The organism is Longitalea arenae (genome assembly GCF_016924755.1).
GTDB classification, from domain to species: domain Bacteria; phylum Bacteroidota; class Bacteroidia; order Chitinophagales; family Chitinophagaceae; genus Niastella; species Niastella arenae.
In genome coordinates, this window is record NZ_JAFFJX010000001.1 from 980,418 (window position 1) to 1,038,088 (window position 57,671).

General features: G+C 47.2%; 48 protein-coding genes (2 of these 48 cut by a window edge). 27 read left to right on the forward strand and 21 right to left on the reverse strand.

The annotated features are described in order from the left end of the window. Together JT717_RS04180 and JT717_RS04185 are read left to right on the forward strand one after the other, a co-directional pair. Nucleotides 1-110, forward strand: partial view of a T9SS type A sorting domain-containing protein gene (locus tag JT717_RS04180; protein ID WP_205508915.1) — the final stretch only. The gene continues 1,585 nt to the left of window position 1, outside the view; the window shows 110 of its 1,695 coding nt (coding positions 1,586-1,695); the start codon falls outside the window, past its left edge; it ends in the stop codon at nt 108-110. A 237-nt stretch (nt 111-347) separates the two neighbouring features. Beyond that, entirely contained in the window at nt 348-2,261 is a 1,914-nt protein-coding gene (locus JT717_RS04185; RefSeq protein WP_205508916.1) for a T9SS type A sorting domain-containing protein, read from the forward strand. Nucleotides 2,262-2,515: 254 nt separating this feature from the next. On the opposite strand, the gene JT717_RS04190 is transcribed toward JT717_RS04185, so the two are convergent. The 5 genes from JT717_RS04190 to JT717_RS04210 form a co-directional block, all read right to left on the reverse strand. Then, the gene (locus JT717_RS04190; RefSeq protein WP_240347802.1) at nt 2,516-4,144 is read right to left on the reverse strand and encodes a glycoside hydrolase family 28 protein; all 1,629 of its coding nucleotides are present in this window, start codon (nt 4,142-4,144) and stop codon (nt 2,516-2,518) included. 27 nt (nt 4,145-4,171) lie between these two features. Next, nucleotides 4,172-5,812, reverse strand: a complete 1,641-nt coding sequence (locus JT717_RS04195) for a fibronectin type III domain-containing protein (protein ID WP_205508917.1) — start codon at nt 5,810-5,812, stop codon at nt 4,172-4,174. A gap of 10 nt (nt 5,813-5,822) precedes the next feature. After that, complete coding sequence (locus JT717_RS04200) at nt 5,823-7,655, reverse strand: RagB/SusD family nutrient uptake outer membrane protein (RefSeq protein WP_205508918.1); 1,833 nt, start codon at nt 7,653-7,655, stop codon at nt 5,823-5,825. Between the two features lie 19 nt (nt 7,656-7,674). Beyond that, nucleotides 7,675-10,923 carry a SusC/RagA family TonB-linked outer membrane protein gene (locus tag JT717_RS04205; protein ID WP_205508919.1) on the reverse strand — a complete coding sequence of 1,083 codons (3,249 nt, stop codon included), beginning with the start codon at nt 10,921-10,923 and terminating at the stop codon, nt 7,675-7,677. 309 nt (nt 10,924-11,232) lie between these two features. Then, complete coding sequence (locus tag JT717_RS04210; RefSeq protein WP_205508920.1) at nt 11,233-15,627, reverse strand: hybrid sensor histidine kinase/response regulator transcription factor; 4,395 nt, start codon at nt 15,625-15,627, stop codon at nt 11,233-11,235. Nucleotides 15,628-15,811: 184 nt separating this feature from the next. Between JT717_RS04210 and JT717_RS04215 the strand changes: the two genes are divergently transcribed. The 4 genes from JT717_RS04215 to JT717_RS04230 all read left to right on the forward strand — a co-directional run bounded on the left by JT717_RS04215 (nt 15,812) and on the right by JT717_RS04230 (nt 22,199). Further along, nucleotides 15,812-17,248 carry a 3' terminal RNA ribose 2'-O-methyltransferase Hen1 gene (locus tag JT717_RS04215; RefSeq protein WP_205508921.1) on the forward strand — a complete coding sequence of 479 codons (1,437 nt, stop codon included), beginning with the start codon at nt 15,812-15,814 and terminating at the stop codon, nt 17,246-17,248. Then, nucleotides 17,238-19,790, forward strand: coding sequence for a polynucleotide kinase-phosphatase (locus tag JT717_RS04220; protein WP_205508922.1), 2,553 nt, complete (start codon nt 17,238-17,240; stop codon nt 19,788-19,790). The genes JT717_RS04215 and JT717_RS04220 overlap by 11 nt, the downstream gene beginning before the upstream one ends. A 50-nt stretch (nt 19,791-19,840) precedes the next feature. Then, nucleotides 19,841-20,824 (forward strand): MBL fold metallo-hydrolase, encoded by a 984-nt coding sequence (locus tag JT717_RS04225; protein ID WP_205508923.1) that lies wholly within the window; start codon nt 19,841-19,843, stop codon nt 20,822-20,824. Between the two features lie 106 nt (nt 20,825-20,930). Further along, nucleotides 20,931-22,199, forward strand: coding sequence for a serine hydrolase domain-containing protein (locus tag JT717_RS04230; protein ID WP_205508924.1), 1,269 nt, complete (start codon nt 20,931-20,933; stop codon nt 22,197-22,199). Between the two features lie 112 nt (nt 22,200-22,311). Here the strand turns inward: JT717_RS04230 and JT717_RS04235 are convergent, their stop codons facing one another. Both JT717_RS04235 and JT717_RS04240 read right to left on the reverse strand, forming a co-directional pair. Then, nucleotides 22,312-23,793 (reverse strand): serine hydrolase domain-containing protein, encoded by a 1,482-nt coding sequence (locus tag JT717_RS04235; RefSeq protein WP_205508925.1) that lies wholly within the window; start codon nt 23,791-23,793, stop codon nt 22,312-22,314. 210 nt (nt 23,794-24,003) lie between these two features. After that, on the reverse strand, nt 24,004-24,615 hold the full coding sequence (locus tag JT717_RS04240) for a peptidylprolyl isomerase (RefSeq protein WP_205508926.1): 612 nt from the start codon (nt 24,613-24,615) through the stop codon (nt 24,004-24,006). 225 nt (nt 24,616-24,840) lie between these two features. Here JT717_RS04240 and JT717_RS04245 point away from each other — a divergent pair, with 225 nt between their 5' ends. Then, nucleotides 24,841-25,695, forward strand: coding sequence for a methylated-DNA--[protein]-cysteine S-methyltransferase (locus JT717_RS04245; protein ID WP_205508927.1), 855 nt, complete (start codon nt 24,841-24,843; stop codon nt 25,693-25,695). Nucleotides 25,696-25,706: 11 nt separating this feature from the next. Further along, nucleotides 25,707-26,327: an alpha-ketoglutarate-dependent dioxygenase AlkB family protein gene (locus JT717_RS04250; protein ID WP_205508928.1), complete on the forward strand. Its 621-nt coding sequence runs from the start codon at nt 25,707-25,709 to the stop codon at nt 26,325-26,327. A 130-nt stretch (nt 26,328-26,457) separates the two neighbouring features. Here the strand turns inward: JT717_RS04250 and JT717_RS04255 are convergent, their stop codons facing one another. Together JT717_RS04255 and JT717_RS04260 are read right to left on the reverse strand one after the other, a co-directional pair. Continuing rightward, nucleotides 26,458-27,546 carry a winged helix DNA-binding domain-containing protein gene (locus JT717_RS04255; RefSeq protein WP_205508929.1) on the reverse strand — a complete coding sequence of 363 codons (1,089 nt, stop codon included), beginning with the start codon at nt 27,544-27,546 and terminating at the stop codon, nt 26,458-26,460. A gap of 18 nt (nt 27,547-27,564) precedes the next feature. Continuing rightward, on the reverse strand, nt 27,565-28,545 hold the full coding sequence (locus tag JT717_RS04260) for a GlxA family transcriptional regulator (RefSeq protein WP_205508930.1): 981 nt from the start codon (nt 28,543-28,545) through the stop codon (nt 27,565-27,567). Between the two features lie 170 nt (nt 28,546-28,715). Between JT717_RS04260 and JT717_RS04265 the strand changes: the two genes are divergently transcribed. Together JT717_RS04265 and JT717_RS04270 are read left to right on the forward strand one after the other, a co-directional pair. Then, nucleotides 28,716-29,621 carry an alpha/beta fold hydrolase gene (locus JT717_RS04265; protein ID WP_205508931.1) on the forward strand — a complete coding sequence of 302 codons (906 nt, stop codon included), beginning with the start codon at nt 28,716-28,718 and terminating at the stop codon, nt 29,619-29,621. A 21-nt stretch (nt 29,622-29,642) separates the two neighbouring features. Next, nucleotides 29,643-30,215: a dihydrofolate reductase family protein gene (locus JT717_RS04270; protein WP_205508932.1), complete on the forward strand. Its 573-nt coding sequence runs from the start codon at nt 29,643-29,645 to the stop codon at nt 30,213-30,215. Nucleotides 30,216-30,271: 56 nt separating this feature from the next. On the opposite strand, the gene JT717_RS04275 is transcribed toward JT717_RS04270, so the two are convergent. From JT717_RS04275 to JT717_RS04295, 5 genes are read right to left on the reverse strand one after another with little or no spacing between them, the layout of a single operon-like run. Beyond that, nucleotides 30,272-30,631 carry a SnoaL-like domain-containing protein gene (locus tag JT717_RS04275; RefSeq protein WP_205508933.1) on the reverse strand — a complete coding sequence of 120 codons (360 nt, stop codon included), beginning with the start codon at nt 30,629-30,631 and terminating at the stop codon, nt 30,272-30,274. A 32-nt stretch (nt 30,632-30,663) separates the two neighbouring features. Beyond that, entirely contained in the window at nt 30,664-31,515 is an 852-nt protein-coding gene (locus JT717_RS04280; protein WP_205508934.1) for a sigma-70 family RNA polymerase sigma factor, read from the reverse strand. Nucleotides 31,516-31,529: 14 nt separating this feature from the next. Next, on the reverse strand, nt 31,530-31,988 hold the full coding sequence (locus JT717_RS04285; protein ID WP_205508935.1) for a RidA family protein: 459 nt from the start codon (nt 31,986-31,988) through the stop codon (nt 31,530-31,532). A gap of 16 nt (nt 31,989-32,004) precedes the next feature. Continuing rightward, the gene (locus JT717_RS04290) at nt 32,005-32,223 is read right to left on the reverse strand and encodes a putative antibiotic biosynthesis monooxygenase (RefSeq protein ID WP_205508936.1); all 219 of its coding nucleotides are present in this window, start codon (nt 32,221-32,223) and stop codon (nt 32,005-32,007) included. A 17-nt stretch (nt 32,224-32,240) separates the two neighbouring features. Then, on the reverse strand, nt 32,241-32,702 hold the full coding sequence (locus JT717_RS04295; RefSeq protein ID WP_205508937.1) for a carboxymuconolactone decarboxylase family protein: 462 nt from the start codon (nt 32,700-32,702) through the stop codon (nt 32,241-32,243). Between the two features lie 395 nt (nt 32,703-33,097). Here JT717_RS04295 and JT717_RS04300 point away from each other — a divergent pair, with 395 nt between their 5' ends. The 13 genes from JT717_RS04300 (at nt 33,098) to JT717_RS04360 (ending at nt 46,000) form a co-directional block, all read left to right on the forward strand. After that, nucleotides 33,098-33,448: an NADH-quinone oxidoreductase subunit A gene (locus tag JT717_RS04300; protein ID WP_205508938.1), complete on the forward strand. Its 351-nt coding sequence runs from the start codon at nt 33,098-33,100 to the stop codon at nt 33,446-33,448. Between the two features lie 49 nt (nt 33,449-33,497). Then, entirely contained in the window at nt 33,498-34,064 is a 567-nt protein-coding gene (locus JT717_RS04305; protein WP_205508939.1) for an NADH-quinone oxidoreductase subunit B, read from the forward strand. Beyond that, a complete protein-coding gene (locus JT717_RS04310) occupies nt 34,061-34,561 on the forward strand; it encodes an NADH-quinone oxidoreductase subunit C (protein ID WP_205508940.1) in 501 nt (166 codons plus the stop codon). The genes JT717_RS04305 and JT717_RS04310 overlap by 4 nt, the downstream gene beginning before the upstream one ends. 18 nt (nt 34,562-34,579) lie before the next feature. Next, the gene (locus tag JT717_RS04315; RefSeq protein ID WP_205508941.1) at nt 34,580-35,731 is read left to right on the forward strand and encodes an NADH-quinone oxidoreductase subunit D; all 1,152 of its coding nucleotides are present in this window, start codon (nt 34,580-34,582) and stop codon (nt 35,729-35,731) included. A 44-nt stretch (nt 35,732-35,775) separates the two neighbouring features. After that, entirely contained in the window at nt 35,776-36,852 is a 1,077-nt protein-coding gene (nuoH, locus tag JT717_RS04320; RefSeq protein WP_240347803.1) for an NADH-quinone oxidoreductase subunit NuoH, read from the forward strand. 44 nt (nt 36,853-36,896) lie between these two features. Next, on the forward strand, nt 36,897-37,373 hold the full coding sequence (locus JT717_RS04325; RefSeq protein WP_205508942.1) for a 4Fe-4S binding protein: 477 nt from the start codon (nt 36,897-36,899) through the stop codon (nt 37,371-37,373). A gap of 94 nt (nt 37,374-37,467) precedes the next feature. Then, a complete protein-coding gene (locus JT717_RS04330) occupies nt 37,468-38,100 on the forward strand; it encodes an NADH-quinone oxidoreductase subunit J family protein (RefSeq protein ID WP_205508943.1) in 633 nt (210 codons plus the stop codon). Continuing rightward, on the forward strand, nt 38,097-38,411 hold the full coding sequence (nuoK, locus tag JT717_RS04335; protein ID WP_205508944.1) for an NADH-quinone oxidoreductase subunit NuoK: 315 nt from the start codon (nt 38,097-38,099) through the stop codon (nt 38,409-38,411). The genes JT717_RS04330 and nuoK overlap by 4 nt, the downstream gene beginning before the upstream one ends. Nucleotides 38,412-38,453: 42 nt before the next feature. After that, nucleotides 38,454-40,406 carry an NADH-quinone oxidoreductase subunit L gene (nuoL, locus tag JT717_RS04340; protein WP_240347804.1) on the forward strand — a complete coding sequence of 651 codons (1,953 nt, stop codon included), beginning with the start codon at nt 38,454-38,456 and terminating at the stop codon, nt 40,404-40,406. An 84-nt stretch (nt 40,407-40,490) separates the two neighbouring features. Beyond that, nucleotides 40,491-41,948: a complex I subunit 4 family protein gene (locus JT717_RS04345; protein WP_205508945.1), complete on the forward strand. Its 1,458-nt coding sequence runs from the start codon at nt 40,491-40,493 to the stop codon at nt 41,946-41,948. A 77-nt stretch (nt 41,949-42,025) separates the two neighbouring features. Beyond that, nucleotides 42,026-43,435 carry an NADH-quinone oxidoreductase subunit N gene (locus tag JT717_RS04350; RefSeq protein WP_240347806.1) on the forward strand — a complete coding sequence of 470 codons (1,410 nt, stop codon included), beginning with the start codon at nt 42,026-42,028 and terminating at the stop codon, nt 43,433-43,435. Nucleotides 43,436-43,452: 17 nt separating this feature from the next. Further along, nucleotides 43,453-43,836 carry a hypothetical protein gene (locus tag JT717_RS04355; RefSeq protein ID WP_205508946.1) on the forward strand — a complete coding sequence of 128 codons (384 nt, stop codon included), beginning with the start codon at nt 43,453-43,455 and terminating at the stop codon, nt 43,834-43,836. 298 nt (nt 43,837-44,134) lie between these two features. Further along, a complete protein-coding gene (locus JT717_RS04360) occupies nt 44,135-46,000 on the forward strand; it encodes a serine hydrolase (RefSeq protein ID WP_205508947.1) in 1,866 nt (621 codons plus the stop codon). Between the two features lie 72 nt (nt 46,001-46,072). Here the strand turns inward: JT717_RS04360 and JT717_RS04365 are convergent, their stop codons facing one another. Both JT717_RS04365 and JT717_RS04370 read right to left on the reverse strand, forming a co-directional pair. Next, a complete protein-coding gene (locus tag JT717_RS04365; RefSeq protein ID WP_205508948.1) occupies nt 46,073-46,531 on the reverse strand; it encodes a hypothetical protein in 459 nt (152 codons plus the stop codon). Between the two features lie 216 nt (nt 46,532-46,747). Then, nucleotides 46,748-48,190, reverse strand: coding sequence for an aminotransferase-like domain-containing protein (locus JT717_RS04370; protein WP_205508949.1), 1,443 nt, complete (start codon nt 48,188-48,190; stop codon nt 46,748-46,750). Between the two features lie 542 nt (nt 48,191-48,732). Here JT717_RS04370 and JT717_RS04375 point away from each other — a divergent pair. The 3 genes from JT717_RS04375 to JT717_RS04385 all read left to right on the forward strand — a co-directional run bounded on the left by JT717_RS04375 (nt 48,733) and on the right by JT717_RS04385 (nt 51,234). Beyond that, the gene (locus tag JT717_RS04375) at nt 48,733-49,791 is read left to right on the forward strand and encodes a sensor histidine kinase (protein ID WP_205508950.1); all 1,059 of its coding nucleotides are present in this window, start codon (nt 48,733-48,735) and stop codon (nt 49,789-49,791) included. Then, nucleotides 49,778-50,482, forward strand: coding sequence for a LytR/AlgR family response regulator transcription factor (locus JT717_RS04380; protein ID WP_205508951.1), 705 nt, complete (start codon nt 49,778-49,780; stop codon nt 50,480-50,482). The genes JT717_RS04375 and JT717_RS04380 overlap by 14 nt, the downstream gene beginning before the upstream one ends. Before the next feature lie 233 nt (nt 50,483-50,715). After that, nucleotides 50,716-51,234: a hypothetical protein gene (locus JT717_RS04385; RefSeq protein WP_205508952.1), complete on the forward strand. Its 519-nt coding sequence runs from the start codon at nt 50,716-50,718 to the stop codon at nt 51,232-51,234. Here the strand turns inward: JT717_RS04385 and JT717_RS04390 are convergent. From JT717_RS04390 to JT717_RS04405, 4 genes are all read right to left on the reverse strand, one after another. Continuing rightward, entirely contained in the window at nt 51,231-52,049 is an 819-nt protein-coding gene (locus JT717_RS04390; protein WP_205508953.1) for a universal stress protein, read from the reverse strand. The genes JT717_RS04385 and JT717_RS04390 overlap by 4 nt on opposite strands. A gap of 8 nt (nt 52,050-52,057) precedes the next feature. Next, a complete protein-coding gene (locus JT717_RS04395; RefSeq protein WP_205508954.1) occupies nt 52,058-52,288 on the reverse strand; it encodes a hypothetical protein in 231 nt (76 codons plus the stop codon). A gap of 70 nt (nt 52,289-52,358) precedes the next feature. Further along, entirely contained in the window at nt 52,359-53,738 is a 1,380-nt protein-coding gene (locus JT717_RS04400; RefSeq protein ID WP_205508955.1) for a HAMP domain-containing sensor histidine kinase, read from the reverse strand. Then, complete coding sequence (locus JT717_RS04405) at nt 53,738-54,433, reverse strand: response regulator transcription factor (RefSeq protein WP_205508956.1); 696 nt, start codon at nt 54,431-54,433, stop codon at nt 53,738-53,740. Before JT717_RS04405 ends, JT717_RS04400 begins: the two co-directional genes overlap by 1 nt. Before the next feature lie 241 nt (nt 54,434-54,674). On the opposite strand from JT717_RS04405, the gene JT717_RS04410 reads away from it, so the two are divergent. Continuing rightward, nucleotides 54,675-56,312, forward strand: a complete 1,638-nt coding sequence (locus JT717_RS04410; protein WP_205508957.1) for a tetratricopeptide repeat protein — start codon at nt 54,675-54,677, stop codon at nt 56,310-56,312. 833 nt (nt 56,313-57,145) lie between these two features. Here JT717_RS04410 and JT717_RS04415 read toward each other — a convergent pair. Then, nucleotides 57,146-57,671, reverse strand: partial view of a LamG-like jellyroll fold domain-containing protein gene (locus tag JT717_RS04415; RefSeq protein ID WP_205508958.1) — the final stretch only. The gene runs 4,151 nt beyond the window's last position; 526 of the gene's 4,677 nt are visible here — the last part of the coding sequence; its start codon lies off the right edge, out of view; it ends in the stop codon at nt 57,146-57,148.

Consider the following 57,671-nt stretch of genomic DNA (forward strand, 5'->3'; position numbering starts at 1 on the left):
CGGGCGGCCAGGTAAAGCTGAACGTTAGCATGTTGCCCCGCGGTACTTTTGCGGTCAAGCTGATCGACACCAAAACCGGTCAGTCGCAAAGCACTTCATTTATAAAATAGATGAGCGGCATACTGCCTTTCATTAATAAACAAGACCGCCTTTGGCGGTTTTGTCGTTTTTATGCTATGCCAGATCATTATCCACAATCTATTTGAACTCCTAAGCATTCCCCCTCCAAGCCCGCTAAGTAGTTTCGTGTATTGAAGACATTTAACGTTATCGATCATTCCCAATGGCATAATTTTTTCGACCCTCTCACTACGCAATTAAGCGCCTGATTTAATCATACATACTCTATGAAAAACGTGAGAGTCCAATTGCTCATGCTGCTCCTCATTGCAGCTTCTTTTTCCGTGTCCGGCAAAGCCTATTTCGTAGATCCCTCCTCCTGGGGATCCAACCAGGGAACCTGGTTTGACCCCTGGAAGTCTATCTGGGATATCCCCCAAAACGTTGGTTATTTTCAGCCGGGTGATTCTATCTTCTTCAAAAGCGGTCACGAGTACATGGGTACCTTATCTATCAATAGCAGTGGCCGCGAAGGCGCACCCATCGTTTTAATGCCTTACGGCGAAGGAAAAACACCGGTCTTTAAATACAATGCCGGGCACTTTACCGATCCCATGATCTACAACCGCGTCATGATCCGCCTCAACCAATGTAATTACATTGTTATCGATGGTTTCGAACTAACCGACTATACCATCCGTGACTACGATCGTTACTCCTCTGCTAATGTGGGTTACGGGGTGTATATCTACAAAGGCTCGCATAATATTGTGAAGAATTGTAAGGTATCGCGCCTGGGCTCGGGTGTTTGTATCGACGGTGGCAGCTATAACACCGTTACTCATTGCGACATCCGCAACCTGCGCATGATCATCAATACACCTAATGATCCCTGGGACGACTTCGGCGCCATGGGCATCATGGTCGGCGGCTCCCATAATAACATTACCTATAACCAGATCCACGATTGCTGGGCCAACAGTTACGACTATAAGATCGATGGCGGCGCTGTTGAAATGTATGGTCCCGTTTGTAACAACCGGATCCTGTACAATACCTGCAGCGAAAACCTCGGTTTCATGGAGTTTGGCAGCGGCTCGGGTGGGCAGGCACTCAATAATGTCGTGGGCTACAATCTGCTCGTGAATAACGGCCATATATTCTGGATCAATTCCAGCAGTATCTATAGCCTCGATGTGCGGAACCTGCAGTTCCTCAACAACAATATCGTTGAAACGCATGCGCCGCGCATCCCGGAGGTGAGGAACCTCATCGGCATCATGAATACGCCCACCGTTGCAAATGTGCTTACCATGAAGAACAATATCTTCTGGCTTACCACGGGTCAAAATATCACGGATCCGCATTGGCAGCCTTTTAATGGCCCGCAGTTGATCCACCAGAACAATCTGTTCCACCTCAGCGGCGGCAGCCTCGGCTATCCTATGGATTGGTCTGAACAAATGCTTTCTGCCGGTGCATCACCTTTCACTGATATCAGTTCTTATGATCCCCTTTCCTGGAATTATGACCTGCGGCCCTGGTCCGTCGCCGTGAATTTTGGTCAATACATCGGTATCGATAAAGACTTCTTCGGTAAATCCGTTCCCTTAAGCGGCGCTCCGGATGTTGGCATTGCTGAGAACATACTTGGTGCGCAACACCTGGAAATTGTATCCACCCGGGCCTATGAAGCTGCTGACGGAAATGTCGTTGAGTGGGAAACCAATAACGAATCGGCGAATCATTTTGAGCTCCAGAAAAGCACCGACGGCAAGGCCTTTACTACCGTTGCCACCATTCCCAACAAAACGGATGCAGTTGCTGCGCTTAAATTCCATTTTACCGATAATGCGAAAAAGGGCAACGTCTTCTATTACCGGGTGAAAGCGGTGGAAAGGGACAAAAAAGAATTGTATTCTAAAGTAGTTACTATCAAAAACAACCAGCCGGCCGGCAGCCTCAGCGTTTTCCCCAATCCCGCACAGGATCATGTGTACCTGAAATTGCCAGGATTCGATTTTCTAAATAAAGAGATCCAGATCGTTAATATGGCCGGTGTTGTATTGAAAAAGCAGGTGCTGAATGAGGCCGGCAGCCAGGTCAAACTCGACATCAGCAGCCTGCCCAAAGGCGCATTTGCTATAAAAATGATCGATAGTAAAACCGGTCAAAGCCAAAGCTCACTGTTTACAAAATAGGAGAGATTGCTTTGCTTCTCCTTCTACAGTTCTAAAGAAAAGAGGCTGTCTCCTATGTTTGTGAAACATGGGGGCGGCCTCTTTCATTTTCAGTTCCTAAGGCGGGTTTATCTAAACAGCTGTATAACTAAAAGGGTTGCCTTTTTAGGAATAAGAACTGGTCAGGTTGTTTTTAGGTGTATGGCGACAGGTGAAAGATTATCGGTTGTATGTAAAAGCAATCCTCTTACTTTTATCCTATTATGTAACGCATCTTACTTGCCCGGACGAACAGCGCCTTTCTCCGCCCCATAATTAAAGATCACGCTTTGCTCCGCTTCAGCATCCACCTGGATGCCTTTTGACCGGTCTCCATTGATACTGTAAAATTGTTTGGGTGTTCTTAATGCGGTCACCTTCCTGAACGAAAGATCCCGGCTGTTCTCCACATTGATCAGGGCATTCGCAGTATCGCATAACAAGGCCACATTGACCAGGCTCACATCCTGCGCTTCGATCAGCTCTGGGCCCCGTCGGCTTTTGATCACCACATCTCTGAGATGAATATCCCTGATGCTCATCTCGGGCAGGCCGCGAATGAGCATGGCTCTGTCTGCCCCTTCACACACTATATTATCAATATAGAACTTACGGAACTGGGGCGTGCCTTGATTCACCGGTGGGATCTCCACCTTGCCATTGGTCTGCGCCAAACCCGGCGCCTTGGTAAAATAATACATATCGAAGGAAATGGCATCGTGCTGGATGTCGCGCATGTTGATGTTACGGATATGGATATTCTCCACAACACCGCCGCGACCCCGCTGGGTCTTAAATCGCAGGCCAATATCGGTGCCAATAAAGGTGCAGTCGCTGACAAAGATATCATGCGCCCCGCCGCTCATCTCACTGCCGATCACAAAGCCGCCATGTCCGCGGTAAACCACATTATTGCGGATGATCATATACTGCGAAGCCTTGCCTACCTTACGGCCCTCTTCATCCTTACCGCTTTTAACGCAAATACCGTCATCCCCGCAATCGAAAGTGCTGTTCTTTACTTCTACATAGGAACAGGATTCAAGATCGAGCCCATCGCCATTTTGCGCATAGGATGGATTGCGCACCTTGATGCCGTCCACCGTCAGGTTCTCACAATAAATAGGATGCAAACACCAGCAGGGTGAATTCTGGAAGGTGGTTCCCTGCAACAATACTTTCCGGCAATTCATCAACACCACCATATTGGGCCGCAGCACATCTTTGATGGGTTCGTAGTCGGCCACCGTTTTGCCAATGAAGCCGCGGTTCTGTTCCCCCTGGCGATAGCCTTCCGAAGGGTACCAGCTCCTGCCATCGGCGCTTAACACACCGCCCGAGGCTACCAGTTTTTTCCAGTCGTTTTCCGTCAACTTATCTTTCTTTACCATGCGCCAGCCATCGCCATTTCCGTCAATAACGCCTTCGCCTGTGATAGCTATATTTTCCAGGTCACGGCCAGCAATGGGCGGCTGGTTGCGAACGGTCTTTTTTCCTTCAAAATTCGTCTCTACTAATTTGTACTGGCTCTTATCGCCCGTGAATTGCAACAAGGCTGATCTGCTCACATGCAGGTTCACGTTGCTTTGCAATTCGATGGGGCCGGTGAGCCAAATGCCCTGCGGGATGTACACTACGCCGCCGCCTTTTTTGCTGCAGCTGCTGATGGCTTTGTTGATGGCTTCCGTATTCAGCGTAATGCCATCGGGCTTCGCCCCAAAGCGTATGATGTTAAAGGTATCCTTCTTAAACACAGGCACCTGGATCCTGGGCAAATTCGCCCAGGAATAGGGGGCTGATTGTGCATGGGTGATCATACTCGCACTGGTCAGTAAAGCCAGTAATAATGTCTGGTTCAGTTTCATTGGTAATGTCTGCGTTTAGTCTGCTGTTTAATATGTCCATCTGGGATCGCCAATCGCTCCGCCGGAACTGCTTACCGTGCGTAAGACCGAATTGGCGGGTAAGGTGAAATCGGTGGTGGTGCTCGTCCAACCAAGATCAATGGCATTGTTGCCCACCATCGTAATATTCGTTGCGGGGAATGTCAGGGGCGCCGGTGTTGCGGCCCCATTCATAAGGTTAAACGTGTTGTTATTGCTGAAGGTAATAGCCGTTCCTGCACCGCTTGCATTCATGGCTTCCGTTCTTACGGCGCCGCCCGGCCGCGGTATATTGGCCACAATACTGTTGGTGATATTGCATTTGACCGGATTGCTGCCGGCGTTCAGCAGCACATTCAAATTACCTGCGCCAAAATTATTCAGGGTGCAATTGTCAAAGCTAATGTTGGGTGCTGTTGTAAGCACGGTGGAAGCGGTGAGTAATTGCCGTCCTATATTGTAAAAAGTCGATTTGCTTACCTGCATGGTATTAAATGCCAGCTTGTCGAGGTGGAAACAGGTATAGTTAAGCGCTGCGCCAATATCATAGACCAGGGTGTTCTTTATAATGATCTGGTTCATGCTATAATCGCCTGCAGCTGCCCCGCGATTGGCCCGCATAAAACTGGTGGTGGCGGCATGCACCACACAATTGCTGATATTTACCTGCGTATAAGCACATTTTTCTGCGTCGGCCAGCACGCCCGTCAGATTTATAAAGTAACCTGCATTGGCTGCCGTTCCATCCAGTTCGATGCCCTCGAGGTTAAGGCCTGCGCCATTGCCGCGCAGGGTAAATTCCCTGAAATTTATTTTGGTGTCAGCCGGATTATTAGAGATCGATTTAATCGTGATCGTTTTTTGCACCAGGTTGAAATTAATTCCGTTGGCATTGTAGGTGCCGGGGTTCAAACCAATAATGGCTTTATCCGCAGCCGCCGTGATTGCTGTTGCCAGGTCATCACCGGGATTCAATACAGTGGTGTACACGGTTGGCACCGGGGTTCTGAAGACCAGGAAGCCCTTGCTCTTGCTGCCCTGCCAGATCTCGGCGACATAGGTGGTATCGGCGAGCAACCCGCTTATTTGTTTAACGCCGCTGCTGAGCTCGGCCGGAGTAAGTGTATACTTCACCGGTGTTCCTTTGTTCAATCCTATCGAGAGGGTCGTGAATCCGGCATTCGGTCGCCAGCGTAAGGTAACTGCATTTTCATTCAGCTCTACATCGCGAATGGGGTGGAACCATTGTTCACCGGTGATGGAAAAAGCGCTGCTTCTTTCCCATTTCGATTCAGGTTGGTTCTCATAAGCATCGGCTTTTACCCGCACGAAATATTTTGTGCGCAATTGCAGTTTTTCAGCGGTAACGACAATATTGGTGGTATCCGTGGTCACTGCAAATTCTGAAGTGGCAAATGTTGAATCCTGCGAGAACTCTGCGGTATAGGAAAGGGGTAATCCCCTGGCCAGGATGGGCGCGGTCCAGCTAACCGTGGCCGTGGTATCGCCTGTTTTTACCGAAATGCCCTGGGGTTTGAATAAGCGCGGTGTTTCAAGCCCATCGTTGTAATCATTCTTCTTACAAGAGATGGAATAAACAGCCACTGTCAACAGCAGCCATGTTAATATATTGATAGTAATACGGTTCATGTTGTTGCGTTTAATAACCAAAGTTTTGTACGGTATTGGTGTTCTGTAACAGAATGGTCTGATGAAAAGGGAACACTTCACTCTTGTTCGGCTCGAAATAAGTGGCAAAACCGCTGCTCTTGCCGGTAATATATTCTTCGTTGATGGAAGCACGCCAGTTCTTGGTGGTCCAGCCGCCGGCAGGAGGCGTTGAAGTGCCTAAACCAGGTTGGAACAAAACGGCATTTGGCGAACCGCCATAGGTGTCGAGGGTGGCAAACTCCTGCTGCGATTCAATCACATTGTAAACGGCCGGCTTTACATACACATATTTCGGCACATTGGCATAGGGGCCTTCACCATTCATCAACTGGCGCAGCTTTACGCGGGTCTCTTTAAACTTGGCATCCATCAGATTCCAGCGAATGAGGTCATATTTGCGAATGGCTTCGCCGCCAAATTCCAGCAAACGTTCTTTTACAATCGCATCAAAGAAGGCAGTATAGTCGGTTGGTATCGCCGGAATGCGGCCTTCATTGCCTTTGAAGGCGCGTTTCCTTACTTCCAGCAATGCTTGCTGTGCTTCTGCGGACGGGCCTCCATTCAATTCATTATCGGCTTCGGCAAACATCAACAGGATATCTGCAAAGCGCAGCACCGGCCAGTTCACCGCCAGGGTTTGCGTGGTGCCCACCATGTTCGTCCACGACCTTCTGAACTTGGCATCGGTCATATTATTAAGTGTGTTTAACACCTTTTTACTGCTGTCATTGATCTCATAAGAACCAATGGTCACGTCGCGGCGTACATCGCCCAGTTGATCAAACTCATAGAAGTAAGTAGCAATACACATTTCGCCGCCACCGCCACCGCCAAAGCGGGAAGAGCTGTTGATGCGGATGCCATTGTAATACCCTAGCTTGGTATCGGTACGCGCACCGGCGCCATAAGCGCCCACTTCGAACATCAGTTCATTGGCAGGGTCATTGCGGGTGGCGCTGTGCAATGATTTGAAAATATTTTCATAACTGGGGTTCAGGTCATGCTGGTCGCGGCGGGCCATAATTTCCTTACATTCATCATAGGCGATCTTCAGGTAGTCTTTATAATTATCGCTGCGCAGCATGGTATGTGATTCTTTGTCCATCATATACCCGCCCCGGAACATCGCAACACGGGCACGCAATCCTTTAATAGCGCCTTTGCTCAGCCGCGTATTGGGAAAAGCCGATTCCTTGATCCAGGGAACCAATGTGGCTGCTTCTTTCAGATCATCGAGTAAATGCTCCAAGATTGCTGTGCCCGGGGTCACCGGCACATCGAGCATCGTTTGCCGGGAAGATGGTTCCCATTGGGCCACCACACTGCCCCAGTTCTTAACCAATGTAAAGTAGAACCAGGCGCGCAAAGCCAGGGCTTCGCCCAGATATTGATCCATTTGTTGCTTGCCGGCCGATCCTTCCACCGACAGCGGTGAATTGCGAATACCATGGATACAAATATTTGCTCTTTCAATACCGGCATAGAGCTGGGTGAAGCCGTTCAACAATTCGCCATTTTCTTTATTGGCGCCGTACATGCTTACGCCTCTCCGGTCCTGCGCACTATAACTGCCCGAGGTCTTAAAATCATCGGCCGATAAGGCCCAGATGGTGCCTTCCTTCGTGGCCCCATTGTCGCCGCACATTTGATTGTACACACCGATGATGGCGGAATTGGTATAGGATGTGCTTTTGAAAGCGGCTTCCTGGGAAACGGTAGACGGGTTCTCGATCTCCAGGTATTTTTTACAGGAGCTTGCACTAAGCAGGGCCAGGGTTATGGCAAAGAATCCGGCCAGGGGCTTATTATTATGGACTGTCATGATAATCTCTTTTTAATCGTTAAAAACTTACATCGATACCTGCGAGCATATAGCGGCTGCGGGGATAAGCTGCATAATCAACACCCGGGGTAAGCGGGTTGCTGCGGCGGGTATTGGCTTCGGGGTCATAACCGGTGTAGCGGGTAAAAGTGTGCAGGTTGTTCACCGTTGCGTATACCCTGACACGGGAGAAGACCTTTGTGCGTTTCAATATTTGCTGTGGAATGGAATAGCCCAGGGTGATATTGCTTACGCGCAGGAAGGATCCATCCTCAATAGCATAAGAAGTGAGAATGTATTGTCCGCCGGGCGGCGTCCAGAAATGGGTATTTGCGTTCATAGCTTCCAGTTTCGCCGGGTCAGTCACTTTCACGCCATTCTCATCGAACCATTTCCAGCGGTCTTTTACCACTTCCAGACTGTTGTTGTCTTTATACAGGTATTGACCGGTAAACTCCGTCTTATTCGCATTATAGGTTTCATTGCCCAGCGAGAAATTTACAAATATGCTGGCATCAAAATTCTTCCAGGCAAACTGGTTATTCAAACCGCCGGCCACCACCGGGAAGGCATTGCCCAGGATGGTTCTATCTGATTCGGTTATATTATCACCACCTACATCAGATAACTTTTTCAATTTCATATCACCGGGTTGCGGCGCCCTGTTGCCGAGCGCAATGTCTTTTGCATTGGCAATACCCGGTTTCAAGGTATAGGTGTAGGTGTTGTTCGATGTATTATGCACTATATCGAAATCACTGAGCTCATAGCGGCCGTCACTTACATAGCCGTAGAACTGACCAACAGAACCACCCACTTCAGCCAGGAAATCATTGCCATTGATGCCGCCTGATGCTACGGTGTAAGAACTCTTCGGCACGCCATATTGATCAAGCCCGAGGCTTTCGATCTTGTTCTTGTTATGCGAGATATTGAAGTTGATGCCATAGCTGAAATCTTTGGTGCTGATGATCCTGGCGGCCAATTGCAATTCAATGCCTTTGTTGCTTGTTTTGCCAATGTTTTGCAACTGCGAGCCATAGCCCGATGTTGTGGGGATCTGCGCCGTTAACAAGAGGTCTTTGGTATTGTTGCTGTAATAATCCAGGGTGACATTCAGCCGGTTGTTGAAGAGGTCGATATCCAAACCCAGGTTGCGGCTGATGGTGGTTTCCCATTTAATATTCGGATTGGCCAGCGTACTGGATGCAAACCCGGGGGTAACCGCTTCAGTAACGGCATAGCCGAAATTACTGCTGGCGCCGAATAAGGTTTTATACAGGTCGATGCCAATACGGTTATTGCCGCCGGCGCCATAACTGGCCCTGAACTTTAAACTGTTCATCCAGGGTAGATCCAGCGCGGTAAAGAAGGGTTCGTCGCTGATACGCCAGGCCACTTGCGCCGATGGGAAGACGGCATAGCGGTTATGTGGTGCGAATAAACTGGAACCATCGCGCCGCACAATGAACGAGGCCATGTATTTGTCCTGGTAATTATAGGAAGCTCTTCCAAACAAGGAGAACAAACGTGTAGCAACTTCGGAAGTCGTGGGCGGGTCCTGCACGGCGCCGGTGGGTGGTTGTGCTTTCTGGATACCGGCAAATGCTTCATCGGCGGTAATATCAACGGGCAACCATTTTACGGTTGAACCGAAATTTCGGCCATTGCTTTGGTTGATCTCTTGTCCGGCCAGCAGGGTAAAGTGGTGATCCTTCTTTATTTTAAAGTCATAGGAAATGGTATTGGTATTGGTGATGGTAAGTGTAGCACTGTTCGACAGCTCAACCACCGGCATATTGGCGTTTTGTCGCGCTACGCCGGTAATGGCGCTGCTGAACTGGTCGGTACGTCTTTCTGTATTGGTGATACCAAAAACAGTTCTTACGACCAGTCCGGGAATGACAGCGTATTGCGCATTACCGCTGGTAATGATCTGGTTGTTATAATCATTTTTGGTCACCGCATGTGCATCGAGCACGGGGCCGGTGAGATTGGTGAGATTGGCATAGTCAGGATCGAATTCATCGATGGTCTCCTGCAGGCCGGGTCCTTCGAAAGGCCGGTAGCGAACGGCATTGCGTAAGCGGTTATTGCTTTGGGAACCGGTGCTGGAGGTACCGGCGCCCCATACTTTCATGCGGCTGTAGCGCGCATTGAAGCCGAAGCGAAATTTCTCAGAACCGGTATGGTCATAGCGGAAGGCGGCAAAGACGCGTTTGGCGCCAGAGTTCAACATGATGCCGTCTTCCTTATAATTATTGAGGGTGAAATTGAAGTTTGAATTTTTGGTGCCGCCGTTCAGGTTCAGGTTTTCCGTATGTGATAAGGCGTTCCGACCAAAGACCCGCTCCTGCCAGTCGGCAAAAGGAACATTCTTATAAATCTCCAGGTCTTCAAAAGTGCCATAGGCCTTGGTAAAGGCGTCTTTGGTTTGCTGGTCGGTATTGTTATTGTACAGCTGGTACTGGTACATCACATAATCATAGGGTTTCATTACTTCCAGCTTGTTCACGATATTACGGATACCGGCAAAACTGCTGAGGGAGGCAGTGGTGCGGCCGGTCTTCCCGCTTTTTGTGGTAATAAGCACCACGCCATTAGCGCCGCGGGCGCCATAAACGGCTGTAGACGCCACGTCTTTCAATACATCGATGCTTTGAATTTCCTGGGGTGAAATGACGGACAGCGCATTTTCTACCTGGATACCATCTACGATGTAGAGGGGCGAGTTGTCCTGCGTAATGGAGCCGCCGCCGCGTACCCTAATCGTGATGTCGGCGCCGGGTTTTCCTTCCGATGTAACGACTGATACACCTGCGAGTTTACCAGCCAGCGCTTCTGCAGCGGTCGCTACGGGAAAATCTTTCAGGTCTTTGCTGCCTACGGAGGAAACGGCGCCGGTCACCGCATTTTTGGAAACGGTGCCATAACCGATGTTCACGACAACTACTTCATCCAGCGACTTATTGTCTTCCTGGGTGAGGGTGATCGCAATCTCTTTTTGGTCAGTGACCACATACTCCAGCTTCTTATAACCTACATAGCTGGCGACCAATATTGTTTTTCCGTCGCCGGGAATACTGATCTTAAACTGGCCTTTGCCGTCGGTGAGGGAATAAATTTTAGTGCCTTTAATAAGGATGGTGGCGCCAACCAGTTCTTCGCGGTTGGTACCCACCACTTTTCCGCTGACGGTGCGGGTTTGTGACCATACGGATGGGGTCAGGAGCAAACACAGCAGTGTTTGAATGACAAGCTTTCTCATCGTTAGTTAGATTGTTCAGTCCAAACATACGGGTTGGTGCTGTGGAGGAGGTCCTGGAATTGACCGAAAAGGTTCATTTTTTGGTGAAGGCTTGTGCTGGTTGCATGTATACTTATAACAGGATGATTGTGAATGGATGCGGTATTGCAGGTTACAGGTTCCAGGGTACAGGACCGACAGACAGGAGGCAGGTTAACAAGGTGACCAGTTCACAAGGGATGTCAGGGGGTGCTACCTGGTAACAGGCGACCGGTAACTGGTGACCGATAACTGATAACTGGTAACTGGTAACCGGTTAAGGCAATACTATTACTGCTTTTCTTTCAGTTGTTTGATATACTCACTCGGCGTCACCTCATACTTCGCCTTAAAACAGGTGCTGAAATATTTCGCATTATTGAAACCGACCGCATAAGCTACATCGGAAATATTCCCATACCCGGAATCGAGGAGTTGTTTGGCGCGCTTCAGGCGCATTTCACGTACAAATTCAACCGGGGCCAGTCCGGTCAGACCTTTGAACTTGCGGTAAAAAGTGGTTCTGCCCATGGCAATGGTCTCCGCAACGGTCTCAATATTGAAATCCACATCGGCCATTTTATCTTCCACAATGGCCACGATCTGTTGCAGGAAACTTTCGTCGCGCGAGGTGATGATCACTTCGCCGGGTTCCAGTTGAAGGGTCTTTTTACCTTCCAGGGCAGCCGCCAGCACTTTTTTGCGCTGGTCGATGAGGTTGCTGATAGCGGCTAGCAGGAAATCGTGCCGGAAAGGTTTGGTGATATAATAATCGGCGCCGTATTTCAGTCCTTCGATCTGGCTTTCAATGGCGCTTTTGGCGGTCAGTAAAATTACGGGGATATGACTGGTGGCCAGGGTATTTTTTACTTTATCCAGTAATTGAATGCCGTCCATTTTAGGCATCATGATATCGCTGAGGATGAGATCGGGCTGCCATTCCAGCGCTTTGGCCAGGCCTTCTTCGCCATTGCTGGCTACCTCTACGCGGTAGCTGCTGGTTAACTGCGCTTTCAAAAAGGCCTGCAGGTCGGTATTGTCTTCTACTACTAATAAAAGCGGTTGATTAGCGCCGGAAGATGGGCTTGCTGTTGTTGTAACCGGGGGTTGCGATTGGTAACCGGCCAGCATATCGCCTGCTTCGGCCTGGGCCAGGAAGGCTGCTGTCGTTTTTTGCGCCGGGCCCTTACCGACGGGCAGGGTTATGGTCACGGTCAAACCGCCGTCTTCATTGTTACGGGCATTTATATTTCCCCCATGCAGGGTGATCATTTCTCTCGAAAGCGCCAGCCCGATGCCCGTGCCTTTCATTTGTTTGCCATCGCTTCCCTGTTCTTCATAGAACAGTTCAAAGATTTTATCCAGCAAATGCGGTGGAACGCCTTTGCCCTGGTCGCAAACATCTATTTGTATCCGCTGCTGTTGCGGCAACAAGCCAATAAACACCCGGATGGATCTACCTTCCGGCGTAAATTTGAACGCATTGGCCACCAGGTTATAAATGACCGTTTCTACTTTGTCAAGATCCAGCCAGGCATCGATGACCGGTGCATCGCTTATCACCTGGAAGTCGATCATTTTCTCCCGCGCCAGCTCCAGAAAATATTCGCCAATGCTTTTTACAAAGGATACCACTTCCACCTTCGAAGGATGAATGACCGCTTTACCGCTTTGCAGTTTCCGCAGATCGAGCAGCTGGTTCACGAAGCGCGCCATGCGGTTTGCATTTTTGCGCACCACTTCTACATACTGGCGGCTTTGCGCACTCAGGTTATTCTGTTTACCGATCTCTTCAATAGGATTCAGGATCAGGGTCAGCGGCGTGCGGAGTTCATGCGATACGTTGGTAAAGAAGTTCAGCTTCAGCTCGGCCAGTTTTTTCTCTACCGCTATGCGGTGGCGTAGGCGCAGCATCGTGAGGGCTGCCCGCCGCACGATCCCGATGATGATGGCCGCTATGAAAATATAGATTAAATAAGCCCACCAGGTCTTCCACCAGGGTGGTAAAATGGTAATGCGCATGCTTTTCACCGGTATATTGCTATACAGTTCCTGGTTGGTACATTTCACCTCGAACACATAATCACCGGGTGGCAGGTTGGTATAGGTAGCCCGGCGTTCACTGCGGTTGTAATGCCAGCCGGTATCGAAGCCCTGCAGGCGGTAGGCGTACGATTGTTTGTCGCTCGACCGGTAGTCGAGCACCACATAATCGATGCTGATGATGTTTTGGTGATGCTGCAGGGTCAATTCGCTGGTATGGTTCACCGAATGGCTGAGAATATTGGTCTTGTCGCCCGCAACTATATCGGTATTGTTGATCTGCAGGTTGGTCAATGCGATGCCGGCATGGATCGGATGATCTGTTATGGCGGCCGGGTCGAAGGTCAGGTACCCTTTGATGGTACCGAAGACCAGCCGGCCGTCGAGCCGGCGTACACCGGATGCTTCTGAAAATGCGAAGTTCGGCACGCCGTCGTAAGAGTTGTAATTGCGAAAGATCTTGCGTTGCAGATCAAAGCGCGAAAGACCGGTTTGGGTGGCGATCCATAAATGATGGTTATTATCTTCCATGCAACTTACCAGGTAATCATTCGGCAAACCATCCTGCGTGGTGTAGACCTGGAATTGTAAACCCTTCCTGGGATCATCGCCCATGGCCATACTCAAACCGCCGCCTGCAGTGGCCAGCCACATGGTGTTGCGCGAGTCGCGATAGATATACTGGATATCATTATTGCCGAGGCTATGCGGATCGCCGGGCACTTTCTGATACATGGTATAGGTAAAACGATCCCGATTGCTGGTGTTCAGAATGAGCAGGCCATCGGTAGTGCCCAGCCAGAGATTATCGTGTTTATCCACGGCCATATGCCTGATCTTGCGGAAGATATGGGCGGGATAGTCGCGTAAAGCGTTTTTGTCATGTACAAAATGAACGCGTTCGCCTTCGCTGACGGCCTGGCTCAGGCCATTTTCAAAACTGCCTACCCAAATACGGCCGGCCTTATCTTCCAGCAATGCATAGATCTCATTGTTGCTGAGACTGGTGGGGTCATTGGGATCGTGCATGTAATGGTAGAGCTTATACCTGGTTTCTTCTTTATTGAGCGGAACGGCTTTGTACAAGCCATGCTTTTTAGTGCCCAGCCAAACGGCGCCGGTGCGGTCCTGCATGATGGAATAGACCAGTCCAAACCCCTGCGGCGGCATATTCACAAAGAGCTTATCCAGGTCTTTACCATTTTGGCGTACATACAAATTGCCGCCTTTGGCGCCGATCCATAAGCGCTTTTTGCGGTCTTCCCATAATCCACGCACCTCATTGTCGCTTATAAATGCCGCGGGGTTCATCAGCAGCTGCTGTTCAAACGGATTACGCTGAAAAGTTATTTTTTCAATGCCCCGTTCAATGGTGCGCAGCCATAAGATGCCAGAGGGTTCGTAGTATAATGAATTAACGATATTGGAGAATTGTTTATCGGGTGCGTTTGGTTCGTTGTAGAAATATGCCACCTTATCGGTCAGCGAGTCATAATACCCAAAGCCGCCGCCTTTCAAATTCACCCATACCCGGTTTTCCTTATCTTCAAAAACGGTGAAATGATCGCCCGAATAATTGTATTTCGCATTGTTCTTCTGGCGATAGGTTTTCCGGTTGCCCGTAACCGGGTTCAACCTGATCACGCCTTCCTTATGCGGTTCTATCCAAAGATGGCCCGACTTGTCTTCGTACATCGAGGACAATGGGTTCTGCGCATCATTGATCAATGTAACAGGAGCCGCAGGGGTATAACCTGCCAGATCCATTACCAGCAATTCACCGCCTTCAGTGCTGGCATATAACTTTGTACCGGCCTTGTTGAAGAGTAAAGTATGAATGGCTGACCGGCTGATTGCATAGCGGTTTATGCTTCCATCAGGCTTCATGGTAAATACCTGGCCATCGCTGGTACCAAAGAAAGGCTGCTCTTCCTTGCCAAGCGTGGCTACCGTGGTAAATGCAACGTTGGTTGGAAATGTTTTATCGGTCACATTTTTATAAACCCCTTTCTCATCCCGTTTCAGACAAACCAAACCCTTATGCGTACCCAGCCAAATGATACCATTCTTCATTTCTTTCAGGAACTCAATATGGTTGCCGGGCAGGTTGAATGGAGCAGGCATGCCTTCCTGGTAAGTATAGTAACCAGATGAATCGGCTTGCGGGGCAGTAACCAGCAGCAAACCTTCGTGCAGGGTCTCGATCCATACTCTGCCATTGCTGGTGGAAAGAATGCGCCGGAATGCATACTTGCTGCGGGGCGGCAGCTTGAGAATGGAAGAGATCGGCAGCAGTTTTTCGGTGCGTTTGTTAAAGCGGTATACCTGCCCGTCATAGGCCATGATCCATAATTGCAGAAAATCGTCTTCTACGATCTGGTCGATCCGGTGGCTTTTTAAATAAGAGGCATCGCCGGGCGATGATTTGTAAGAGACGAACCGTTGGCCATCGAAACGATTGATGCCGTTCCAGGTGCCGAACCACATAAACCCTTCGCGGTCCTTAAAAATGCAGTTGATAATACCGTGTGAGAGCCCGTCTTCCGTTGAATAGTGGTCAATTTTACCTTTAGGTTGGGCAACTAGTTTTCCTATAGCAAGTACCTGCAATACCAACAGGCAACAGAAGTATCTGGCAATCATTATCATAACACTATACAAACGAGCAGGCCGTTTAAGCGGTTAGCCTGGTTAACAACGCTGTGAATGTACCAATTTACTTGTAAAAACTACCTTTTTAGAAGGGTATTTATGGTGCGGTAAGGGAATCTAAGTATTGGGGAATGATTATCAACAAAAAATAAGAAATTGCCGGGGAATTGTTAGTATGTTATTGACCATTACATCTACCCATCAGCCTGCTGCTGACCTGAGCTATTTGTTGCATAAACATCCCGACAAAGTGCACCAGATAGATCTGTCTACCGGTTCAGCCTATATATTTTACCCGGAGGTTTCTGCGGGTAAATGCACCGTTTGTTTATTACTCGACATTGATCCGATTGGTTTGGTAAGGCGGAGCGGCGGACCGCGCGGCAATGATTTTGCCCTGGAGCAATATGTGAATGACCGGCCCTATGTGGCCAGCTCTTTCATGAGCGCCGCAATTGTAAAAGCATTTTCCACTGCCATGAACGGGCGCTGTAAAGACAAACCGGAGCTGGTTTCAGTTGCTATGCCTTTTGAGGTACAGATCGCCGCCATACCGGTAAGCGGCGGGGAAGCGGTACTGAAAGAACTGTTTGAACCGTTGGGATATACGATGGAACTGCAACGCCATCCGGTTGATCCGGCATTTCCCGAATGGGGCGAGAGCCGGTATTATACCCTTACGCTGAAAAATATACTTACCGTTCAGCAGTTATTATCACATCTGTACATTTTGATCCCCGTATGCGACAACGATAAACATTACTGGATCGGTGAACATGAAATAGAAAAGCTGCTGGAGAAGGGAAAGGACTGGCTGGCTACGCATCCGGCGCGGGCATTGATCACCATGCGTTACCTGAAACACCAGCGCAGCCTGGCGAACCAGGCCATGGAGATCCTGTTAAAAGATGAAATAAGCGGTGAAGAAGCTGAAAGCGGCTCGGAAAATGCAGAACCCGAAGAGAAAAAACGCGTGCATGATCTGCGTTTGGAAGCGGTACGGGATGAACTGGTACAGGCAAATGCCAAAACCGTCGTTGACCTCGGCTGTGGGGAAGGCAAATTATTGAAACTGCTGCTGGCTGAAAAACAGTTTGAAACGATAGTGGGAATGGATGTAAGTTACCGGTGCCTGGAAATAGCCAAGGACAGATTGAAGTTGGATAAACTGCCGCTTGCCCAACAACAGCGCATCCGGCTGATGCAGGGCTCGCTGACCTATCGCGATGCGCGCATCGAAGGCTTTGATGCTGCCGCCCTGGTAGAAGTGATCGAGCACCTCGACGAAGCGCGGCTGGCTGCTTTGGAAAAAGTTGTTTTCAGGTATGCGAAGCCGGTAGACGTGGTGATTACCACGCCGAATGCGGAATATAATAAGAAGTTTGACAAGCTGCAGGCCGGACAAATGCGTCACTCGGATCACCGTTTTGAATGGACCAGGGCCGAGTTTCAGCAATGGGGGAATCGCATTGCAGAAGAATACAATTACAGTGTACAATATAAACCAGTGGGAGAGGAGGATGCCGAAGTGGGCGCCCTGACGCAAATGGCGGTGTTTACAACAAAACAAATGATCATCGGAAAGAACCGGTTTTTATCAAATGCCAAATAGAAACATACATATCCCGGAATTATCATTAGTCGTTTTAATAGGGGCTTCCAGTTCCGGTAAATCAACCTTTGCCCGGAAATTCTTTAAACCCACAGAGATCGTTTCCTCAGACCATTGCCGGGCGCTGGTAAGCGATGATGAGAACAGCCTCGAAGCATCGACAGATGCGTTTGACCTGGCGCGTTTTATTACCGCCAAACGCCTGAAGGCGGGTTTATTGACGGTCATAGACGCTACCAATGTGCAGGAGGGGGCGCGTAAAGACTGGGTAAGGCTGGCCCGCGAATACCATGTGCTGCCGGTAGCCATCGTGATCAATATGCCGGAGAAACTGTGCAGTGAGCGCAATAAGACCAGACCCGACCGCGATCTCGGTGGTCATGTAATACCGCAGCAGATCAGCCAGCTGAAAAGAAGTTTACGGCACCTGAAGCTGGAAGGTTTCCGCCATATCATAGAGTTCCGTACGCCTGAAGAAGTAGACGCGCTGGAAGCTATCATCCGTGATCCGCTGTACAATAATAAAAAACATGAGAAAGGCCCGCTGGATATTATCGGCGATGTGCATGGCTGTTATGACGAGCTGGTGGCCCTGGTAAAAGAACTGGGTTATGAAAATAAGGATGGATTGTACCAACATCCCGCCGGCCGCAAGCTGGTCTTTGTAGGCGACCTGGTAGATCGTGGACCCAATACACCCGGTGTATTAAGACTGGTAATGAACCAGGTGCATGCCGGCCTGGCCTATTGCGTTCCCGGTAATCATGATGCGAAATTACTCAAGTGGATGAATGGAAAAGAGGTGACCATCGCCCATGGCTTACAGGAATCCATTGACCAGTTGCAACAGGAGACGCCTGCATTCAGGGAGGAAGTGAAGAAATTCATTGACGGATTGGTGAGCCATTATGTATTTGATGATGGCAAACTGGTGGTGGCGCATGCCGGCTTACGTGAAGAAATGCATGGCCGCGGTTCAGGAGCTGTTCGTGAGTTTTGCATGTACGGAGAAACGACGGGCGAAATAGACGAGTATGGTTTGCCGGTGCGGTATAACTGGGCGGCGGAATATAAGGGTAAGGCGATGGTGGTATATGGACATACGCCGGTACCCGAACCACAATGGTTGAACCGCACCATCGATATTGATACTGGTTGCGTTTTTGGCGGTAAATTGACGGCCCTGCGTTACCCGGAAAAAGAGCTGGTATCGGTACCTGCGGCGCGGGAATACCGGGTGTCGAAACGACCCTTGCATCTTAATGCCAACGCACCGCTTACCCTGCAGCAGCAGCACGATGATGTGCTGGATCTTGCCGATGTAACCGGTAAACACATTGTAGAGACTGCTTACGGTAATAAGATCACCATTCGCGAAGAGAATGCCATTGCCGCCCTTGAAGTGATGAGCCGTTTTGCGATCAATCCCAAATGGATGATCTATCTGCCGCCTACGATGAGCCCTTCAGAAACGAGTAAACTGGATGGGTACCTCGAATATCCAACTGAAGCATTTGAGTATTATAAAACAGTGGGGGTAGAAAAGGTCATTTGTGAAGAAAAGCATATGGGGTCGCGGGTAGTGGTAATCGTAGGGCGCGATGAAAAAGCCATCTTACAAACATTCGGCATAGAAAAGGAAGGCATCGGTGTGGTGTATACCCGCACGGGAAGAAATTATTTTAACGATAAAAAAACCGAACAGGATTTCCTCTTGCTGGTGAATAATGCATTGGAACGATCCGGCTTTTATGACCGGTTTCAAACCAGTTGGGTTTGCCTGGATGCCGAGCTCATGCCCTGGAGCGCGAAAGCGCAGAGCCTGCTGGAATCACAATACGGTTCAGTAGGCGCCGCCGCCACACAAGGATTATCAGGTGCTGTGGAAGCTTTGCAGCAGGCAGCCGTACGCAATGAAGCGGTGCTGCCTTTGCTGGAAAAATACAAATTGAAAAAAGAGCAAACCAATCAGTTCATCCATGCCTACCGGCGTTACTGTTGGCCGGTGCATAAGTTAACAGATTATAAACTCGCGCCTTTTCATATTCTGGCCACGGAAGGAAAGAGCTGGGTAGACCAATCGCATGAATGGCATATGGAGAATATTCAACAGCTCTGTGAAGCAGATCCGGCTGTCTTAATGGCTACGCCGTTCAGGACCGTTGATCTGAGTGACGAAGCTTCTATTCAAGAGGCAACAGACTGGTGGTTGTTTTTGACGGCAAAGGGCGGGGAAGGTATGGTGGTGAAACCATTTCACTATATTCATACCCATAAAAAAGGCCTGGTGCAGCCTGCGATCAAAATAAGAGGACAGGAATACCTGCGCATTATTTATGGGCCGGAGTATACCACACCGGAAAACCTGAACCGGTTAAAGTCGAGGGCGTTAGGCGCCAAGCGGTCACTGGCATTAAGGGAGTTTGCCCTGGGCGTGGAGGCACTGGAACGGTTCACCCGCAAAGAACCCCTGCGCCGGGTGCATGAATGTGTTTTTGGTGTATTGGCCCTGGAAAGTGAGCCGGTTGATCCAAGATTATAAATGGAAGAACAGTTCCTGTTTTTGATTGTTGTGCTTTTTAACAAGTCGTCATGAAATATCTACACCCCGCTATAAAGGAAGGTAAGAAGTTTTTGAACCCGGTTCCAACCAGGGTGGGCACAGGATCAATAGCCGGCGTATTATGGAAGTACATCACCAATAAGGCAGAGACGACGCCTAAAAAACATTTAGGTCCATTTACGACAAACTTTTTACTATACCAGGAAGCGCCGCCTTCGGGTTTACGCATCACCTGGCTGGGGCATTCCAGCCTCTTGATAGAGATCGAGGGTTTGCGAATTTTGACGGATCCGGTCTTCAGCAAACGCGCTTCTTTTTCTAAACGCATTGGCCCGAAAAGATTTTATGACACGCCGTTGGCTGTGGCCAATATGCCTACCCTGGATGCCGTCATCATTTCGCATGATCATTATGATCATCTCGACAAACAGGTCATTCAACAATTTGCCGCCATCGATGTGCCCTTTTATTGTTCATTAGGGGTTGGGCAATACCTGGTGCACTGGGGGATCCGAAAGGCAAGGATCACGGAAATGAACTGGATGGACAAAGCGCGCATTGCTGACCGTTGTGAGATCACCGCCCTGCCGGCCAGGCATTTTTCGGGCAGAAGTTTATTCAACCGGTTTGAAACGCTTTGGTCATCATTTGCTATAAAAACAACTGACCATAGTATTTACTATGGCGCCGATTCCGGCTGGTATGATGGTTTTTATGAAATTGGCGAAGCCTTCGGGCCCTTTGATCTGACCATGCTGGAAACAGGCGCTTACAATACAGACTGGGCCGATATTCATATGGGGCCCGATAATGCGGTAAAGGCGCATTTGGCATTAAAAGGTAAACTCATGATGCCCATACACTGGGGCACTTTCAACCTGGCCTTGCATGCCTGGAACGAACCCATCGAAAGACTGTTGCAACTAGCCGCTGAAAAGAATATTCCCCTGTTTCTGCCTGCTCCCGGTGAGCCCACGGTGGTTAGTAATTATAACTCCCACTGGTGGGAATGAGCGCAAAAAACCACTACCATCCGGCATAAAAGGATCAGCGCATTTGCCGAAAGAGTGTTAAATTAAGGGTCAGTTACACCTTTCTAAAAGATTAAAAAAAAATGCCATGAAAAAAATCATCCTTGCCATTTTGCCTGTCCTGCTCATTGCCAGCGCCTTTCAATTAACAACCACTACTACTGATAAAAAGCCACCAGCCATCGTGACCACAGCGGTTAAGAGCCGCATCGATGCTACCCTGAAAAGTTTTATTGATTCCGGTAAAACAGCGGGCGTTTCAGCATTGATCTTTGAAAAAGGAAAAGAAGTGTATTTCAATTCCTTTGGCTATGCCGATCGCGAAGCGAAGAAACCAATGGACCGCAATACCATTGTGCGGATCTATTCGATGACCAAACCAGTGACCGGCGTAGCGTTAATGAGCCTGTACGAAAAAGGCGCTTTTCAACTGGATGAGCCCCTCTCAAAATATTTACCGGAGTATGCAGACATGAAAGTATTTAAAGGCGTTGACTCCAGTGGTAATTTAATACTGGAGCCGGCAAAACGCCCCATTACCATCCGGGATATTACCCGGCATACCGCAGGTTTTGCCGGTAATGATATACCAGCGCTGGCGGAACTGGTGCGCAAATCGGATTATATGAATTTGAACAATACGCTGGAGCAGATGTCGAAGAAGCTGGCCAGCCTGCCCTTGCAATTTCATCCCGGTGATGAATGGTCCTATGGCCCTTCCGTTGATGTGCAGGCCCGCCTGGTGGAAAAATTATCCGGTAAACCATTTGAGCAATATCTGCAGGAAACCATTTTTGGTCCATTGAAAATGACGAACACGGGGTTCGTAATAGCCGAAAAAGACCTGCCGCGTTTTGCGGCACTCTATGACCGCAGTGATGATAAAACGCTGAACCGGGTGCCTGATGAACGTGCAAATTATGTCAACTCAAAAGATTGGGCATTAAAGCCGGGCGGCTGGGGACTTATTTCTACCCTCGATGATTATATGAAGTTTGCCCAAATGCTGGTGAATAAAGGTAAACTCGGGAAAGTACAGATCTTAAAACGCGAAACCGTACAATTAATGGCCACCAATCATTTGAGCGATACCATTACAAAACGGATGTGGTTGCCGAGCAAAGGCCGGGTTGGTTTTGGAATTGATTTCGCCGTACGTACACAAGCACCTGCCACGGCAGAAGAGAATAATGGGATCGTGGGTGAATTTTTCTGGGACGGCGCCGCCAGCACGATGTTTTGGGTAGATCCGGTGAATGAGCTCACCGCCGTTTTGTTTACGCAGCTCTTTCCCTTCGACCGGGTTAAACTGCATAAAAGTTTCCGGGATGCGGTGTATGGGCAGATAGCCAATTAGCAATGTGCTGATGTGCTGATGTGCTAATGTGCTGATGGAATACAGAATACAGTGAAAGCAAAAGGCCCCGAAATCCACCGGAGCCTCTTGCTTTTTATTATGTTAGGTTATATTATTTGGATGCACCTTTTAGCTTTTGCAGGATATAGGCGGCATGTTCATTTTTCGGATCGAGCTGTACGGCTTTTTCATAGTTCTCTATAGCCTCTTTTTTTCTGCCATTCCTTTTATACGCTTCGGCCAGCGCTTCAAACGCAGTGGATGAGTTCGGGTATTCCTGGGTGTTCAGTTCCAGGATCTTAATAGCAGCGCCCATTTTTTTCGCCTGCCGCAGGTCACTGGCTACATAGTTCAGCTGGCTTTCATCAAAGACCAGACCGGGGCTGCGGCTGCTCTTCATCGTGCGGTATTCCTCGATGGCCTTATCGACATTCTTTTTGGCGGTTTCCAGGATAACATCGTGTAAAGCCCAGGTATACTTGTACGGTTTTACCGGAACAGCCGGGTATAAGATATGATAGGCAATATCATTGATGGGGTTCAGTGAGTTTGACAGGATCACCACGCCGGTCTTTTTGGTCCTGTTCAAGAGTACGATGGCGCGGTAGCCGCCCGTGGTGCCATCTTTCCATAAATATTCGTCACCATCCTTGGCTTTTTCCAGCGTCCAGCCCAGGGTAACTTCCATGCCTGCGTCGCCCTTGCGAATGCGTGGGATATGCGCCAGTTGCATGGCAGGATACAGTTCGGTTTTAAGATGCCCCAAATTAGCAGCTGCAAAGTTGAGCAGATCGTTTACATTAGAACGTAAGCCGCCTGTTCCCGCAATAGCAGGCAGGTCCCAGCTTTGTACCGGTGCACCATACTCTGAATGGCCGCCGGCCAGCCTGGCTTTTTGCTCTGGTGTTGGCACCAGGGTGGTGTTGGTAAGGCCTAAAGGTGTACAGATCCTTTCTTTCACCAGGGTTTCATAGGGTTTACCAGCCACCTGAGCCAGAATATGGCCAAGCAGGCCATAGCCCACATTGGAATACCTGAACCAGGTGCCGGGGGCATAATCAAATTGCGCCCGGCTGATGTAATCGTAGAGTTGTTCAATGGTGTAATCTGCAAAAGGGTTATCCGGATTCTGCGGATCATAATTATCCGGCATACGCGGCCAGCCTACGCTGTGTGTAGCCAGGTGTAACAAAGTGATGGGTTTATCTTTAACTACAGGAACAGTTACCGTAGCTGGCAGGTATTTGGAAATTGGATCTTCGAGGTTCACCTGTTTCTTTAAGACCATATCGGCCAGTAACAGCGAAGTAAATACCTTGTTAATGGAACCAATTTCATACATGGATTGGCCGTCGGGCTTCACTTCTTTTTTATCGCTTATAGAACCGGCGCTTACAATCTGCCGGTTGCCGCTTGCATCGATCGTGCCTATTACCATGCTGGGCGTTCTTTTAAGCTGCACTTCTTTATCGATGATCTTCTGAATTTCACTCGCCGCTATTTGTCCAACACCAATAAAAGCGGTGGTTGTAATAATGATACTGGTCAGAATAGTTTTCTTAAAAAGGGGCATGTTGTTTTGTAGAATTAGCATGTTCAATAAGATTAAAATAGATCCTGGTGACATGGAAACTATGCCACAATAAAACGAAATTGTTTAAAAAATTATTTTAGGTGAGTTGAAGTGGAGTGCCCCGCCGGGGGACCGAAATTAACAGATAGTTCCGGTAAAAAAAATCCTGCCGGCTACTTGTTTAAGCAAGATAAGCCGGCAGGAATATTTGTAAACCAGGGAAATGCTTATTTACCGTCCGTTCGCACGTAGTACTACGATGTCTTTTGTTACCTGGTCGTCATAGGTCTTTTTGATGATATAATGCCAGTCGCGCTCTGATACATCCACGAAGAAAATATCGCCTTTTTTATGTGCGGCAACCGCATCCTGTACTTCTTTCGGGAACATGAGCTCGCCGTAGAACCAGTCGGTATCGCCTTTTGTTTTATTGCCATCCATGGTATATTGATCGCTCAGCTGTTCCCAGGGGGTACCGGCATTGGCTTTGGCCACGATCAGTTTTTTCAGGCTGTCAATCTCGGAAACGGATAAAGAGCTGCCGTCGAGGAAAATGTAACTGGCACGGTAAGCCACTGATTCCTTCGCTTCGATCACTTTATAGGTCACGTATCCTACCGAAAAGATATCACCCTGCTTTTGGCGCAGTAACCGTTTGTCGATCAGCGTGGAATCTTTACCAAGCGACAGTCGCAGAATGGCGGGTTTAATTTCAGGGTTGGCATCAACGAACTGTTGTGCCTGCGCTACATTTCCGATCTTTTGAAATTTTTCCACCAGGGTTTGTTGCGCGAAAACAGACACAGAAACGAGCAGTAATAAAGCCGATAAGCTGAATTTCATATTGTATATTATTTTCTTTTGCTTTAAAAACGTTCTCCATATTTACCGTAGTAACGGTAACCAAACCTTTGGAAGTTACTATTTTTTAACAGATCAGATGGCCGGGTTTTCTGAATTTAATTGATAAATATTTGCAAAAATGCAGCCATTTTTGCCTGAAAATGAGCAAGAATCGGGTTTTACCGGCCTGTTCCTTTGGGGAGATTTGCGGTATTAAATCGGTTTATGGAAAAGCAACAGGAAATAAATTATAACCGGATCGCCGAAGCGATCGACTTCTACCGGCAACATTTCAGGGAACAACCCTCGCTGGAGGTAGTGGCTGAACATGTACATGTAAGTCCCTTTCATTTCCAGCGGATGTTCAAGGACTGGGCGGGGGTTACGCCCAAACAATTCCTGCAGTACCTGACCCTGGAGCATGCTAAACAGGTATTAAAAAAAGGCGCCGCGGTTACGCTGGTGGATGCGGCCTTTGAATCGGGCCTTTCAGGCACCAGCCGCCTGCACGACCTGTTCATAAAAGTTGAAGGTATGACCCCGGGTGAATTCAAGAACGGCGGTGAACAGCTGGTCATCAATTACAGTTTTGCCGAGAGCCCGTTCGGCACGATCATCATCGCTTCTACCCATAAAGGCATTTGTTATATGGCATTTGTTGACGAAGAAGAGGAGATTGCGCTGCTGAAATTAAAGAGCCAGTTCCCGCATGCGAAATACAAGCAGCTGTCTGATAAAATTCAACAGAATGCCCTGTTTATTTTTACGCAGGACTGGAACAAACTGCATGAAATAAAACTGCATTTAAAGGGAACTCCTTTCCAGCTCAAAGTTTGGGAAGCTTTGCTGAAGATCCCGATGGGACAGCTGTCGACCTATGCCGGCATTGCCGGTCAGTTGAACAGTCCGCTCGCTTCCCGGGCCGTAGGTACGGCCGTCGGCAGTAATCCGGTGGCTTTTCTGATCCCCTGCCACCGGGTCATTAAAGCCAATGGCGAGTTCGGTAATTATCATTGGGGCAGTACCCGCAAGAACGCCATGATCGGATGGGAGGCCTCCAAACTTTCTTCAGCCAGTTAAAACGATTCCCGATGGATCTCTTCAACCAGCATATAAACGAAACAATAAACTATTTACCGAAAGACGGCACGGTCAATTATTACGGCAAGCCGTTGAGCCGCCAGCAGGCAGACCATTACCTGGACAAGTTATTAAACACCATTCACTGGAAGAACGACGAAGCCGTCATTTTCGGCAGGCATATCATTACCAAAAGGAAAGTGGCCTGGTATGGGAATGATAACTATGACTACACTTATTCGAAGATCACCCGGCAGGCATTAAGCTGGACAAAAGAATTACTGGAACTCAAAGACCTGGTGGAATTGAAAACAGGTGAGACCTATAATTCCTGTTTACTGAACCTGTACCATAATGGTGATGAAGGCATGGCCTGGCACAGCGATGACGAAAAAACACTGGGCGAAAATTCCGCTATTGCATCCTTTAGTTTTGGCGCTGAACGGAAATTCTCTTTTAAACATAAAGAAACGAAAGAAGTAGTGTCGATGATGCTGGAACATGGCAGCCTGCTTGTAATGAAAGGTACCACGCAAAGGCACTGGCTGCATTGCCTGCCCAAAAGCAAACGGATCACCAGGCCCAGGGTGAATCTTACTTTCAGGACGATGATACCGCAACAGCATAAATGACTTATTTTAGCGGGCATTCTGTTGTATGAAAAAGATATTGCCCAACCATTTGCTGTTTATTATTTTCCTGTTTGCTTCAATGCCCTAAACTTGATTTTGCCTGAAAGCAACCGGTATAAGATATAGCTGTTTAAAGAACGACGCCCGGTTTCAATTCCATTGGCTGGTCTAAGAAATGCCCATAAGCGGCTGCAGCTTTTTTGATCAGTGCGGTCATTTTTTTTGCAGGCGGCCTGAAGAACTCAGTCTCAACAATGGTTTTACCTTTTTGAATGCTTCGTTTCCAGATACCTGCTGCCTGTCCGTTCACAACGATAACAGGTCTGAACAAGCCGTTTACCCAAATAGCATTTTTTTTATAGTTATCGGCCAGGATAGCACTGCGGTCTTTATAACTGATAATATATTCATCGAAGGCTGGTAAAAAATATACAGACGATGGTTTGCCTGGTGGAATTACCAGGGCAGGCGACATCCAGTAGCTTTGGCCGGCGATTGTTTCTTCCTGCAGCTGATCTTTTATACTTTCCAGGCCACGCCTGGCGTCGGTAATGTTCAATCCCGACCACCACACAAAATCGGGCAGGGTAGCGGGACCATGACTGGTAAAATACCGCAAAGTGAGTTGCGCCGTGGCTTCTTCTTTTGTGAGGGAGATCTTCTTTGGCACCCATTCGTTCAGGAGTGCATATGTGGGTTGATTATCTTTCAGGCTGCCGCTGCAGATCAGGGCTTCCATTTCTGCCCAGAATAAAAGGTGGGAAGAACGGTTATTATCAACCGCGATCCTGGCTTTCTTCAGTTCCGCTACCAGCTCCTCGCGGGTCAAATGACCGTTTTTTGTCAACGCTTTTTCAATGATCGAATTGCTTTTCTTCAGCACGGCATCGGTTAGCTCCAGTTCTTTGTGCCGGCCTTTGAGAGACGCTTTTAATTTGGGAGCCGATAGGGCAAGCATCCAATGAAGATCTTCTGCCGCAACGAGGTGCCAGGTTGGCCTTAACAAATGTGTTCTGATGATCTCACCTTTGTGAATAGCCGCTTCTACGGTCTTTTCGGTAGCCGCTGGCAGCCGGATACCCACAGCCCATTTGCACATAGGATAATCCTGCGCCTGGAGGGCGCCCATCCAGGAAACAAGTTGTTTGGCTTTTTTGAAAGAGGTTGCGGCAATTTGCTGGCTGTGCAGGCGGCAAAGGCCAATGGTTGAAATGTTCATGCAGTATCAGGCGTTCAATCAGACTTCCACCGCCTCCTTGTTATATTTATTACGGTATTCGATGGGCGAAAGGCCGGTGATCTTTTTAAAGACGGTGCGGAATGCTTTGATATCGGTATACCCAACATCGTACATCACTTCATTAACATTTTTGCGGCTGCTCTCCAGCTGCTTTTTAGCCGCTTCAATTTTAACCCGTTGAATATATTCGATGGGTGTATTATTGGTAGCTTTTTTAAACCGCCTGATAAAATGCCTTTTACCAATGGCATATTTTATGGCCAGCTCCTCTACCGAAATGCGTTCGGTAACATTCTTCTCAATAAATTCCTGCGCTTGTTTTATCGGTTCATCCTCATGTTTTTTCTGACCATTGAACATGATGAAGGGGGATTGCGTTTTACGGTCTATTTCCAGCGCATACACTTTGGCCGCCATGATGGCCATTTCACGGCCGGCATGTTTTTCTACCAGGTGTAAGAGGAGGTTCCAGTAAGAGGTGGCGCCGCCGCTTGAATAGAGGCCCTGTTGTTCAGTGACGATACGGCCATCGACGAAAGTTACTTCCGGAAACATTTCACGGAACTCATTCGCATAACGCCAGTGGCTGGAGCATTCCTTTCCATTCAACAACCCGGTGGAGGCCAGCAGAAAAGCGCCGATACATAAGCTGGCCACTTCGGCACCCCGGTTATACTGCTCAACGATCCAGGGCAGAAAAGCTTCATTCTTTTTGATAGCCGTTCTCAGTTCGCCGCCAACGGCTGGTATCAGGATGAGATCGGTCTTTTTTACCTCACTGAGCAATACATCGGTATGCACCGTAAAACTGCCATTGTGCAGCTGCACTTCCCTGGGTAGGCCAACGAGTTGCACTTTAAAGGCAGGTGGTTGACCGGCTGCATCCAAAAAGTCGTTTACACCGGTAAAAAGGATCCGGGGATCAACAATACTCGCCATTACGGAATCATGCGGAACAAGAATGCTAACGTGTTTCATAATGATATAGCAATTTGTCGTAATACAAGGCTCAAAGCTCAAAGCTCAAGCAGCCTCCTAAAGGTAATAAAGAATAAAGTCGCGAACAACCCTTCAGGAAGTCATTTTCACACTCTATCAAAGCTGATTGCCGTCGGTAATTTTGGGGGGAAGAATAAAACAACATAAAAATGGAAAAGATATTAAAAAGCTTAGTTGTCTTACTGGTATTACTGCATTCAGTTACATTTTCTTTTGCGCAAGGGCATAATGATGTAGGTAAAACGTTGGGAATAAAGCTAAATCCTGCACAGCATGGTTATGCGCCGGTGAATGGCCTTAAAATGTATTATGAAATTTATGGAAAAGGGGAGCCATTGGTTCTGTTGCATGGCGCTTATTCTGCTATTCCTTCCTCTTTTGAAAGATTGATCCCTGAACTGTCGAAAACCCGCCAGGTAATTGCCGTAGAGTTACAAGGCCACGGCAGAACAGCTGATATCGACAGACCGATCACCTATGAACAAATGGCTGATGATGTGGCTGCTTTTCTTGGGCAGCTGAAGATAAAAAAGGCCGACCTGTTTGGGTATAGTATGGGCGGCGGTGTTGCGCTGCAGGTAAGCATGCGCCACCCGCAGCTGGTTCGCAAACTGGTGTTGGCCGCGGCTTCTTATAAAACCGAAGGTTGTTATGCAGAGATGTGGGAGATGATCCCTACGCTTACACCGGAGATGTTTGAGAACACGCCGATCAAAAAAGAATATGACAGCCTGGCGCCCAGAAAAGAATTTGCAAAGCTGTTTGCCAAGGTGAAGAAGCTCGATGAAACCAAGTTTGACTGGGGGGCCGATAAGATAAAGGTTATAAAATCGCCCATGTTGCTGATCATTGGCGATGGTGATGTGGTTCGGCCGGAACATGCTGTGGAAATGTTCAGATTAGCCGGCGGCGGCGTACCGGCCGACCTGAAAGGATTGCCTAATTCACAACTGGCCATACTGCCCGGTACAACGCACGTAACACTAATATATCAAACTAACCTATTGTTAGCGATGGTACCGCCCTTTCTGGATGCGCCCATGCCAAAGCTGTAACAATAGATAAAGATTTGTGATATGCGAAAAGTAATTGTATCCATGAACGTGACGCTGGATGGTTTTATGTCGGCGTCTGATTGCGGGTTGGACTGGCATTTCAAGAGCTGGAATGAGGAAATGGCCCGGGCAACGGCAGAACAGTTGAGTAAGGCTGATACTATTTTATTGGGTGGCGTAACGTACCGGGGGATGGCGCAATACTGGAATACCAACCCGGTGAACATGATAAGGCCGCGGGAAGACCTTGACTTTGCTTCCATGTTGAACAGCTATCCCAAAGTAGTTTTCACAAAAAGCATGAGCACGGTTAGCTGGAACAATGCCCGTATTGCGCAACGGGATATTGGGGATGAGATCACTGAACTGAAGCGCCGCGAGGGAAAGGATATGATCGTGTATGGCAGTGGAAAAATTGTAACCGCTTTAACAAAACTGGGGCTGGTAGATGAATTCAGGATGTGGGTGCATCCCGTGGTGATCGGTTGTGGCAAGCCGGTATTTAAGGAGTTATCCGGCATACTCGACCTGCAATTGTTAAAAACCGAGATCTTCAGTTCGGGGGTAGTGATCTTATTTTACCAGGTAAGATAACATAAGGACCTGTCAGGTGCGTATCGGTGAAGCGCAGCTGACAGGTCTTATTTGGCTTAAACAAAGAACTGTTCGGAAACGATCTTGCCGTCTTTTACGACATAAGCACAAAGTTCGGTCATATCCCAGCGTTGCTGATCCTTCATGGTCATGTCCATCAGCATGGTGCAGGCGAAAGCGCTTGTGCCGATCAATGGCTCGCTTACTTCCAGTTTGTGCATAGTCTCTACGAGGCCTTCGAACTTTTTCCCTTTTTCGAGAATGGCGGGCAGGCCCTTTGTTTCTTTCGCGAAATTGGGTGTTTCGTATGGCTCTATGCTGATTGTATCCTCTGCATACAATTCTTTCTGGGCGGTTTCAAAATCACCCTTACGGCATAGTTCAACCAGGCGGTTGGCAATTTCGTTTATTGTCATGGCGAATTGTTTTTATGAAGCTACAAAATACTTCATTTTGATCCGTTGCCAATGGATCGCAATTTTTCGGGATCGAGCATATTGCTGATCTGGAAAATTTTATTGGTTTGTGGATCAATGCCAAAGATCTGACAATATTTAAGCACATCACCATCATAGAATAATAAGGCCGGTTGATGATTAATTTCCCCAATTGTGTAGGTATAACCGTTATCGAAGCGGTGAAAAACAAAAATGAGCAGATCAGCCACTTCCTGCATACCCCTGCATTGCTTCGCGAATACTTTGATCGCTGAGCCACCGTCTGCATAAAAAGCGATATCTTCCGTTAGCACACTTTCCAGGGTTTTTGTATCGCGGCTCCTGATGGCCTGCATGAATTTTTCCAGAATGGCCGGGGTGATCGTTTCCTGCCTGGGCGCCGGTACAGGTGCATGTGCCTGGTCGATCTTTTGTTTGGCCCGGCTCAGCAATTTGCGGGAATGTTCAACGGAAATGGCCAGGGTATCGGCTATCTCTTCATGCGAATAGGCGAAGGCTTCTTTTAAAATAAAAACGGCCCGTTCTTTCGCGTTCAGTTGTTCGAGCAGGATGAGCAGCGAATAGGAAACGATCTCATTCAGTTTGATATTGGTATCTGCTTCTTCCGTAGCTACCGGTTCGGGCAGCCACATATCGCCCAACTGCAATTTTTTTCTTTTGTTTTTGATGGTGATCGATTGATTGATTACGCTGCGGATCAGGTAGTTCTTCGGATCTGCTATTTCTTCTTTTCCGCCTGCTAAATATTTGTACAATACATCCTGGATGGCGTCCTTCGCATCTTCTGTCGTTCCCAGGATATTGTATGCATAGGGGAACAGTATGTGCTGATAATTTTCCAAGTGTTACTCGTATTTTATTTATTGGCAATGGCCACTGCGTCAATTTCTACCAGCATATTATCCAATGCCAGCCGTGGTACCGGTATCAGGGTATTTACCGGGAATTGTTTATCGGGCCATATTTTCTTAAACTCTTCGATGATGATGTTCAGTTTTGCTGCATCATGATCTACCACCAGTGTTGTCACTTTTACAACGGCCTTCATGGTTAATTGTTGCGATTGCAAAGCGGTCTTTATATTGTTTAAGGAATGTTGCACCTGCGTACGAAAATCGCTGCTGAGTTTACCTTCCTTATTTTCTTCACCGCCCTGTCCGGCTATAAATACCAGTTTTGATCCGCCAGGCACCACTGCCACATGGGAAAATCCATAGGGCGATGGGTTAAACAAAGCGTCGGGATTGTGAAATGTTTGCGAATATCCTTCTTTCATAGTTACTATAGTTAATAATGCTAAAAACAGGTTCTTCATAATTTTTGTTTAATGATCATCTGCTAAGCCAGTTGTTCAATAATTTTTGCAAGGCGGGCACCAGTGCATACACGGCGATTGGTACCACAATGATGGTGGAAGCCAACGTACGCAAAGGCAATGGGTTTATTTGTTCAAACAGGTTTCCGAATAGTATTCCTATCAGAGTAACGGTTGGATAAATGGCTATCCATATAAGAATAGCCATTTTCCATTTTTTGGGTGGTTTCGACATGAGCACTTAATTAGAGATTAGTTAAATTGTCCAACTTTGTAATTGCCGGGTATCGTTCTCCAGGCGATATTGATGCGGTTCCAGTTATTGATATTGGCAATGGCCATAGTGAGATCGGCAATTTCAGCCTTTGTAAAATGCTGGTGTAAGGTTTGGAAGATCTCATCTGTAATGCCATGCAGATGTAAGTTGGTAACTGCTTCGGCATAAGCAAGGGCCGCTCTTTCCTGCGCCGTGTAATAAGGGCATTCTCTCCAGGCAGCCAGGGAATGCAGGCGTTGTTCTGTTTCACCCAATGCAATGGCTTCTTTATGGTGCATATCGAGGCAGTAAGCACAACCGTTGATCTGGGATACGCGGTATTTGATCAGTTCCTGCAGTTTAAGGTCGAGGCCGGATTTTTTCAGATACATTTCTGTTTTAAACAATCCATCGAATAAACCTTTTGTTGCGTCTGCAAATGCGATTCTCTGTTCCATTTTGTATGTATTTATTGTTTTAAATCGTTTTCCGGTAATAAAACAAAACAGCGGACCGAAACGTGACAGGTTCCGGGTAATTTTTTAAAAAAGAATTGTTAAGCAGATGCATTGGGGTTCAAAATCGGGCTGACAGGCAGTTGGTTAACAAGTCACATCGTAAAAATTCCTGCATGTAATTTCCGGGTTACAAATCGTTTAATAGCAGGCAAGTGCAGCGCGGTTTGAAGCGTTTCCAGGCCATCGGTCAATTGTACACGATACGCATCCTGGCCATTCATTGAATGCAAAGACCGTTAGTTGCTTAATTCGGCTATAGCATGCTGGATTTGAAATAAAAATCCTAAATTTAGAATCAGCAGCCGATTCCGATTGTAAATCACCAAATACGCCATATGGGACCAGTCGCGCTCCTTGTATTGACCATCGCTGCCATTCTTTTTTCGGCGGGCGGTATACTTGTATCAAAATTTTTGGTAAGGGGATCGGTAAATGCGCAGAAAGGCCAACCCTATGAATGTGGCATACCTTCTGAAGGCTCCCCCTGGAGTCAGTTTAATGTGGGGTATTATCTGTTCGCCCTGTTGTTCCTGATCTTTGATGTTGAACTGATCTTTGTTTATCCCTGGGCCGTGGTTGTAAAAAAAGTTGGAATAATGGCGCTTGTTGAGATCGCCATTTTCTTTTTCATATTATTTACCGGGTTTTTATACGCACATAAGAAAGGCGCATTACAATGGATGTAGGCTCTTTTAGTCCTGCGGGGTGTAGGAGAAGGGCAACAAAGATTCCAATATGGAAAACAATTTACATACCGACATAGAAACCGCATCCAGGGGGAAAACGGCATTCCCCGGCCAGGTGCATGACCTGCCGGGGGGTGGCATCATGATCAGCTCGTTTAATGATATCGTTAACTGGGCTCGTTCCAATTCTTTATGGCCGCTTACGTTTGCCACCAGTTGCTGTGGTATTGAAATGATGTCGGCGGCATCTTCCAAATACGATTTCTCACGCTTTGGTTTTGAAGTGGCGCGGGCAACGCCCCGCCAGGCGGATGTGATCATCATCGCCGGCACCATTGTGAATAAAATGGCGCCGGTGCTGAAACGGCTCTATGATCAAATGGCCGATCCCAAATATGTGATCGCTATGGGCGCCTGCGCCATCAGCGGCGGTCCTTTCTTTTATAACACCTATTCTGTCGTAAAAGGCGCCGATCATATTATACCGGTGGATGTGTACATTCCTGGTTGTCCGCCCCGGCCCGAAGCCCTGTTGCATGCATTGATCACCTTGCAGCAGAAAATAAAAACTGGTTTAACGCGTGAGCAAATAAGAGCAGAATCAATGCAGTCATGACCCGCGAAGCAATGAAAGAACATATAACCCGGTTTTTACCCGACGCCCTTTTTGAAGAAAGCGGCGAATGGTTGAATGTATATGTATCTGCTTCTGCATGGAAAGGTTTTGCGCAGTGGTTGCGCAATGAAGCGCTGCAGATGGATTATTTGTTTTGCCTTACCTGTGTCGACTGGCCGCCAACGGCTGCCGCTAAAACGCAAGCGCCTCCTGATACCAGCGGCGGCGGGCTTTTAACGATGGTATATCACTTTACATCGACCGTGTTCCGGCATACGCTGGTCGTGAAGATAAAACTCAACAGAAATAACCCGGAAATTGAAACGGTATCAGATACCTGGCGAACGGCTGAATTTCATGAGCGGGAAGTATTTGACCTGTTTGGGGTTCGGTTCCTGCACCATCCCGACCTGCGGCGCCTGGTGCTTACAGATGATTTTGAAGGGTATCCCTTGCGAAAAGATTTTGAAGACCCGGTGAATATGATCAAACTCTGACAACATAAAATAAAGCGCTTGTACAGGGAAACACAAATAATAGAAACTGATAACATTGCTGCTGCAGGAGCTGATGCAGCGGGAGCTGCGCTGGTCATCAATGTAGGGCCGCAGCATCCGGCCACCCATGGGGTATTGCATTTGGTGATCACACTGGAGGGCGAGACCATTAAAAAAATTGAACCACATTTAGGCTATATCCACCGCAGCATAGAGAAGATGTGTGAAAGCCTTAGCTACCGGCAATTCATTTATGTAACGAGCCGGATGGATTATTTGTCGGCCCATATTAACAACCATGCCTGTGCGTTGTGTATTGAAAAAGGGCTGCAACTGGAAATACCGGGGCGGGCCCAGGTGATCCGCGTGCTGATGGATGAGTTGACCCGCATTGCATCGCATGAACTCTGGTGGGGGGCAATGGCCATGGACCTCGGCGCATTCACGCCGTTTTTTTATGCCTTCCGCGAACGGGAATCGATCAATGATATCATGGAGGAAACCTGCGGCGCCCGGCTTACCATGAACTATATGGTGCCTGGCGGGGTGATGTATGATCTGCATCCGAATTTTCAAAAAAGAGTAAAATCATTCATACAACTGTTCAACAGCAAGATCGATGAATACGATGACCTGGTGACCGGTAATATTATTTTTCAGAACCGCACGAAGGGAGTAGGCGTGTTATCCAGGGAAGATGCCATTTCTTTTGGTTGTACGGGGCCGGTGGGCAGGGCAAGTGGTGTCACCTGTGATATCCGCAAATTATATCCGTATGAAGTGTACGACAAGGTTGATTTTGACGAGATCATTGAAACTGCCGGCGACAGTTATGCCCGTTACCAGGTGCGCTTAAAAGAATTGCGGCAATCGGTGCGCATTATTGAACAATTGATCGACAATATTCCGGAGGGCGATTTTCAGGCGAAAACCAAAGCCGTGCTGAAATTACCGAAGGGAGAATTTTATTCGCGGGTGGAAACAGCGCGTGGCGAGATGGGGGTATATATCGTTAGCGAGGGTGGCACCACACCGTACCGCATCAAATTCAGATCACCGGGATTTTCGAACTTATCGGCATTGGATCATATGAGCCGGGGTAGTAAGATCGGGGACCTGATGGCTATTATGGGAACTTTAGACCTGGTGATACCTGATATAGACAGATGAAGCAGGAGCTAAGAAGTAAGACGTACGCGTTATAATTATAAATAATGCTCAGTTTAGAAACCATAACGAATTCCATTCAACAATGGCTGTACAGCACATTCAATCCCACCATGGCATTGATACTGGAATGCGTTATTGTAATGCTGCTGGTGATCGGCTTATTTGCTGTGCTGGGCCTTGTATTGGTTTTGATGGAGCGCAAAGTGGCCGCCCGCATGCAGATTCGGTTAGGCCCCAACCGGGTAGGGCCGAAGGGGATCTTACAAACCGCAGCGGATACCCTGAAACTGATGATGAAGGAAGGGTTAACGCCCAATGGGGCCGATAAATTCCTGTTCAACCTGGCGCCTTTTATGGTGATGATCGCTGCGATGCTGATCCTGGCGCCCATTGCTTTTGCCAAAGGTTTTCAGATCTGGGATATCAATATAGGTGTGTTGTATGTGTCGGCCGTTTCATCGATGTCTGTGATCGGGATCCTGATGGCGGGCTGGGCCAGTAATAATAAATATTCCTTATTAGGGGCTATGCGCAGCGGGGCGCAGATCGTTAGTTATGAATTATCGGCGGGACTGTCGATTATTTCAATAGTTGTTTTGACCGGAAGTTTACAGATCTCAGCAATCATCCATTCCCAACAAAGCGGCTGGTGGTTGTTTCGGGGTCATATTCCCGCCATGATCGCTTTTGTGATCTTTATAATAGCGGTGACGGCGGAAACCAATCGCGCGCCTTTTGACCTGGCGGAAGCAGAATCGGAGTTAACTGCCGGTTTCCATACCGAGTATTCAGGAATGAAGTTCGCGTTGTTTTTCCTCGCCGAATACATCAACATATTTATAGTGTGTGCTATTGGCGCCACTTTATTCTTAGGTGGCTGGATGCCATTGCATATTGGTAATTGGGAAGGGTTTAATCATATTATGGATAAAATTCCTTCATCGTTGTGGTTCCTGGGTAAAACATTTTTACTGATCTTTTTGATCATGTGGTTCCGGTGGACATTCCCCCGCTTGCGGGTTGATCAGTTGCTGAGCCTGGAATGGAAATATTTATTACCGATCAGTATGTTCAACCTGTTGCTGATAACGCTGATCGCGATCATGGGATGGCATTTTTAACCATACCCCTGTCTCCCTAAAGGGGGCGTAAAAGCAAAAACAATATGTTTCTTAAAGAATATATATTAAACATCTATCGCGCCGTAGCATCACTGCTAAAAGGCATGAAGACAACGGGCCGTTATTTTCTGCGGCCCAGGGAGATCATTACGCAGCAGTATCCCGATAACCGGGCGCAGATGAAACTGCCTGAGCGCTTCCGCGGCGAAGTGGTAATGTCCCATGATGAGAATAATGAACACGCATGCACCGGTTGCACGGCCTGTGAACTTGCTTGTCCGAACGGGACCATCAAGATCATAACCAAATTTGATGTAACGCCGGAAGGCAAAAAGAAAAAAGCGCTGGACACCTTTGTGTATCACCTGGAACTATGCACCATGTGTAATTTATGTGTGGAGGCTTGTCCGACCAGCGCCATAAAAATGGCCCAGACCTTTGAACACAGTGTGTATGACCGGAGCCGGTTGCTGAAGAAATTGAATCAACCGGGATCGAAGCTGCGGGCGGGGGTGGAATGAGTTGTTGGCAACTGCGAATTGTTAATTGGGAATTGCCAATTGCCAATTGTTAATTGCCTATTGTAAATTGCTAATTGGCTATTGCCTATTGATTATGACTGCATACCAGATTATATTCTATTTGATCTCTGCCTTTGTGCTGGCAACGGCTGTGCTGGCAGTAACGGCTAACAGGATCTTCCGGTCTGCCATCTGGCTTTTGTTCAGCCTGGTGGGGGTTGCTGCCCTGTATTTCTGGATGCAGGTAGAATTTGTGGCGGCGGTTCAGATCATTGTATATGTTGGGGGTGTGGTGGTCCTGATCATCTTTTCCATATTTCTTACCCAGCAATCGGGCAGCCAATTGCCCAAACCACCGTTGAAGCGCAGCTTGTTTGCTTTACTGGCGGTGCTGTTCGGCTTTGCCTTTACGTATAATATCATTGCCAGATACAGGTTTGCGCCGGTTGCCGCGGCAAAGCCATTTGTCGTACCTGTTTCGGCCATTGGTGAACAAATGCTCGACACCAAACAACACGGTTTTGTGCTGCCTTTTGAAGTTGTAAGCATGTTATTACTCGCGGCGATGATCGGTTGCATCGTGATTGCCATGCGGCCGGTTCCGAAAGAAAAAGCAAATCAAAAAAGGACGGCACCGGTTGGCGCCTTTGGAGATAACCTTACCGATCTGCCAAGGCCTGCAGCAGAACCAGACCCGGTTTCAATGATGGAGGAAAAAACAACATGAACGAAATACCCTTAACACATATCTTATTTCTGAGTACAGCGCTGTTCTTTATCGGCATGTACGGCTTGTTCACCCGGCGCAACCTCATCACGATGCTGATGGCGATAGAACTGATGTTGAACAGTGTGAACATCAATTTTGTGGCTTTCAATAAATACCTCTATCCTGATAAGTTGAATGGCGTTTTCTTTACCCTCTTCATTATAGCGGTCGCTGCTGCCGAAGCCGCCGTGGCGATCGCGATCTTTATCAATTTGTATCGGAATCATAGATCGATCGATGTGGAGGAAACGGAGCAGATGAGGTATTGAGGCGGGAAAGGCGAGTGGTATGTGGGGAGTAGCAGGTGGGAAATGCAGAGGCCATTCACCATTGACGACATTGCCATGAATTATTCATCATACATAGCACTGATACCACTACTGCCACTGGCTGCATTTGTGATGCTGGGATTGTTGGGAAAACAGCTCAGCAGGTCAGCCGGTATATTAGCAACCCTTATTATGCTGGTTTCAACGGTATTGGCATGTTATACCGCTTATAATTATTTTTTTGTAACCGGAAAGGTAAATGGCGTTTATCCACCTGTAGCCGCATTCCATTATAACTGGTTGCCATTTTCGCCCGGCTTGTCGATCGATATGGGTGTGCTGCTCGATCCCGCTTCGGTGATGATGCTGGTGGTGGTAAATTTTGTATCATTAATGGTGCATGTGTTCAGTCTGGCTTATATGAAAGGGGAGAACCGCTTTGCCACTTACTATGCGTTTTTGGCACTGTTCACATTTTCCATGCTTGGGCTCGTGCTTTCAGGCAATCTGCTGCAGATGTATATTTTTTGGGAGCTGGTGGGTGTTTCATCTTTCCTGCTCATTGGCTTTTATTATGACCGGCCAGCAGCCGTGGCGGCAGCGAAAAAAGCATTTATTGTTACCCGTTTTGCCGATCTGGGTTTTTTGATCGGCATCCTGATCCTCGCCTTTTATGGCGGAACGCTTGATTTTAATACCTTGATCTATCAATTAACAGCAACGAATTCATCACCATTAACGCAAAGTCCGCAGGCCGGTTTCCCGGGTATTTCGCTGTTGACCTGGGCATTGATGCTGGTGTTTATGGGCGGGGCTGGTAAATCGGCCATGTTTCCGCTGCACATCTGGTTGCCCGATGCCATGGAAGGACCTACACCCGTATCGGCATTGATCCATGCCGCTACCATGGTGGTGGCGGGGGTTTACCTGGTAGCCAGGTTGTATCCCATATACCTGCTGGATGTGGCCGTATTACAAATAATAACCTGGGTGGGCGCCATCTCTGCTTTCCTGGCGGCGATCATTGCCTGTACCCAGACAGATATCAAACGGGTGCTGGCCTATTCAACCATTTCACAGATCGGGTACATGTTGTTTGCATTGGGCCTGGCCGGCTACGGGCATACAACCACCGGTTACAGCGCTTCGCTTTTTCATTTGTTCACGCATGCCTTTTTTAAATCTTTACTGTTCCTGGGAGCCGGGGCGGTCATTCATTTCGTTCATACCAATGAAATGCTGGAAATGGGTGGCTTGCGAAAATGGATGCCTGTTACCCATCTTACATTTTTGATCGCCTGTATGGCTATTGCCGGCATACCTCCTTTTGCCGGTTTCTTTAGCAAAGAAGAGATCTTGCTGGCCGCCTGGGAGAATAACCGCTATGTGTTCCTGCTGGCCCTGATCACTTCAGGCATTACCGCTTTTTATATGTTCCGGCTCTACTTCAGCATATTCTGGAGCCGGACCCGCAGTTATCCTCATCAGCATGGGGAAGGCAGCTGGACGATGAAAGTACCTCTGGTCCTGCTTGGCACGGCCGCTGTTCTGGTTGGGTTTATTCCATTTGCAGATTTCGTTGCTTTAGATAACCAGAAAGAAATTACCATTCCGCTGAGTTTTTCCATTGCACCGGTTACCATTGCCATTGCAGGAATAGCCCTGGCCTATTTGCTTTATTATAAATATAACCCAGGACCACAAAAGCTGGCGCTGGCATTGGGTGGTTTGTATAAGATGGTAAAGCGTAAATTCTATTTTGACGAACTGTATCTGTTCATAACGAAAAGGATCATTTTTGACGGGATTGCCAAACCGGCCGCCTGGATCGATAAACATCTGGTAGATGGATTCATGAACGGTGCAGGCCGGGCAACCGCCCGCTTTGCGGAAAGCATCAAAGCATGGCAATCGGGTCGTGTGCAGTCTTACGCATTGTATTTCTTTGGTGGCATCATTGCGTTGGCTGCACTCATTGTTTATTGGTGGACATAGAACAATCTGCTAATTAGCTGATATGCTAATGTGGTAATGGAATACCGGCTGCTGAATCCTTCCGTCTAATATTATAAAAAAACTATGTTACTATCCGCATTAATCATATTGCCACTTCTTACGGCCATTGCACTTTTGTTTTGTAATGGCTTGAGACAGGTTCGGGTGCTGGCGCTGAGTGGCGCAGTGGTGCAATTGATCTATGTTCTGTGGTTATTGGTTGTTTACTGGCAGCAACGGCCTGCGGGGGATGCAGCTGCTATCCTGTTTGAAGAAGATCATCTCTGGTTTACTCCGTTGAACATCCATTATCACATCGGGGTCGATGGCATTGCCATGGCAATGATTCTGCTAACGGCACTGGTGGCCGTCGCAGGTATCCTGGTGTCCTGGTCTGTGGAAAAACTGAACAGGGAATTTTTCTTTTTGCTGGTGCTTCTGAGCCTGGGTGCTTATGGCTTTTTTATTTCGCTGGACCTGTTCACCCTGTTTTTCTTTCTGGAAGTGGCCGTGATCCCCAAGTTCCTGCTGATCGGTATCTGGGGCAGCGGCAGCAAAGAATACAGTGCCATGAAGCTGGCCCTGCTGCTGATGGGTGGCAGCGCCCTGGTCTTTGTAGGACTGGCGGGCATTTATTTCAATGCACCAACAGCTGCCGGCCATACATTCGATCTCTTACAGATCGCCCGGGCAGCTATTCCGGCCGAAGCACAAAAACTCTTCTTCCCATTTGCCTTTATTGGTTTCGGCATTTTTACGGCCCTGTTCCCATTCCATACCTGGGTGCCCGATGGACATTCTTCAGCGCCCACTGCTGCATCTATGTTCCTGGCAGGCATTTCGATGAAGCTCGGTGGCTATGGTTGTTTGCGGATGGCCCTGTTAATGCCGGAAGCAGCGCAGGCCTATTCGGGCATTATCATTTTACTGGCTACTATTGCGATCATTTATGGCGCCTTCGCTACCATGATGCAAACCGATCTCAAATACATCAATGCCTATTCATCTGTTAGCCATTGCGGGTTTGTATTGTTAGGTATTGGGATGCTCACCAAAACGGCCATAATGGGCGCTGTACTGCAAATGGTATCACATGGATTAATGACCGCCCTCTTCTTTGCTGCTATTGGCATGTTATACGACAGAACCCATACGCGCCAGGTGGCGCAACTGGGCGGCTTGTTAAAAGTGATGCCCTTTATTGCAACGGTTTTTGTGATTGCCGGTCTCTGCTCCCTGGGTTTGCCCGGTTTAAGTGGGTTTGTGGCGGAAGTGACCGTTTTTATGGGGGCCTGGCAAAACGAAGATGCATTGTACCGGATAGCAACCGTCCTGGCCTGCGCATCTATCGTGCTAACGGCAGTATACATATTAAGGGCGATGGGCAAAGTGATCATGGGACCATTAGCCGGAACAGGCAGCTTAGGCGATTCTTTGCCGGATGCCGGCTGGAATGAGAAACTAGCTGCAGGTATCCTGATCACTGGTATCCTGGTTATGGGCATAACGCCATTTTGGATAATTCAATTGATCAGCGGGTAAAACCCAATATGCCAAACGCCAAACGGCAGGCGCCAAATGCCATTCACCATTGAAAAAGCTTCATACGATAATACATTATGATGTCTGACTTTTTTATACTCATGAAACAGGAACTGGTCATTACGGTGATCATCTTCATACTGTTATTATTGAAGATCGGCGCCGACCTGAGCAACGAAAAAATGCTGCAGCTGGCGAATGCCCTGTTGCTGTTGAACCTGGTGCTTGGTTTTATCGGCAATCGCCCGGGTGTACTGTTCAATGAAATGTTCCTGGCGAATCCCCTCGTCGTGCTGGAAAAAAATATTCTGAGCCTGGGTACGCTGATCATCTCTTTGCAATCCTCTGCCTGGTTGAAAAAACATGATCATGTGCCGGAATTTTATATCCTGCTCTTATGCACTTTGCTGGGTATGTTCTTTATGATCTCCAGCGGCAACCTGCTGATCTTTTATGTGGGCCTGGAATTATCGAGCATTCCGCTGGCGGCCATGGCCAATTTTGACCTGGGCAGGAAAAGATCATCTGAAGCAGCCATGAAATTTATTATTTCATCGGCTTTTGCTTCGGGGCTATTGTTATTTGGCATCTCGCTGGTTTACGGTGCTACCGGCACCCTAACCTTTAGCGAGCTGGGTGCGTTGATTGCCGGTGGACCTTTGCAGACCTTTGCATTTGTATTATTGCTGGCTGGTTTTGCCTTTAAGATTTCGGTTGTGCCGTTTCATTTATGGACCGCCGATGTGTATGAAGGCGCACCAGTGGCAGTTACTTCGTGGCTGTCGGTGGTCTCAAAAGGATCTGTATTGTTTGTATTTGTTTCCGTTTTATACACGGTGTTCAAACCAATCGCCGGCAGTTGGTATAATATGTTATTTGTATTGTCGGTGCTCACCATTTTGACCGGAAACCTGTTTGCCATAAGGCAGCATAATATTAAACGATTTCTCGCTTTTTCTTCCATAGCGCAGATCGGCTTCATCCTGGTAGGTATCACCGGCAGCTCGCAGCTGGCGGCCGCATCGGTCGTTTATTTCGTGCTGATTTATGTTTTTTCAAACCTCGCCGCCTTTGGTGTTATCGCGCTGGTAAGTGCCGTTACCGGCCGGGAACAGCTAAACGATTATAGAGGGTTTTACAGGACCAATCCGGTTTTATCGTGGGTACTCACGATCGCCTTGTTTTCGCTGGCCGGGGTGCCGCCCACGGCTGGTTTCTTTGGCAAGTTTTTTCTATTACTGGCAGGTGCCGGTAAAGGCAATTATATTTTGGTAACCATTGCAGCCCTGAACATGATCCTTTCATTTTACTATTACCTGCGTTTGGTGAAAGCGATCTTTATGGATGTCAATGAGCAGCCGATTGAACAACTGTCAATACCGGCTTATTCAAAACTCGCTTTATTTATTTGCATCACCGGTATTATTGTAACAGGGCTTGCTGGTTATGTGTATGACTACATTCATTCATTAAGTTCAAAGTTCTAAGTTCAAAGTTCACAGTTATGGCTATAAATAAAAATCATGAGTTTGAAGAACTGGACGGAGTGAAATGCGCCATTGTTGAAAAGAATGTGTCACAGCAACGGGTTGATTTTTTAAAACCATTGCTGGAGTTTAATAAATATACAGTCATTGTTGTGGCATCACCGCTACCGAAAGCGGCAGCACCAGCAGCTACTGCTGTGAACGCGGATACGCCTGTTGAGGCAACGCCACCACCACCGGCCACTTACACAATCGGTGTAACAGATGTTACCTTCAATCCCATCAATGCCATCTTCGGGCGCGCATTAAAAACACCGGATGGGCATATAGTCACTCCCGCCTACTGGCAACAGCAAGAAAGGATCAGCCGCGATGATCTCCCTTACTTTGTTAAGAAGTAAAGCGTACAACTACTGCCGGTGTTAAGTATTACCGCTCTTGTATACGTAGTCCTACTTGATCTATATCAAAGAATTGATCTTACCACTATTGTGGTATTGTTGGCGCTTTGAATCGCCATTAGATTTGCATTCGATTTTGCAGCATCGATGATTACCGCCCATGAATAAGGGATCAACCAGCACCAGCAAGGTTCTCCGATTAATAGCATAAAACATTTTTAATTCAGGATTCGTAGCTATTGTGCAATAGCCTATAGATCTATTATCAAAACCATTAAAACTTTAAAAGGGTCTTATCATGAAATCACTATTTCAAAGCAGTTTATGTATTCTTATTTGTGCATTATTTACTTGCTCAGCAAAGGCACAGTGGGTGGCCCGGCATAATTTAAGCGCGGCCCAGTACCAGGCAGCATTCGACGATTTTACAAAACAGGGTTATCGGCTTTCAACAGTAAGCGGTTATACCTGCGGCGGCCAGGAAAGATATATCGCTTTATGGGAAAAGAAAGCAGGGCCTGAATGGTCTGCTCGCCATGGTTTATCGGGACAGGACTATCAGACAGCGTTTGATGATCATGTTAAGAAGGGTTTTCGATTAACACATGTATCAGGGTATGGCGTTGGCAGCCAGGCTAAGTTTGCGGCGATCTGGCAGAAAACATCCGGCGCCGCCTGGGCTGCCCGGCACAATTTAACTGCCGCCCAGTATCAGAAAGCATTCGATGATTTTTCCAAACAGGGTTACCGGCTGGTGCATGTATCAGGGTATGTAGTGAACAATGTTGAATATTTTGCGGGTATTTGGGAGAAGAGTGCCGGTAACGGGTATATCGCCCGTCATAATCTTACATCGAGCCAGTACCAACAGGCATTTACCGATTATACCAAACAAGGCTACCTGCTGAAAACAGTAAGCGGTTATACAAAAAATGGAACGAACCTGTATGCGGCGATCTGGGAAAAAGTGGCCAGTCCGCTATGGGCTGCAAGACATGGAGTAAGCAATGGCAATTACCAGTATGTATTCGACAACATGTATTACCAGGGTTATAAACCGGTTTATGTAAATGCTTATACTTCCGGTAACAGCTGTGAGTATAATGCTATCTGGACCAACACGAATATGAAGGGTTCCGATATTGCCGCCATTGATGACGCGGTGAACAAATACATGAGCGACCAAAGTGTACAGGGGTTGTCTATCGCGGTTTGTAAAAATGGCCGGCTCGTATTTGCCAAAGGTTATGGCCTGGCTGATGCAGCTGCCGGCGAAGAAATGTCCCCCGATCAGCCGTTGCGCATCATGAGTATTTCAAAACCGGTTACTTCTGTTGGCATCATGACCTTGCTCGATCAGCATAAGATCTCATTAGATAAAGCTGTGTTCGGGCCAAACAGTATTCTCGGTTCAAAATATGCAACACCGGCCGGTAAGGAAAAGCTGAACAATATCACGGTACGCCAGTTGCTGAACCATACATCCGGTTTACGCAGCTGTAATGGCGAATCTGTGTTCTGGGATGAGAACAAAACGGCCGACGATGCGATGAACGTATTGCTGAATGCTTCGGACCTGATCACAACAGATACCTCTAACCAGTATATTTATTCGAACACTAACTACTTTATTTTGGAACGGATCATTGAGCAGGTAAGTGGACAGTCGTACGAAAATTATATCCGCAATAATGTGCTGAAGAAATGCGGTATCGGCAATACCATGTATGTAGGAGCTGCTTCGGGCAATTCGAAAGCCGGCGAAGCCACCTATGCACCGATGAACAAAATGAATTTACAACTCTGGGCCGGTTTTGGCGGCTGGGTAGCGCGGCCGATTGATCTGCTGAAATTCCTGAACCGGGTCGATGGCACCGCAGTACCCAGTGATGTGATCACTAACGGAGCGCATACTGCCATGACAACCGGTTCAACCTTAAGACCAGGTTATGGCTGCGGTTGGAACGTATCAGGTATTATGCAAAATCACAATGGCTGTTTTAACGGCACGCGTTCTTTCCTGGTGGAGATGGGCAATGGGTTGAGTTATTCGGTGATCGTTAATAACAATCCAACCAATGACGGTTGCGGCTGGACGATGAAAGGCGCTATTGAAGCCGGTTTGAACAAGGTATCGGATTTTCCTTCGTATGATCTTTTTTAATGAATAGTATAGAAGGGACAATAAAAAGCCCCGGTAAATCAAAGAAATACCGGGGCTTGTTTTTTTTAATGCTTATTGCACCTTTCTGTATTTTTCTGTTATCCGCAGGTTCCCTTCATTGTCAGATTTCACGGTCATCCAGGTTTTGTCATCTTCCAGTTTTACAAAATATTCTACCCTGGAAATACTGGTCTCTGTAATGGTAGAAACCTCTACAACGCCAAAGATCTTCTTGTTAGGATAAGTTTCTTTGACTTTTGAACGTACCACGAACGGTAAGTTCTGCTCGTAATAATACCTGGTGAATTCGGTTGCCTTTCCGTCTTTTAGGTACACAACGCGCGAACGAACGCCATCAGCGACAAAATTCACTACCCAGGCTTTGGGCAATTCATACCAATGAACCCGCTCAGCTTTCGGAAAACTGGTATTGAATGATTTAATGAGCTTGGCGTCGATTTCACCCGGATCGCGGGCAATCAAACTAAGGCTGAGAAGCAGGACTGAGAAAAAAATAAACAGCTTTTTCATGGCTTAAACTTTTAGAACATTAATAATCGGTCGTAAAGGTAAATGGTATTCGGACTATTAAGGTGTCCGGTTCTTATATTCCGGGTAGTCCGGTTCAGTGGGCCAACAGTAATTGAAGTTATTGTTATCCCTGCTTGAACGGCCGGGATACAAAGATGGTCAGTTAGGTGTACAGGAAATTGTATAAATCGGCACTATAACGGAAAATGTATAATATTATTTTGCACGGATGGTTTTCACCAGCAGGTCAACGGCCTGTTCTGTTTCGGTTTCGTTCATCCAGCCAAAGCCCATGCGGGTGGCATTCATTAAAACGGAAGATGTATTATGAATTAAACCATTGGAGAGAATGAGTCCCTGCGCTTTTAATTTTTCTGCAAGGGGCGGCAGGGGTACCGATCTGTCGAATTTTGCCCAGATGGCCAGTCCGCCATCGGGAATTTTAAAATCGATAATATCAGGAAGTTTATCCTGAAGTAAACTGCATAAAAGATCTCTTCGTTTGTGATAGGCCAGCAAGGCTTTTTTCATATGCCGTTTGATATGTCCTTCTTCAAACATATCAATAAGCGCCAGTTCCATAACAGGATCGCCCTGCACATCGACCAGCTGGCGAATGCGGCTTAATTCCAGGATAAGATTTGGTGGCGCTACCACGTAACCGGTCCTGATGGCGGGTGCAACGGTTTTACTGAGCGTACCTATGTATACAACCATTCCCCGGGTATCAGCGCTCACCAATGGCAGAATGGGGCTGCTTAAATAATGGAAATCGTAATCGTAATCGTCTTCTATGATGATAAAACCATATTTTTCTGCAAGCGATAACAACTTGATCCGCCGGGCAGCCGATAAGGTCACGGTGGTAGGGTAGTGGTGATGCGATGTTATATACAGGGCTTTGATCTTTTTACGCTGACATAATTTTTCAACTGCATCTACATCCATTCCGCATTCATCTACCTTAACACGGGCGAGCTGCATGCCGGCCTGGATGAAAACATGATCGGCATAGTAATAATTCGTATCACCTACGACGATCGTCTCCCCTTTGGCAAAGAGCACAACAGACAGCAGGTACAGCGCCATTTGAGCGCCGCGGGTGACCAGGATGTTCTCGAAGCTGGTTTGCAGACCCCGGCTTGCATTGAGGTAATCTGACAGCACCTGCCTGAATTTTTGTACACCCGGGGTTTCTACGTACGACATATACTTGAGGTAAGTATGCCTCGACAGAACGCTTTTATAGGCCCGGCCTAATTCATCGGAAGGGATGAGGCGCATATCGGGACCATCGTGAAAACCGATGATATGCCGCATGGGCAATGCCGGCGTGCGAAGGGTAGTATTTACTTTAACGGTATAGCCGGTGGTGGCAGCAAAAGCATTCGGGCTATGATTGTTGGAAAAGCGCCGGGCTTTTGTTTCGGGTATTTCTTTGCTGGTAAAGGTTCCTTTGGAGGGATGCATTTCGATCCAGCCCTGGGCATCGAGTTCTTCATAAGCGCGTACGATCGTTTTTCGATGCACTTGCAAAAGCCCGGCCATTTGGCGGGTGCCGGGGAGTTTTAAACCTGGACCAACCCGGCCTTTTCGCATTTCCTGTATAACGCAATTGGCTATTTGCAAATAAACCGGCGTATCGCAGTCTTTTTGCATTTGTATGATCGTTTTCCAAGGAAGCATGTGGACTACCTGCTGGGTTTAATTTCAATACTAAGATAGTCCATTTTCAGGAAAATGCTGAGGGGGCGGCAGAAAGCTCAAGCTTACTGCATAAAGTCCATAGCTTAGGCAGTGCGCACATTGGCAGCAAGCAAAACGCAGAAACCAGCATTTAGCTCAGACTTTAGCTACACTTTTTACCATGGCATAATTTTTAAATCACTGCAGATATAAATTTATAATTATGCGAGACTGGTTAAGAGGTTTAATTGCAGGATATGCTGCCTGGAAATGGGGCGGTGGTTGCTTAGGAACAATTATCGTGTTTGTGCTTGTTTATTGGTTATTACAGGGATGCTAAATGCCTAACGAGGGATCCGCCGGAGGCGGGACAGGCGCAAAAGGCAGCAGGCTAATGCCTGAATGCAAAAGTTGCCTGCCTGTTGGGAGGCACAAGACGCTGAATAGCGTTATGCGTTAGGCCTTGAGCCCTGCGCGCTTTTGCATTAAGCATTTTTTCCGATTTTTATGGCACAATGAAAAGAGTGCTATTGCATGGCGTCTTCTGGCTCGTGTATCTGTTGCAGGATACCGTGCTGCAGTTTGTTTGGGTGGCGCCTGCACTTAAGAACATTCCCGAGAACGCGCAGTTCTGGATGGCGTTTGAAGCTGCTGTTGCCGCCCTGGTGCCTAAACTAATTTTCACTTACTTTATTCTATACTTCGCTATTCCCAGGATGCTGCAGGGAACAATAAAGCTCTTTTATGTCATTGGGCAGGTGGCTGCTGCCTTCCTGATCACCATTATATTATACCGCTTCATCTTCGCATACTATATTAACCCCGTCATTTATTCCGGTGTGTTAAAGGCCCGGTCAATCTTCCATGTGCTCAGTGTGTTGCTGGCTGTTATGGATATCGGCTTTGCATCGGGTATTGCTATCACGGTCAAATTGCTGCGTATTCAACTAGCGGCCCGCGAACGGGAGAAAAATCTACTCAAGGAAAAGCTGGAAGCAGAGCTGAAATTTCTACGTCATCAAACGAATCCACATTTTTTATTCAATACGTTGAACAATATTTATGCGCTTGCCCGTAAACGCTCGGAACATACGGCCGATGTAGTAATGCGCTTATCCAAGTTATTACGGTTTATTTTATATGAATCGAAGAGCAACCTCATTACTGTGGCGGATGAACTGAAGATCCTGGATGATTATATAGAACTGGAGAAAATGCGGTACGAGCGCCTCACCATTCATTTTGAGCGGGATATAGATGATAATACCCAAAAGATAGCGCCTTTGCTCTTGTTGCCATTTGTAGAGAACGCCTTTAAACATGGCGCCAGTGAAAGCCGCTTCGATTCTTTTATCCGTATTAAAGTGGCATTACAGCAGGGTCGGCTTACCTTTAGTGTGGTGAACACAAAGGAAAACCATGATTCAGCCGAGATAAGGGATAATATCGGTCTGGGCAATGTGCGAAGACAACTGGAGCTCATGTACCGGGATTTTGAGCTGCAGCTGCAGAACGAACCAACCACTTTTTCAGTCAGGCTTTTTATAAATCTAACCAGCTATGCACAGGTATAACTGCATTATTGTTGAAGATGAGCCGCTGGCGGCAGAAGTGATAAAGGATTATATCGCCGAAGTTCCCTTTCTGCAGTTAAAAGGCATTTGTACCGATGCTTTGTATGCGATAGATCTGCTGCAAAAGGAAAAGATCGACCTGATCTTCCTTGACATTCATTTGCCAAAATTAAAAGGGCTCGATCTTATTAAGACCCTTACAAATCCACCCATGGTGATCATTACCTCTGCCTACCCTGAATATGCGTTGCAGGGCTATGAACTGAATGTGGTCGATTACCTGTTAAAGCCTGTCGAGTTCAGCCGATTTGTAATGGCCGTAAATAAACTAAAGGAAAGGGAAGCCGCGCAGGTAGCGGTTTTGTCGGCGGCAGCGGCGGAAAGAGCGGCCCTCTTCTTTAACGTGAGTAAAAAGCGGGTGAAGATCTATATTGATGAGATCTTATTTATTGAAAGCCTCAAGGAATATATCCGCATCACGACAAAGGATAAGTCGATTCTTACCAAATTTCAACTGGGACAAATTGAAGAGATGCTGTCCCGCAACGGTTTTCTGCGAGTACACCGCTCTTTCCTGGTGGCGAGGAGCAAGATCGATGCGTTTTCAGCTACAGATGTTGAGATCGCCGGCAAGCAGATCCCTATTGGCAGAAGCTATAAAGAGTTGGTGATGGAAACGCTGAATGCGTAAGCCGCCGAAGGCGGGGCAGGTGTTTAGCGAGAATGCCTAATCCGTCAAAGGCGGACAGGCGACGAACGTAGAACTGCGAACGGGTAACCGGCAACCGGTACCTGGCAACCGGAACCTGGTAACCGGTACCTGGTAACCGGTAACAGCTTTTTATACGTCGCAAGCTGCATTTCGTTGAATTGATCAGCAAACTAAACTGCCATCCCATAATTTTATTGAAACCAACAACTGCCATGACAACGAGCCAAACGATATCCGGACAGGGATCTGCGCCAGCCAGCCCCTTTTTAAAAACTATTTTATGGGTAGGTCTCCTGGCAGGGAGCCTCGATATCCTGGCTGCCTGTTTGCAGGCTTACCTGGTGCGTGGAACAAGCCCGGTGATCGTGTTGCAGTTTATTGCCAGTGGGGCATTCGGCAAGCCGGCTTTTTCGGGCGGATGGCAGATGGCGTTAGCCGGCCTGCTTTTCCATTTTATCATTGCCTACAGCTTTACTGCCCTGTTCTTTTTGTTATATCCTTTCATCAGAACTCTTGCAAAAAATATAACCGTGGCAGCCATTGTATATGGCATGTTTATATTTGTGGTGATGAACCTGCTCGTATTGCCTTTAACGAAGATCCCACCCATCGCATTTAAATGGGACAAAGCAGCCATGGCAACCGGCATATTGATCGTGGCCATCGGGCTGCCGGTAGCTTATTTTGCGCGGCAATTTTACCGCCAACAGGAAGCGGCCATGCAGGCTTAGATCTCTGCTGATCTGAAAATACACAGCACCGGTACCCGGGCATGGTTGATGATGCGTTGGGAGAAAGGACCAATAAAGAACTGCTTGTTGGCTACATCAACGGTAGAAGAAACAATAACGAGGTCGGCTTTCGACTTATCGGCCTTATCCAGTACTTCCTCTGCAATATTTTTACTATAGCTATAGCTAACATCGTACTGCACGGCATCTCTCCAGCTGGTTTTCAGCTCGTTCGCTATTTCAGTTACCTGTTTTACATCCTGTTCTTTTCTGTCGATAGAGATGCCGAACAGATCGAAATTGCATTCGGGATAGATCTGGATCACCAGGTCGCTGATATACTGATATTTTTTGAAAGCGCCCAGGGTGGGCCTCAAGGGAAAAAGCACTTTATTAAAACTCTGCCACCGCTTGCCTTCCGGAACAATGAGCACCGGGCAATTGGCATGTTTGATAGTATAATAAGAATTGGAACCAATGAAAAGGTCCCGCTGTCCCGAGGCGCCATAAGCGCCCATAACGATCAGGTCGGGTTTCTGGTCGAACGCCATCCGCGCAATGGTAGGGCCAATATAACCGTCTTTGAACAGAACAGTCGTTTCTACACCATGCCGTTGTTTTATATTATCTGCAATGGCAGTGCCGATCTGGCTGGCATTTTTTATGGTATATGATTCCTCCGGAATAAAAGCAGACTCATCTATGTGAAGCAGCTGTAAGGACGCATTATTTCTTTTTGCGATACCAATAGCAGTTTCAAGTGCATTAAACGATGCCTCGCTATAGTCTGTAGGAACAAGAATCTTTGTAATCATGAGGCGTGTTAATGAGCATTTTTATTACGGGGTACGGAGGGTGTCAGGGAGGCCGTGCGGGTGGTATCGATCTTTCGCATAAGTTCTATCACCACTGATTTCAATGAATCGTTTTGTAAAATAAGTTCCCTGTTCTCCCACTTATAATCAATGGTTTGTTTATAGAGGAAACTGCATACAATAACGAGCATTATAATAAACGCAAGCAGAAAAGTGTATACTGAGCGTTTTAATTTCATTGTGCCGTTCTTTCCTGCGCAATTTATCCTTTGCCAATTATTGTGTAATTAATAGGTGGTTAGAAGGTGATTAGAATTTTGCTGTTGGTACGGTAATCACAAATTCACTGCCTTCTTCCATCACCGAGCTAACGGCTATATTCCCTTTATGGAGTTTCACGATGCGGTTGGCCAATGATAAACCAAGGCCGAACCCACTTTTATGGGCCGTAGAATTGACCCGGTAAAAAGGTTGAAAAATGTATTTCAGTTCCGCCTCCGGAATGCCTTTTCCTTTATCAGTAATGGAAATGGTGATGTTTTCGGCTTCCGCTTTCAATTTGACAGTGGCTTTGTGGTCATCGGAATATTTGCAGGCGTTGGTAACAATATTCTTAACAGCCGTGAACAGCAGTTCTGCATTGCCGAAAACGATGAGTTTCTGTTCCTCGGCCGGCATATCGTCGAAGGACAAATTGACCAGGTATTCAGGATTGCTTTTTTTCAGCTCTGCAGGCAGGCTCATCAGGATCTCGTCCATACGCACCGGCTCCAGGTTTATACCACCCGGGTCCCCTGATGCCTGCGCAAATTCAAGGAGGGTTTGGGTCAGTTTGCTCAACTGCCGAACATCCTGGTACACCGATTCCATCACCACCCGGTATTGCTGGGCTTCGCGGCTTTTTTGCAGAGACACCTCCAACTGGCTCGAAATGGCCGTTAGCGGGGTCGAGAGCTCATGCGATGCATTGGAAACAAAACGGCGCTGGGTTTCGAAGCTGTCCTGCAGGCGGTTCATTAACCGGTTAAGCGTTTCTGCCAGGTAGAACCATTCGTCTTTTGCCGTACCTGTACTGATACGCCTGGCCAGGTTATGGGCTGAGATCTCATTGATATCATCGGCAATTTTCTTAACAGGTTGCAGTAAGCGGTCTGAAAAGAAATAACCACCTACACACGCAATGAGGATACCCGTAAGAAAGCTGAACCATAATATATTTCTCAAGACCCTGAGCTGGGCCTTTCCTTCGGCGTCATAGGCCGCGGTAATAACAACGATGCGGGTATTGGGATTGGCATAATGATACGCGACGGCTTCCTTATTGGCCGTATTGAAAAAAATGGTTCCTTTTACGCGGGCATCATCCAGGATAGAGGTGTCGATGGTAAGGGTGTCGGCGGGCGCATCACTGTAACTATAGATCTGGTTATTCAGGTAATCGTATGCCTGAAAGGTTTTGTCTTTCAGCGTGAGGGAAGTTGAAGAATCAATTTTACGAAGGATCTGCTGGTCAAACACCTGCGACTGGCCCAGTAAGCGTGCAAGGGTAATAGCCCGGTTCGTTAGCCTGGTGCGAATGTTATGGGATCTTTGCGTATAGGAAAAGTAATAAACAGTAGCGCATACCATGGCCAATATCACAAACGAAATAAGGCAGAATAATAATGTTATGCGCAGTTTAACAGGCATCAGCGATCATTTTCCTTTAAAATATATCCCATGCCCACATGTGTTTGTATCAATTTTCGGTCATAGGGTTTATCAATTTTGTTCCGCAGGTAGCTTATATATACATCGATGATATTGGTGTTGGTGTCGAAGTCAATATCCCATACATTCACTGCGATCGCTGCCCTTGATACGACTTTATTCTTGTTTCTTAAGAGGTATTCGAGTAATTGAAATTCTTTAGCGGTCAAATTAATGACGTCATTCCCGCGTTTAACTTCCTTGCTGTCGAGGTTCATACAAAGGTCAGCTGCTTTCAACAGGTTGCCCACGGGAATGTTCTGGTTCATGGTGCGTTTCAGCAATACACGGATCTTCACCAGCAGCTCTCTGAACTCGAATGGTTTCACCAGGTAATCATCGGCGCCGGCATCATAACCTTCCATTTTATCATTCAGGGTGCTTAATGAAGTAAGCATGATGATGGGAATATTTGTATTATGGGTCCTGATGATCTTCGACAGCTCATATCCATTGAGGCCTGGCAGGTTAATGTCGAGGATCACCATATTGAAATCATGCAGAAAGAATAAGCGTTCCCCGATCTTCCCATCATAAGCTACCTCTACATGATAGCCGTTCTCGGTAAGCCCCACTTTCAATGTGTCAGCAATCTTTTGTTCATCTTCTATGATCAGTATTTTCGTTTCTTCCATAACCTTAAATTGCATTGTTCATGTTCACACCTGCAAAGTAACAATCAGAACGGCATTGCGTTTGCCTCTTCAAAGTTACAATTTCATTTTTTTTCATTAAATATTGATGAAAAACAGGTTATTGGAGCCGGTTCTAATCTACTTCTAATTTAGCATTAACTGGTGACTAACGCGCCGGGAATAAGTTTGATATCCTTATTAATGATCATCCTATTTAATAAAAGGTATTTAACGTATGCAGATGAAAAAAGCTTCCCTCTTGCTATTGTGCGGTGCGATGTCGGTAACTGCCATGTCACAGACGATTCAGGATGCAAAAAAGAGTTTATATTATGAGCGGTATAACACAGCGAAAGAACAGCTGCAACATATTGTAAAGACTGATCCTGCGAATGCAGAAAGCTGGTATTTGTTGTCGAAGGCCTATATCATGTCGAAAGACGCTGCTCCATTAAAGCAGGTATTGGCAACAAGCCCGGCCGATGTACAATCAGCTCCCTTTTACCAGGTGGCCTATGGAAGTTATTTGTTGAACGCCGGCAATAAGGACAGTGCCCGTTATTATTTTGATCAGGCGCTGGATAAAAAAGGCCAGAAGAATCCCGACCTGTTGGCGGCTGTGGCCAATGCACATATAGTTACCAGGGCGGGGGATGTCAATTATGCGATAGAACTGCTCAACAAAGCCATCGACCGCGATAAAAAAGATCCGGCCCTCTACACTTTGTTAGGCGATGCGTTTCGCAAACTGGGCAATGGTTCAGAAGCCTATAAAGTGTATTCAGCGGGTCTTGACAAAGACGGTAAGTATGCCGCAGGTTTGTACCGGATGGGAAAAATATTTATTTCGCAGAAGAACCCTGAAATGTACCTGAAATATTTCAACCAGGCGCTGGAAGCAGATAGCAGTTATGCGCCTGCGCTGTATGAAATGTATTATCATTATTACTTTACCGATCCGCAGAAAGCAATGGCATACTTTAAGCAGTACGTTGCCAAAAGTGATCCCGATAAGGACAATGATGTTTTATATACAGACCTCCTATACCTGAATAAGCAGTACCAGGCTGCCATCGCCAATGCCCGGCAGCTGCTGGACAGGAACAGCGGCGACTCCATGCCTAGGTTGTATAAATTAATGGCCTATAGCTATCTGGGTATGGAAGATACCACTAATGCCATGGCCAATATGAATTTGTACTTTGCCAAAGAAGCAGATAGCAATAAGGTAGCAAAAGACTATGAGATAATGGGCGACCTGTATGCTGCTGCGGGTAAACCAGATTCCGCCATAACCTGTTATGTGAGAACTGTCGATATGGTAAAAGAGCCAAGAGACAAATTCCCTTATTATAAAAAACTGGCTGACCTGTATAAGGATCAAAAAGATTATCTGAACCAGGCCAAATACCTGGGACTGTTTTACACAGACAATACGAAGGCAAGCAACATCGATCTGTTCAATTGGGGTATTGCCACCTATAAAGCAGAGGATTATGTGCAGGCCGACACGGTGTTTGGTACTTATATTCAAAAGTATCCGGAGCAGGCTTTTGGTTATTACTGGCGTGCCCGCGTCAATTCGGCCATGGATTCAACCATGGAGAAAGGCGCCGCCATACCCTGGTATAAACAGCTGATCACGATGATTGAAGACGATCCTACCAACAAAACGAATAAAAAATGGCTTATCGAATCGTATGGATACCTGGCTGCTTATGAGACGAACCAGGTAAAGGACTATAAATCGGCTACCGAGAATTTGAAAAAGATCCTGGAGATCGATCCGGAGAATAAGGATGCGCAGCAATATATAGCCATTCTTGAGAAAAAGATTTCTGCTGATAATAACAACAGCCCTAGTGGAAGCAACAAGTAAGAGCAGGTGTTTAAGGTGATGTAGCAACTCTTTTACGGAGTGCTCTTTTTCTACAGGTCATAGGTGGGTGTCTGCCAGGGGGCGGATAACCCACCGTTTTTGTTCAGCCATATTGCTGCTGTCGTTCTCAACGCAATTGTCGCATTTACCGCACTTGATCAGGATTATGTTTCGGGTGCATTAATTGAGAATGGACAATGGGCATCTAAAAAACTTTAATAAAAACACTGATTTTTTTTACATATTGAATACAAATAATTTTTTATTTCAATAATTACTTTAATTTTGGTCACCTGTTATATTAATTCCTTCATTTATTTCTGTTAAACCTGCTTTTCCTGCATTCGATACGAATTCAACCAGTCTTGTTACATACTACCAGATTCCCCGGTTCAACAGTATTTTATTCGTTCATTAACCTCTCTACCCCGGTCGTAGAATCCGTTCATCTTTAGCTGCTGCTGAGTTGCAGCCAGTAGTGCCTTACCTGTCAATACTGTGTATAATTGCTCCTGTTTTTGTAATAAAATTTGCAAGGGAATTCTATGCCCCTGATGAAATTGTATGCCGGTAACCCGTCATTGTGAAGTGGAATAACCTATGATAACGCCCATATATAGTAGCACGTGCATCCTGTACTGGTTAAGGTCAGCTTTATGTGTTGTTTAGTTTGACGCATTTTTCGCAATGTTCGTATTCCTTATCTGTAGCCACTGTTTATTCAATATGGTTACATAAACCTCAGCTGAACTTATTATATGAAAAACCAAAGGTGACCGGCAAAACCGGTCACCTTTTTACTTGGGTATTATCAGTGAAAAACAGGACTTGTACTATCGTTGAATGACCAGTTGTTTAACCCGTACTTCAGTAGCTGTTACCAGTTTTACAAAGTAAACGCCGGTACTCAGCTGACTGGTGTTTACGGGATAAGAGCATAATTGTTTGCTGCTGGCTTCTCCGGTACCAACTACCTGTACCAGCCGGCCCTGGGCATTATATATTTCAACCCGGTATTTGCCTGGTTGGGCAAGGGTAAAGGCAATGGTGCAATGGCTGCCGGCCGGGCTTGGATACAGCAGGAATTTTTGCTGGCCGTCGATAAAGGCCGGTGACTGAGCGGCATCGGTGGCTGCGCGTGCATTGGCTGTTTCGCAGGCACCCAACTCACCACCCATGAACAGGAGAATAGGTACGGCCAGTTTATTTACACAAAGCTCCAGTCCATGATAACATATGGAAACCTTTTGATCGCGTCCGCCGCAACGTACGTCTTTCATTTGTAAATGAATGGCAGCGGTGTCGGTACAGCCATAACTATTTGTTGCTTTTACCGTATAGATATAATTACCCGCCCGG

Coding starts and splice junctions, on each gene's coding strand:
- JT717_RS04375 (WP_205508950.1), top strand. CDS start 48,733: ATGAAAAGAGTGCTATTGCATGGCGTCTTCTGGCTCGTGTATCTGTTG.
- nuoH (WP_240347803.1), top strand. CDS start 35,776: ATGCTCAGTTTAGAAACCATAACGAATTCCATTCAACAATGGCTGTAC.
- JT717_RS04195 (WP_205508917.1), bottom strand. CDS start 5,812: ATGAACCGTATTACTATCAATATATTAACATGGCTGCTGTTGACAGTG.
- JT717_RS04300 (WP_205508938.1), top strand. CDS start 33,098: ATGGGACCAGTCGCGCTCCTTGTATTGACCATCGCTGCCATTCTTTTT.
- JT717_RS04405 (WP_205508956.1), bottom strand. CDS start 54,433: ATGGAAGAAACGAAAATACTGATCATAGAAGATGAACAAAAGATTGCT.
- JT717_RS04270 (WP_205508932.1), top strand. CDS start 29,643: ATGCGAAAAGTAATTGTATCCATGAACGTGACGCTGGATGGTTTTATG.
- JT717_RS04305 (WP_205508939.1), top strand. CDS start 33,498: ATGGAAAACAATTTACATACCGACATAGAAACCGCATCCAGGGGGAAA.
- JT717_RS04360 (WP_205508947.1), top strand. CDS start 44,135: ATGAAATCACTATTTCAAAGCAGTTTATGTATTCTTATTTGTGCATTA.
- JT717_RS04210 (WP_205508920.1), bottom strand. CDS start 15,627: ATGATTGCCAGATACTTCTGTTGCCTGTTGGTATTGCAGGTACTTGCT.
- JT717_RS04365 (WP_205508948.1), bottom strand. CDS start 46,531: ATGAAAAAGCTGTTTATTTTTTTCTCAGTCCTGCTTCTCAGCCTTAGT.
- JT717_RS04370 (WP_205508949.1), bottom strand. CDS start 48,190: ATGCAAAAAGACTGCGATACGCCGGTTTATTTGCAAATAGCCAATTGC.
- JT717_RS04400 (WP_205508955.1), bottom strand. CDS start 53,738: ATGCCTGTTAAACTGCGCATAACATTATTATTCTGCCTTATTTCGTTT.
- JT717_RS04395 (WP_205508954.1), bottom strand. CDS start 52,288: ATGAAATTAAAACGCTCAGTATACACTTTTCTGCTTGCGTTTATTATA.
- JT717_RS04290 (WP_205508936.1), bottom strand. CDS start 32,223: ATGTCGAAACCACCCAAAAAATGGAAAATGGCTATTCTTATATGGATA.
- JT717_RS04380 (WP_205508951.1), top strand. CDS start 49,778: ATGCACAGGTATAACTGCATTATTGTTGAAGATGAGCCGCTGGCGGCA.
- JT717_RS04265 (WP_205508931.1), top strand. CDS start 28,716: ATGGAAAAGATATTAAAAAGCTTAGTTGTCTTACTGGTATTACTGCAT.
- JT717_RS04205 (WP_205508919.1), bottom strand. CDS start 10,923: ATGAGAAAGCTTGTCATTCAAACACTGCTGTGTTTGCTCCTGACCCCA.
- JT717_RS04245 (WP_205508927.1), top strand. CDS start 24,841: ATGGAAAAGCAACAGGAAATAAATTATAACCGGATCGCCGAAGCGATC.
- nuoL (WP_240347804.1), top strand. CDS start 38,454: ATGCAGAGGCCATTCACCATTGACGACATTGCCATGAATTATTCATCA.
- JT717_RS04260 (WP_205508930.1), bottom strand. CDS start 28,545: ATGAAACACGTTAGCATTCTTGTTCCGCATGATTCCGTAATGGCGAGT.
- JT717_RS04275 (WP_205508933.1), bottom strand. CDS start 30,631: ATGACAATAAACGAAATTGCCAACCGCCTGGTTGAACTATGCCGTAAG.
- JT717_RS04190 (WP_240347802.1), bottom strand. CDS start 4,144: ATGAAACTGAACCAGACATTATTACTGGCTTTACTGACCAGTGCGAGT.
- JT717_RS04250 (WP_205508928.1), top strand. CDS start 25,707: ATGGATCTCTTCAACCAGCATATAAACGAAACAATAAACTATTTACCG.
- JT717_RS04225 (WP_205508923.1), top strand. CDS start 19,841: ATGAAATATCTACACCCCGCTATAAAGGAAGGTAAGAAGTTTTTGAAC.
- JT717_RS04215 (WP_205508921.1), top strand. CDS start 15,812: ATGTTATTGACCATTACATCTACCCATCAGCCTGCTGCTGACCTGAGC.
- JT717_RS04390 (WP_205508953.1), bottom strand. CDS start 52,049: ATGATTACAAAGATTCTTGTTCCTACAGACTATAGCGAGGCATCGTTT.
- JT717_RS04325 (WP_205508942.1), top strand. CDS start 36,897: ATGTTTCTTAAAGAATATATATTAAACATCTATCGCGCCGTAGCATCA.
- JT717_RS04330 (WP_205508943.1), top strand. CDS start 37,468: ATGACTGCATACCAGATTATATTCTATTTGATCTCTGCCTTTGTGCTG.
- JT717_RS04410 (WP_205508957.1), top strand. CDS start 54,675: ATGAAAAAAGCTTCCCTCTTGCTATTGTGCGGTGCGATGTCGGTAACT.
- nuoK (WP_205508944.1), top strand. CDS start 38,097: ATGAACGAAATACCCTTAACACATATCTTATTTCTGAGTACAGCGCTG.
- JT717_RS04285 (WP_205508935.1), bottom strand. CDS start 31,988: ATGAAGAACCTGTTTTTAGCATTATTAACTATAGTAACTATGAAAGAA.
- JT717_RS04385 (WP_205508952.1), top strand. CDS start 50,716: ATGACAACGAGCCAAACGATATCCGGACAGGGATCTGCGCCAGCCAGC.
- JT717_RS04295 (WP_205508937.1), bottom strand. CDS start 32,702: ATGGAACAGAGAATCGCATTTGCAGACGCAACAAAAGGTTTATTCGAT.
- JT717_RS04235 (WP_205508925.1), bottom strand. CDS start 23,793: ATGCTAATTCTACAAAACAACATGCCCCTTTTTAAGAAAACTATTCTG.
- JT717_RS04255 (WP_205508929.1), bottom strand. CDS start 27,546: ATGAACATTTCAACCATTGGCCTTTGCCGCCTGCACAGCCAGCAAATT.
- JT717_RS04185 (WP_205508916.1), top strand. CDS start 348: ATGAAAAACGTGAGAGTCCAATTGCTCATGCTGCTCCTCATTGCAGCT.
- JT717_RS04240 (WP_205508926.1), bottom strand. CDS start 24,615: ATGAAATTCAGCTTATCGGCTTTATTACTGCTCGTTTCTGTGTCTGTT.
- JT717_RS04345 (WP_205508945.1), top strand. CDS start 40,491: ATGTTACTATCCGCATTAATCATATTGCCACTTCTTACGGCCATTGCA.
- JT717_RS04230 (WP_205508924.1), top strand. CDS start 20,931: ATGAAAAAAATCATCCTTGCCATTTTGCCTGTCCTGCTCATTGCCAGC.
- JT717_RS04355 (WP_205508946.1), top strand. CDS start 43,453: ATGGCTATAAATAAAAATCATGAGTTTGAAGAACTGGACGGAGTGAAA.
- JT717_RS04310 (WP_205508940.1), top strand. CDS start 34,061: ATGACCCGCGAAGCAATGAAAGAACATATAACCCGGTTTTTACCCGAC.
- JT717_RS04200 (WP_205508918.1), bottom strand. CDS start 7,655: ATGACAGTCCATAATAATAAGCCCCTGGCCGGATTCTTTGCCATAACC.
- JT717_RS04220 (WP_205508922.1), top strand. CDS start 17,238: ATGCCAAATAGAAACATACATATCCCGGAATTATCATTAGTCGTTTTA.
- JT717_RS04350 (WP_240347806.1), top strand. CDS start 42,026: ATGATGTCTGACTTTTTTATACTCATGAAACAGGAACTGGTCATTACG.